General features: G+C 67.0%; 54 protein-coding genes, 1 tRNA gene and 2 pseudogenes (2 of these 57 running past the window's edge). 15 read left to right on the top strand and 42 right to left on the bottom strand.

The window, feature by feature from the left end; translation table 11 throughout:
• Nucleotides 1–247: the 5' portion of a hypothetical protein gene (locus QJ043_RS07025; RefSeq protein WP_283722781.1), read on the bottom strand. The gene continues 215 nt to the left of window position 1, outside the view; only the first 247 of its 462 coding nucleotides appear in the window; the start codon lies at nucleotides 245–247; its stop codon lies beyond the left edge, outside the window.
• 177 nt (nucleotides 248–424) lie between these two features.
• Here QJ043_RS07025 and QJ043_RS07020 point away from each other — a divergent pair, with 177 nt between their 5' ends.
• Together QJ043_RS07020 and QJ043_RS07015 are read left to right on the top strand one after the other, a co-directional pair.
• The gene (locus QJ043_RS07020) at nucleotides 425–1,111 is read left to right on the top strand and encodes an SIMPL domain-containing protein (RefSeq protein WP_283712946.1); all 687 of its coding nucleotides are present in this window, start codon (nucleotides 425–427) and stop codon (nucleotides 1,109–1,111) included.
• Complete coding sequence (locus QJ043_RS07015; protein ID WP_283712945.1) at nucleotides 1,108–1,590, top strand: hypothetical protein; 483 nt, start codon at nucleotides 1,108–1,110, stop codon at nucleotides 1,588–1,590. Before QJ043_RS07020 ends, QJ043_RS07015 begins: the two co-directional genes overlap by 4 nt.
• A 369-nt stretch (nucleotides 1,591–1,959) precedes the next feature.
• Here the strand turns inward: QJ043_RS07015 and QJ043_RS07010 are convergent, their stop codons facing one another.
• Together QJ043_RS07010 and QJ043_RS07005 are read right to left on the bottom strand one after the other, a co-directional pair.
• Nucleotides 1,960–2,919: a hypothetical protein gene (locus tag QJ043_RS07010; protein WP_283712944.1), complete on the bottom strand. Its 960-nt coding sequence runs from the start codon at nucleotides 2,917–2,919 to the stop codon at nucleotides 1,960–1,962.
• 193 nt (nucleotides 2,920–3,112) lie between these two features.
• A complete protein-coding gene (locus tag QJ043_RS07005; RefSeq protein ID WP_283712943.1) occupies nucleotides 3,113–3,673 on the bottom strand; it encodes a helix-turn-helix domain-containing protein in 561 nt (186 codons plus the stop codon).
• Nucleotides 3,674–4,302: 629 nt separating this feature from the next.
• On the opposite strand from QJ043_RS07005, the gene QJ043_RS07000 reads away from it, so the two are divergent.
• Nucleotides 4,303–5,502, top strand: coding sequence for a tyrosine-type recombinase/integrase (locus tag QJ043_RS07000; RefSeq protein WP_283722780.1), 1,200 nt, complete (start codon nucleotides 4,303–4,305; stop codon nucleotides 5,500–5,502).
• Between the two features lie 150 nt (nucleotides 5,503–5,652).
• Here the strand turns inward: QJ043_RS07000 and QJ043_RS06995 are convergent, their stop codons facing one another.
• Together QJ043_RS06995 and QJ043_RS06990 are read right to left on the bottom strand one after the other, a co-directional pair.
• Complete coding sequence (locus QJ043_RS06995) at nucleotides 5,653–6,159, bottom strand: hypothetical protein (protein WP_283712941.1); 507 nt, start codon at nucleotides 6,157–6,159, stop codon at nucleotides 5,653–5,655.
• A 445-nt stretch (nucleotides 6,160–6,604) separates the two neighbouring features.
• Nucleotides 6,605–7,378: an Eco47II family restriction endonuclease gene (locus QJ043_RS06990; protein WP_283712940.1), complete on the bottom strand. Its 774-nt coding sequence runs from the start codon at nucleotides 7,376–7,378 to the stop codon at nucleotides 6,605–6,607.
• A gap of 161 nt (nucleotides 7,379–7,539) precedes the next feature.
• Here QJ043_RS06990 and QJ043_RS06985 point away from each other — a divergent pair, with 161 nt between their 5' ends.
• Complete coding sequence (locus QJ043_RS06985) at nucleotides 7,540–8,808, top strand: DNA (cytosine-5-)-methyltransferase (protein WP_283712939.1); 1,269 nt, start codon at nucleotides 7,540–7,542, stop codon at nucleotides 8,806–8,808.
• 223 nt (nucleotides 8,809–9,031) lie between these two features.
• Here the strand turns inward: QJ043_RS06985 and QJ043_RS06980 are convergent, their stop codons facing one another.
• Nucleotides 9,032–9,790 carry a hypothetical protein gene (locus QJ043_RS06980; protein ID WP_283722779.1) on the bottom strand — a complete coding sequence of 253 codons (759 nt, stop codon included), beginning with the start codon at nucleotides 9,788–9,790 and terminating at the stop codon, nucleotides 9,032–9,034.
• A 523-nt stretch (nucleotides 9,791–10,313) separates the two neighbouring features.
• Between QJ043_RS06980 and QJ043_RS06975 the strand changes: the two genes are divergently transcribed.
• The 5 genes from QJ043_RS06975 (at nucleotide 10,314) to QJ043_RS06955 (ending at nucleotide 14,192) form a co-directional block, all read left to right on the top strand.
• Complete coding sequence (locus QJ043_RS06975) at nucleotides 10,314–11,090, top strand: hypothetical protein (RefSeq protein WP_283712937.1); 777 nt, start codon at nucleotides 10,314–10,316, stop codon at nucleotides 11,088–11,090.
• Nucleotides 11,091–11,092: 2 nt separating this feature from the next.
• Entirely contained in the window at nucleotides 11,093–11,707 is a 615-nt protein-coding gene (locus QJ043_RS06970; protein ID WP_283712936.1) for a hypothetical protein, read from the top strand.
• Nucleotides 11,694–12,503 carry an FtsK/SpoIIIE domain-containing protein gene (locus QJ043_RS06965; protein ID WP_283712935.1) on the top strand — a complete coding sequence of 270 codons (810 nt, stop codon included), beginning with the start codon at nucleotides 11,694–11,696 and terminating at the stop codon, nucleotides 12,501–12,503. Before QJ043_RS06970 ends, QJ043_RS06965 begins: the two co-directional genes overlap by 14 nt.
• A gap of 206 nt (nucleotides 12,504–12,709) precedes the next feature.
• Nucleotides 12,710–13,885 (top strand): hypothetical protein, encoded by a 1,176-nt coding sequence (locus tag QJ043_RS06960; RefSeq protein WP_283712934.1) that lies wholly within the window; start codon nucleotides 12,710–12,712, stop codon nucleotides 13,883–13,885.
• 70 nt (nucleotides 13,886–13,955) lie between these two features.
• Nucleotides 13,956–14,192: a helix-turn-helix domain-containing protein gene (locus tag QJ043_RS06955; protein ID WP_283722778.1), complete on the top strand. Its 237-nt coding sequence runs from the start codon at nucleotides 13,956–13,958 to the stop codon at nucleotides 14,190–14,192.
• 45 nt (nucleotides 14,193–14,237) lie between these two features.
• Here the strand turns inward: QJ043_RS06955 and QJ043_RS06950 are convergent, their stop codons facing one another.
• The 26 genes from QJ043_RS06950 to QJ043_RS06825 all read right to left on the bottom strand — a co-directional run bounded on the left by QJ043_RS06950 (nucleotide 14,238) and on the right by QJ043_RS06825 (nucleotide 38,983).
• Nucleotides 14,238–15,005 carry a hypothetical protein gene (locus tag QJ043_RS06950; protein WP_283712932.1) on the bottom strand — a complete coding sequence of 256 codons (768 nt, stop codon included), beginning with the start codon at nucleotides 15,003–15,005 and terminating at the stop codon, nucleotides 14,238–14,240.
• A gap of 326 nt (nucleotides 15,006–15,331) precedes the next feature.
• A tRNA-Phe gene (locus tag QJ043_RS06945) sits at nucleotides 15,332–15,407 on the bottom strand.
• A 12-nt stretch (nucleotides 15,408–15,419) separates the two neighbouring features.
• Complete coding sequence (locus QJ043_RS06940; protein WP_283712931.1) at nucleotides 15,420–16,187, bottom strand: FHA domain-containing protein; 768 nt, start codon at nucleotides 16,185–16,187, stop codon at nucleotides 15,420–15,422.
• A gap of 41 nt (nucleotides 16,188–16,228) precedes the next feature.
• On the bottom strand, nucleotides 16,229–16,531 hold the full coding sequence (locus QJ043_RS06935) for a DUF192 domain-containing protein (RefSeq protein ID WP_347177804.1): 303 nt from the start codon (nucleotides 16,529–16,531) through the stop codon (nucleotides 16,229–16,231).
• A 42-nt stretch (nucleotides 16,532–16,573) separates the two neighbouring features.
• A complete protein-coding gene (locus QJ043_RS06930) occupies nucleotides 16,574–17,038 on the bottom strand; it encodes a hypothetical protein (RefSeq protein ID WP_283712929.1) in 465 nt (154 codons plus the stop codon).
• A complete protein-coding gene (locus QJ043_RS06925) occupies nucleotides 17,035–19,104 on the bottom strand; it encodes a hypothetical protein (protein ID WP_283712928.1) in 2,070 nt (689 codons plus the stop codon). Before QJ043_RS06925 ends, QJ043_RS06930 begins: the two co-directional genes overlap by 4 nt.
• Nucleotides 19,079–19,510 carry a pilus assembly protein gene (locus QJ043_RS06920; RefSeq protein WP_283712926.1) on the bottom strand — a complete coding sequence of 144 codons (432 nt, stop codon included), beginning with the start codon at nucleotides 19,508–19,510 and terminating at the stop codon, nucleotides 19,079–19,081. The genes QJ043_RS06925 and QJ043_RS06920 overlap by 26 nt, the downstream gene beginning before the upstream one ends.
• Nucleotides 19,511–19,553: 43 nt before the next feature.
• Entirely contained in the window at nucleotides 19,554–19,784 is a 231-nt protein-coding gene (locus QJ043_RS06915) for a hypothetical protein (protein WP_283712925.1), read from the bottom strand.
• The gene (locus QJ043_RS06910) at nucleotides 19,781–20,293 is read right to left on the bottom strand and encodes a hypothetical protein (RefSeq protein ID WP_283712924.1); all 513 of its coding nucleotides are present in this window, start codon (nucleotides 20,291–20,293) and stop codon (nucleotides 19,781–19,783) included. The genes QJ043_RS06915 and QJ043_RS06910 overlap by 4 nt, the downstream gene beginning before the upstream one ends.
• A gap of 17 nt (nucleotides 20,294–20,310) precedes the next feature.
• Nucleotides 20,311–20,487: a Flp family type IVb pilin gene (locus QJ043_RS06905; protein ID WP_283712923.1), complete on the bottom strand. Its 177-nt coding sequence runs from the start codon at nucleotides 20,485–20,487 to the stop codon at nucleotides 20,311–20,313.
• Between the two features lie 47 nt (nucleotides 20,488–20,534).
• A complete protein-coding gene (locus QJ043_RS06900; protein WP_283722777.1) occupies nucleotides 20,535–21,149 on the bottom strand; it encodes a type II secretion system F family protein in 615 nt (204 codons plus the stop codon).
• Nucleotides 21,146–22,069: a type II secretion system F family protein gene (locus QJ043_RS06895; RefSeq protein WP_283712921.1), complete on the bottom strand. Its 924-nt coding sequence runs from the start codon at nucleotides 22,067–22,069 to the stop codon at nucleotides 21,146–21,148. Before QJ043_RS06895 ends, QJ043_RS06900 begins: the two co-directional genes overlap by 4 nt.
• Nucleotides 22,048–23,361, bottom strand: a complete 1,314-nt coding sequence (locus QJ043_RS06890; RefSeq protein ID WP_283712920.1) for a TadA family conjugal transfer-associated ATPase — start codon at nucleotides 23,359–23,361, stop codon at nucleotides 22,048–22,050. The genes QJ043_RS06895 and QJ043_RS06890 overlap by 22 nt, the downstream gene beginning before the upstream one ends.
• Nucleotides 23,362–24,744, bottom strand: a complete 1,383-nt coding sequence (locus QJ043_RS06885) for a CpaE/TadZ family protein (protein WP_283712919.1) — start codon at nucleotides 24,742–24,744, stop codon at nucleotides 23,362–23,364.
• A 26-nt stretch (nucleotides 24,745–24,770) separates the two neighbouring features.
• On the bottom strand, nucleotides 24,771–25,490 hold the full coding sequence (locus tag QJ043_RS06880) for an SAF domain-containing protein (protein WP_283712918.1): 720 nt from the start codon (nucleotides 25,488–25,490) through the stop codon (nucleotides 24,771–24,773).
• A 255-nt stretch (nucleotides 25,491–25,745) separates the two neighbouring features.
• The gene (rsgA, locus tag QJ043_RS06875; protein WP_283712917.1) at nucleotides 25,746–26,924 is read right to left on the bottom strand and encodes a ribosome small subunit-dependent GTPase A; all 1,179 of its coding nucleotides are present in this window, start codon (nucleotides 26,922–26,924) and stop codon (nucleotides 25,746–25,748) included.
• 187 nt (nucleotides 26,925–27,111) lie between these two features.
• Complete coding sequence (locus QJ043_RS06870) at nucleotides 27,112–28,308, bottom strand: ABC transporter ATP-binding protein (protein WP_283712916.1); 1,197 nt, start codon at nucleotides 28,306–28,308, stop codon at nucleotides 27,112–27,114.
• 35 nt (nucleotides 28,309–28,343) lie between these two features.
• A complete protein-coding gene (locus QJ043_RS06865) occupies nucleotides 28,344–30,614 on the bottom strand; it encodes a glycogen/starch/alpha-glucan phosphorylase (protein ID WP_283712915.1) in 2,271 nt (756 codons plus the stop codon).
• Nucleotides 30,615–32,180: a 4-alpha-glucanotransferase gene (malQ, locus tag QJ043_RS06860; RefSeq protein WP_283712914.1), complete on the bottom strand. Its 1,566-nt coding sequence runs from the start codon at nucleotides 32,178–32,180 to the stop codon at nucleotides 30,615–30,617.
• Complete coding sequence (locus QJ043_RS06855) at nucleotides 32,180–33,229, bottom strand: LacI family DNA-binding transcriptional regulator (RefSeq protein ID WP_283712913.1); 1,050 nt, start codon at nucleotides 33,227–33,229, stop codon at nucleotides 32,180–32,182. Before QJ043_RS06855 ends, malQ begins: the two co-directional genes overlap by 1 nt.
• Before the next feature lie 13 nt (nucleotides 33,230–33,242).
• Nucleotides 33,243–34,094 (bottom strand): carbohydrate ABC transporter permease, encoded by an 852-nt coding sequence (locus tag QJ043_RS06850; protein ID WP_283712912.1) that lies wholly within the window; start codon nucleotides 34,092–34,094, stop codon nucleotides 33,243–33,245.
• The gene (locus QJ043_RS06845) at nucleotides 34,095–34,937 is read right to left on the bottom strand and encodes a carbohydrate ABC transporter permease (RefSeq protein ID WP_283712911.1); all 843 of its coding nucleotides are present in this window, start codon (nucleotides 34,935–34,937) and stop codon (nucleotides 34,095–34,097) included.
• 143 nt (nucleotides 34,938–35,080) lie between these two features.
• Nucleotides 35,081–36,415, bottom strand: a complete 1,335-nt coding sequence (locus tag QJ043_RS06840) for an ABC transporter substrate-binding protein (protein WP_283712910.1) — start codon at nucleotides 36,413–36,415, stop codon at nucleotides 35,081–35,083.
• A 427-nt stretch (nucleotides 36,416–36,842) separates the two neighbouring features.
• Complete coding sequence (locus QJ043_RS06835) at nucleotides 36,843–37,304, bottom strand: zinc ribbon domain-containing protein (RefSeq protein ID WP_283712909.1); 462 nt, start codon at nucleotides 37,302–37,304, stop codon at nucleotides 36,843–36,845.
• A gap of 137 nt (nucleotides 37,305–37,441) precedes the next feature.
• Nucleotides 37,442–37,810, bottom strand: coding sequence for an arsenate reductase family protein (locus tag QJ043_RS06830; protein ID WP_283712908.1), 369 nt, complete (start codon nucleotides 37,808–37,810; stop codon nucleotides 37,442–37,444).
• A gap of 366 nt (nucleotides 37,811–38,176) precedes the next feature.
• Complete coding sequence (locus QJ043_RS06825) at nucleotides 38,177–38,983, bottom strand: GntR family transcriptional regulator (protein ID WP_283712907.1); 807 nt, start codon at nucleotides 38,981–38,983, stop codon at nucleotides 38,177–38,179.
• A 170-nt stretch (nucleotides 38,984–39,153) separates the two neighbouring features.
• Between QJ043_RS06825 and deoC the strand changes: the two genes are divergently transcribed.
• Nucleotides 39,154–39,861 (top strand): deoxyribose-phosphate aldolase, encoded by a 708-nt coding sequence (gene deoC, locus QJ043_RS06820; protein WP_283712906.1) that lies wholly within the window; start codon nucleotides 39,154–39,156, stop codon nucleotides 39,859–39,861.
• 222 nt (nucleotides 39,862–40,083) lie between these two features.
• On the opposite strand, the gene QJ043_RS06815 is transcribed toward deoC, so the two are convergent.
• From QJ043_RS06815 to QJ043_RS06800, 4 genes are all read right to left on the bottom strand, one after another.
• Nucleotides 40,084–42,774 (bottom strand): cation-translocating P-type ATPase, encoded by a 2,691-nt coding sequence (locus QJ043_RS06815; protein WP_283712905.1) that lies wholly within the window; start codon nucleotides 42,772–42,774, stop codon nucleotides 40,084–40,086.
• 217 nt (nucleotides 42,775–42,991) lie between these two features.
• A complete protein-coding gene (locus tag QJ043_RS06810; RefSeq protein ID WP_283712904.1) occupies nucleotides 42,992–43,522 on the bottom strand; it encodes a hypothetical protein in 531 nt (176 codons plus the stop codon).
• A gap of 94 nt (nucleotides 43,523–43,616) precedes the next feature.
• The gene (locus tag QJ043_RS06805; RefSeq protein WP_283712903.1) at nucleotides 43,617–44,567 is read right to left on the bottom strand and encodes a hypothetical protein; all 951 of its coding nucleotides are present in this window, start codon (nucleotides 44,565–44,567) and stop codon (nucleotides 43,617–43,619) included.
• A gap of 9 nt (nucleotides 44,568–44,576) precedes the next feature.
• Nucleotides 44,577–44,915 (bottom strand): hypothetical protein, encoded by a 339-nt coding sequence (locus QJ043_RS06800; RefSeq protein WP_283712902.1) that lies wholly within the window; start codon nucleotides 44,913–44,915, stop codon nucleotides 44,577–44,579.
• A gap of 139 nt (nucleotides 44,916–45,054) precedes the next feature.
• Here QJ043_RS06800 and QJ043_RS06795 point away from each other — a divergent pair, with 139 nt between their 5' ends.
• Together QJ043_RS06795 and QJ043_RS06790 are read left to right on the top strand one after the other, a co-directional pair.
• Entirely contained in the window at nucleotides 45,055–45,846 is a 792-nt protein-coding gene (locus tag QJ043_RS06795) for a hypothetical protein (protein WP_283712901.1), read from the top strand.
• A 16-nt stretch (nucleotides 45,847–45,862) separates the two neighbouring features.
• Nucleotides 45,863–46,759 carry a ketopantoate reductase family protein gene (locus tag QJ043_RS06790; RefSeq protein WP_283712900.1) on the top strand — a complete coding sequence of 299 codons (897 nt, stop codon included), beginning with the start codon at nucleotides 45,863–45,865 and terminating at the stop codon, nucleotides 46,757–46,759.
• A gap of 34 nt (nucleotides 46,760–46,793) precedes the next feature.
• Here QJ043_RS06790 and QJ043_RS06785 read toward each other — a convergent pair.
• The 6 genes and pseudogenes from QJ043_RS06785 to QJ043_RS06765 all read right to left on the bottom strand — a co-directional run.
• A pseudogene (locus tag QJ043_RS06785) lies at nucleotides 46,794–47,339 on the bottom strand (aminotransferase class III-fold pyridoxal phosphate-dependent enzyme); the annotation flags it as partial.
• 7 nt (nucleotides 47,340–47,346) lie between these two features.
• Nucleotides 47,347–47,910, bottom strand: a pseudogene (locus tag QJ043_RS09815) (aminotransferase class III-fold pyridoxal phosphate-dependent enzyme); the annotation flags it as partial.
• An 82-nt stretch (nucleotides 47,911–47,992) separates the two neighbouring features.
• Nucleotides 47,993–48,853 carry an acetylglutamate kinase gene (gene argB / locus QJ043_RS06780; protein WP_283712899.1) on the bottom strand — a complete coding sequence of 287 codons (861 nt, stop codon included), beginning with the start codon at nucleotides 48,851–48,853 and terminating at the stop codon, nucleotides 47,993–47,995.
• A 126-nt stretch (nucleotides 48,854–48,979) separates the two neighbouring features.
• Nucleotides 48,980–50,206: a bifunctional glutamate N-acetyltransferase/amino-acid acetyltransferase ArgJ gene (argJ, locus tag QJ043_RS06775; RefSeq protein WP_283712898.1), complete on the bottom strand. Its 1,227-nt coding sequence runs from the start codon at nucleotides 50,204–50,206 to the stop codon at nucleotides 48,980–48,982.
• A gap of 36 nt (nucleotides 50,207–50,242) precedes the next feature.
• Nucleotides 50,243–51,184 carry an N-acetyl-gamma-glutamyl-phosphate reductase gene (gene argC / locus QJ043_RS06770; RefSeq protein ID WP_283712897.1) on the bottom strand — a complete coding sequence of 314 codons (942 nt, stop codon included), beginning with the start codon at nucleotides 51,182–51,184 and terminating at the stop codon, nucleotides 50,243–50,245.
• Nucleotides 51,185–51,395: 211 nt separating this feature from the next.
• Nucleotides 51,396–52,415, bottom strand: a complete 1,020-nt coding sequence (locus tag QJ043_RS06765) for a LacI family DNA-binding transcriptional regulator (protein WP_283712896.1) — start codon at nucleotides 52,413–52,415, stop codon at nucleotides 51,396–51,398.
• Between the two features lie 191 nt (nucleotides 52,416–52,606).
• Here QJ043_RS06765 and QJ043_RS06760 point away from each other — a divergent pair, with 191 nt between their 5' ends.
• The 3 genes in view from QJ043_RS06760 to QJ043_RS06750 are tightly spaced (at most 42 nt apart) and all read left to right on the top strand, a layout consistent with a single transcriptional unit that may run on beyond the window.
• Nucleotides 52,607–53,533 (top strand): DUF7916 family protein, encoded by a 927-nt coding sequence (locus tag QJ043_RS06760; protein WP_283712895.1) that lies wholly within the window; start codon nucleotides 52,607–52,609, stop codon nucleotides 53,531–53,533.
• Between the two features lie 42 nt (nucleotides 53,534–53,575).
• Nucleotides 53,576–54,277: a ribulose-phosphate 3-epimerase gene (locus QJ043_RS06755; RefSeq protein WP_283712894.1), complete on the top strand. Its 702-nt coding sequence runs from the start codon at nucleotides 53,576–53,578 to the stop codon at nucleotides 54,275–54,277.
• 17 nt (nucleotides 54,278–54,294) lie between these two features.
• A protein-coding gene (locus tag QJ043_RS06750; RefSeq protein WP_283712893.1) for a beta-glucoside-specific PTS transporter subunit IIABC crosses the window boundary here: on the top strand, nucleotides 54,295–55,944 show its 5' portion. The gene runs 228 nt beyond the window's last position; the window shows 1,650 of its 1,878 coding nt (coding positions 1–1,650); the start codon lies at nucleotides 54,295–54,297; its stop codon lies beyond the right edge, outside the window.

The raw sequence follows: 55,944 nt of genomic DNA, 5'->3' as shown, positions 1-55,944 counted from the left end.
CGACGGTCACCGTTGTTGTTTGGTTCTGCACTAAACGAGGGCTCGTGTTCTGGGTCACTCGCACGCCCCTGTCTTGAGAGGCCACGGTGGCGCAGGGAGCGATGGCGCCTCGTATGCGGCTCCAGTTACCGCTTGCCACAGCAGAGACGATGTTGTGGCCGAACACGGGCATTGCTGAAAAGGCACCGTTAATCTCGTCGCGTAGCGCCTCCTCCTCTTCGGTGCTCAGCTCGCCGTTCTTGGCCATGTCGCACCTAGCCTGCAGCCCGAGCACGTACTCCCTCATGACACTCCCACCCTTCGTGAGTCAGGACCAACGGGGCAGCAATTCTATCCGTATACCGCCACTCAGTCCTCAGCTCGCAGCTGAAGCCCGCCTGGCACGAGGCCGTTAGACTCAACTCACCCGACGAGAGGAGACGCCGTGCCCGTCATCAACATCACGTCCTCCGTGGAGGAGCGCTTCGCGCCCGACCTGTGCGAGGTCACCATGGCCATCAAGGGCACCAAGGACTCGCGCGCGAACTGCGTCGACGAGTACAACCACCGCGCCGAGCGCCTGCAATCGGCGCTAGAGAAGGCCGGGGTTGCGAAGGACCTCGTGAGCACCGGCGAGTTCACGGTGTCGGCGAACATGATCCAGCTCTACGAGAAGGACGACGGCTACTACTACCGCTCGACACAGCGCCCGGAGGGCTACGTCTACCACGGCTCGATGGTCGCCCGGCTTCCGGTCGACGCGGACTTGTTCTCGGCCCTCTGGGCGGCCGTCGTGCCCGCTGACCCCGAGCTGGCCATCGACGTCGACTTCTGCCTGGACGACGTCGCCACCGCACGTTCGACCCTGCTGGCGAAGGCCGTCGCCACGGGACGCGAGCAGGCCGAGACGCTCGCGACGGCCGCAGGCTGCGCCTTGGGCCCCGTACAAGAGGTGACCTTCGGGCGCTCGCCCCACTTCAGCGTGCCGACCGCGCTCACCTACCCCGGCCGGGCTCGCGGATCGGCGCTCATGGCGTGCGGCAGCGCCCCGGGCCAGGCGCCCAGCTTCTCGCCCGAGCCCATCAAGGTCACGTGCGACGTGCACCTCACCTGGGAGCTGGAGCAGGCGTGAGCAGCGGCTGGGAGTACACGGGGCCAGAAAGCCTGGCGTCGGCGCCGCCGGCCCTCACGCCCGTCCAGGCTGCAGCAATCGCAAGCGCCCACCCGGCAACCATCCGTCGCCGGTGCAGCACCGGCGACATCAAGGCGACCTTCTTCTGCAGTCGGTGGCTAATCAACCGCGACTGCTTCCTACAGCAGATAGGCATGGGCGGGTACGCCCCAGACGAATCGCAGCCGAAAGAGAACCCCGACCGGGAACCGGCGACGGCTGTCCCGTCGGCCCCGCGAGAGCAGATTCAGCGCGACGAGTATGTCAAGGACTACTGGCGAGGATATGGATGGGCCGAGGCGCTCATCTCAACGGCCGACGAAAAGACCGTGAGAGCCGAGCGGTGCTCGCTCCGCTCGGACAGACCCCCGGCCTTCTTGGACGGGTGGGACGACGCCGTAGAGCGGTGGAAGTGGCACAGCGGACGGATCTACACGTAGTGCCGCATCCCAGGGTGGTAGTCGCGTTGACGACGAGCCGCGTCAGTCCGGCTGCCGGCCAGAGTCTTTCCCTTGTCCTTGCGAAAGCTCGTCGTCGTCATGACAGCGTCGCGGCAGCGTCTGGCCCGACGCCCCTTAGGCACAAACACCTCCGAGGCTTGACGTGCGGACGGATATTCCGCATGTCAGGGGTTCGACCCCGTTCCCCGGCCGCCATGAACCTCGGCCTTCCAGCGTTTCGAGACAGTCCTCCTCGTGTGCAGTTCACCGCACGGAGCCAGGATCGTATCGAGACCTGAACCTGACGAATCAATGACCCAAACAAAAGACGGGCCGGCGCGCACCAAGCGGCGCCGGCCCGTCTGGAACCTACTCGGAATCCGACGGCGAGTCACTCGAAGCCAAGGGCTCTCCCGAATCCCGGACTTCGCCCACCGCCTCTGCTGGCGGCTCGTCCTCTTGGGCCGCGTCAAACGCCTTCTCCAGCGCCTCCATCTGGGCCTGCTTCCGAGCCTTCTCGATCACGTCGTGCTCGTACACGCCGACCAGGCTCTCGTACTCCGGCTGGGTCAGCCCGTAGGGCGGCTCGACGCCCACACCGAGCACGTAGGCAAGCGCCGCATCGCTGATGGCATGCCAGAGCTCCCGGATACCGTCCGTGTCGATGCCGCTCTCGCACGCGATGTCGCAAACGAACTGCGGCATCTCGCGGTCCCACGTCGCCGGGTCCATCGGGTCGCCCAGAGCGGCCATGGTGCAACCCAGCTGCTTGCACTCGATGGCGGTGTGGGTGCGATACACGGAGATGAGACCCAGCGCGCCATCGTCGCCGAGGTCCCTCTCGATAGCCGCGGCGAGGGCCACGTGCTGAGGAGGCAGCGTGCCATCGGACAGCGACGACTCGTCCACGCCGTCGCTCACCACCGACCACGGGGGCGACTGCGGGGAAGGCTCCTCCTCGCTCTGCGGGACCGCGCCCTCCACGAACAGGCCGATGCTGTCCCCGTCCTTGGAGAAGCAGACGGAGCAGTACGTCGCGAAGTCGAGGGCGTCGCTGTTCGGCACCAGGTTGACCACGGTGCTGCAGACGCCGAAGGAGAGCATCTCAGCGGCGCCGGAGAGAGCCTGCTTGGGCGAGAGCGGCGGAAGCAGCGCGCGCGAGCCGAACATCTCGGTGGTGGCGTAGCGGCCATCCGGGAGCAGGATCAGGCGGGCGGCAGCGAGCGGACGACGCTTGTTGAGCCAGCCGCTCACCATCTGCAGGACGTCGCTGTCGGTCTGGGACAGGCCGTCGGCAACGGCCAGGGCCGACGCTTCAGTGTTATTCATTTGGGACCTCCGCCCCTAAGAGCGACGACAAGGCCGAGCGCCCGGAGGAGCCCGCTATCATCGCTGATGAACTGGTTGGTTGTGCGGCCTACGCCGCGCGGCTGACGGTCCGGGGCGTCCGGGGACCATCCGGGCGCCCTTTCGCGTTTGTGTCGACCGCTGGCGGGGCTCTCCCCTGCTGACGGGACATGCACTACTCCTTTGGGTCCTCGGGATGAAGCTCTGGCGCTGGGTCTTCCGGCCAGGGCTCCGGAGGCATCGGCCACTCGTCAATCTGCTCATAGGGGATGCCGTAGCCGTCAGGTCGCTCGAGCGTTCGCTCCAGCGAGCGAGCCATCTCACGCGCCTGCGCCAGCATGAAGCTGTCCCCGCTGGCGAGGTACTCACAAAGGGACTTCACCGTCACACGCAGGGGACGCGAGCCGGTGGCCTCTAGGTCGCCGTTCTGCGCCAGACGGTAGACAGTGGGGCGCGACACCTCCAGAAATCGAGCGGCCGTGTCTGCGTTCACGACGCCCTGATCGCCGCCGGCCTCTCGCAGGAGCTCTAAGCGCTCGTCATCGAGAGCGATGACCCAGCCGGGCACCAAATCGAAGCTGAGGCCGAGGCTGGCTGCAACCACCTTCATCTGTTCTTCCGTCAAAGGAAGAACGACTGGCTCGCCGTTCGGCATCTGCAGCACCAAACAGGCCTCTGCAAAGTCCGGCGCGCCTTTGCAACCGCGCATCCAAGTCATCGAAAGCGGCTGTGCCATGGGCGTCCTCCTCAAGAGCGGACATGCGTTCCTGAATAGAAGGTACATGACATGGACAGATCTGTCCACAACCATTCGTATTTTGTAAAACACGAACCCGACGATTTCTCGTTGATTGACCATTGGACCGCTCGGACGTGCCGCCCTCCCGGTCGGGGGTTCCCAAGTCCTTAAAAATGTCTAAAGTGTGGAGACCAACCCAAGGAGGGGACTCCGGCTTTTTCAGAGATCCTCGTTCGTCGAGGGGAGGAGGTTAACGTGCAATCTCGCGCGAGCCCGGTTCGATAGATATTCAAAGTTCGTACAGGCCTCTGACAGGGCTTGCAGGTTTTACAGGCATAAAGAAAAAACCTACCCACAAACTGCAGGTAGGTTGAAAGATGCTGGTGGCGGGGAAGGGAGTCGAACCCCTGACACGCGGATTTTCAGCTTTGGAGATTGATTATCTTCTCCACGTCCTGAAACGACAGTTTCGGACATTTCCGCAGGTACAAAAGGCGTTTCTCTACATCACGACTTAGGCCCGCGTATCTTCCCATGACACGATACGACGCGAGAGGACGCGAAAAGCGGGCGCTTTTCCTCCCGGATTTGCTCCCCCACCCGCCCGTTTCCTCCCGCACGAAAAGATGGGAGAGACGCGAATGATGTACTCGAAGGCGACCTTGCGAGCCAACAAACCGCCCCGCAAAGGATACCAAGGGGTCCTGAGCTACAAGGACGAGGGCGGCGTCTGGCGCGAGAAACGCCACGTGCTCAAGGCGACCACCAAGACGGACGCGAAGCTGGAGCTTGCCCGCTGGCGCGAGGAGATGGAGGAGAAGGCCGGCACCATGGGCGACCCCTCCCTCAAGGGCGTCGGCATTGCCGTGGCCGACTACGTGGACGGCATCGTTGACGAGCTGGAGGCGTCGGGTCAGGTGGAGGCCGCCACCGTCCGCAGCTACCACGGCAGCGCCCGTTACATCCGCTTCGCCTTCTCTGAGGTGAAGATGGGAGAGCTGACGCCGGAGCAGGTGCGCGAGTGGGAGCAGGGCATGGTGGCCGACGGCTACTCCTCCAGCACCATCATCAAGACCCACAACCTCCTGAAGCAGGCGATGAAACGCGCCGTCGAGCGCGACGTCATCCCCAAGAACCCGCTCAACACGGTGCGACCGCCCAAGCGCAAGAAGAAGAACCCCGGCATCAACGCGCTCGACGGCAACGCCCGCGCCCGCATCCTCGGCCTTCTCGGCCAGATGGAGGCGACCCGCATCACGGTCGCGGCGCAAATCGCCCTGTACACCGGCATGCGCGAGGGGGAGATCTGCGGCCTCAAGTGGAGCGACCTCGACCTTCAGAACGGCCAGCTCTGGGTTCGCCGCTCCATCGCGCTCGGCGAGGGCGGCGCGTACGAGAAGCTGCCGAAGACCGACCGCGTGCGGGACGTGGTGTATCCGCAGACGCTCGCCTGCATCCTTAAGGAATGGCGCGCAACGCAAAAAGAGGAGTTTCTGGGCGAGGGCGAACCTTGGACGGCTGACGAATTCGTGCTTGGCACACCGAGTGCTTACCTCCACCCCTCGGTACTGAGCCGCAGCTGGGCCACGCTCGCCCGCTCATTCGGCGTGAAGGGGACCGCGGGCCGGCTGCCCACCTTCCACGACCTTCGCCACACCTGGGCGACCATGTTCCTCGCCGCCGGCGGCGACGTGAAGACGGCCGCTAGCAACCTCGGCCACGCGAAAGCGTCCATGACCCTGGACGTCTACGCCTCCTGTGACCCCGATGCAAAACGCCGCGCGGCCGACATTGTTGAACGGGCCATGCTCCCGCATGGCGCATGAGCAGAAGAGCGCGCCGTGAGGGGCGCCGGCGCGGGGAGCCTTTGGGCGAGCCTCGCCGCGAATGCGCCTAGTCGCTAAACCATGCTCCGAGCGTGAAAGAAGGGCTCCCGTTTCCGGGAACCCTCCGACGGTCCGGTTACCTCGAAGCGTCTAGGCGAGATCCAGCCACGCGGCGCCGGTCAGGTGCCTCAACTTGGCCACGCGCTGGCCGACGATGGCCACGGCCATCACGTCCGCACGGTAGCGGCCACGGTCGCAGCCGCACCACTGGGCGAGGGACGAGAGCGACCAGCGCAGGTCACGGCCTTGCTGCGTCGTGACGTTCAGGCCGGGCATGTCGAGCCCGTCGCCTTCGAGGTCGCGGCCGGCGCGGACGGCGATGAGCACGTCCTCGGGGCGCTCGCCGCGCGTGTCCGTGGCCCGGAGGTCGGCGCCCGCCACCGGCGACGCCTCCACGTCCTCGAAGCCGCTCCTGCTCAGGAACACGGCGGCGAGCCTCACGCACTCGCGCTCCACCTCGCCTGTGGCGTAGGCCTCGACGCCCTTGGCCGGGCGCTCGATGGCGTCCCACGGGGCCGTGCCGCAGTCGGTCAGTGCGTAGCGGTCGATGCCCAGCTCGTCGTAACGGTCGGTGCTCTTGGTCGCGGTCTTGCTCATGGCTTCCCCTTCCGGGTCTGGCAGGGCTCCCCTTGAACCCTGCTCTGTGCAAAGCGGGCACCCGCGTTGCGCGGGCGCTTGCTTTGCAGCCACTGCAAAGCCGCGCCGGCCATAGAGGGGGCGGGTCAAGGGCCGGACACAACAACCCCCACCAATCGGCGCCCTATGCCGATTTGTGGGGCGTTTCGTGGGAGCGCCCTTGACGCGGCCCCGGCCGGTGCCACGTGCAAAAGAGAGGGCGCCAACAGGCGCCCTCTAGCTATCGGCGTTTAGCTCGTTGGGATTCTGAACAGGCCGACTGCTCAGACCCGTCGCTAGAAGAACGTATGGGCCTCGGCCATGTAAATATCGACGCGGTCAAACGTCAGGCTACGGGACGTCTCGTAAAAGCCGACCTCTTCGGTAGCAGTAGAGTTGCCTTCCAAATCGCGGAGATAGCTAGGCGTTAGCCTTCGTCGCTAAAGCCAGAATAGGTCCTAAATGCAAGCTTCATAAGCGTGGCTCCGATATCGTCGCCCTCCGCCCGAAGCTCGTCCATCACGGTGTCCTCGACCTCGGCCGCACCGCCTAGCTCGCCCATGACCTCATCGATGGTTATGGGCAGTTGGGCACAAACCTTTGCGAAGCCGTCCGGATCCCCAGTAACCAGCCTGTAGAACTCGTCCATCGACACGCGTCTGATGAGCCGGTGCGAGAACTTCTTGTCCTCGCCCTTCTTCTTGCGCGCCCATTTCACGTTCTGGGACTTCTTAGCAATGGCCTCGACCAGCATGCACACGCAATCATCGTCGTCCGCGATCTTGTTTCGCATCTTGTCGTGAATCTCCTCGGCCATCGAGGCGTTCATGGTGTTGTGCTTGTTCTTCATCTCGACATAGACCGTGTGCACGGTCACGCCGTCGATATCGATGCCGTCCGGGTTGGTGTAAATCACGTCCCAGTTCTCAGGCGGCACGGTGCACCCCGGGATGTACCGGAAGATGTTCTGGTGAAAGTAGCCGATGCCGTTGTTGTTGGACTTGTCCTTCTGGCGGCTAATCTCACTGCTCACGACCTCGTCCCAAGTGAGGCCGTAAACGCTCTTGTCCAGAAGGAGCTTGATGGGGTCGATTGCATTCTTGTTGAACCGCTTGAGGTCATAGACGGGCTCCTGAGCGGTGTACGACACCAGCGTGTCCTTCACGTGCTGCCGGAAGTCCTCTTGGGAGATGAAACCCATCGACCATTCGCCCATTGCCCCACCGCCCAACTCTCGATTCAGCAAGTTTCAACAATCATAACAAACGCTCGATACTCGATGGAAGAATCCCCTCTTTGCCGGAGGATCTGGTACAATAACCTTTGCATAGGCAATGGTTATTTATTTGGGGGAGCGAGCCAATGACCATACGCGCCAAGGACGGCTGGATGCCAATCGGCGACGCAGCCGCTCAATTGAACGTTTCCGTGGACACGCTCAGACGATGGGCAAAGAGCGGCCTCATCAAGGCAAAGCGCAGCTCCTCCGGCGCTCGGCTCTTCAACGTGGAAGAAGTCTCCCGGCTTCAGAAGAAGCGTTCCGGAGAGTCGGACGGCACCGAGTACCGAGTGCTGAAAGAGGACGCCATCATACCGGAAGCCACCTGCGTGGATCTATTCGCGGGCGCAGGCGGAACCGCTCTCGGTTTTCACAATGCCGGCTTCAACCACGTCCTCCTCAACGAATTCGACCCATCGGCGGCGGCTACGCTCAGGGAGAACTCTGAGCGCCTAGGGTTTGACTGGGACGTGGTCGAGGGAGACGTGCACGAACTTGACTTCTCCGGTGTTGAGGCAGAGGTCATTCAGGCCGGCTTCCCTTGTCAGGCGTTCTCTTATGCAGGGAAGTCACAGGGGTTTGGCGACACGCGTGGCACGCTCTTCTTTGAGTTCGCGCGGGCCGTGGAGCAAGTGCGTCCAAAAGTGGCCATCGGCGAGAACGTCCGTGGCCTTGAGAAGCACGATGGCGGCCGCACACTGAAGACCATGCTCAACCGCCTGAACGAGCTAGGCTACGACGTCGCCTATCGCATCCTGCGAGCCCAATACCTTGATGTGCCGCAGAAGCGCGAGCGGCTCATCATGATCGCTGTTCGACGGGACCTTGACCTGCCGATTCTCTTTCCCCGAGAGAGGGACTACCTCATTTCTATGCGCCAAGCGCTCAAGGACTGTCCCGAGTCGGAGGGTCAGAAGTACCCGGAGAAGAAGCGCAAGGTCATGGAGCTGGTCCCCGAGGGCGGCAACTGGAGGGATCTCCCTGAAGATGTTGCTCGCGAGTTCATGGGCGGCTCTTGGAACCTGCCAGGCGGACGCACGGGAATGGCGCGGCGAATGGCATGGGACGAGCCCTGCCTCACCCTGACCTGTGCGCCGGCGCAAAAGCAGACGGAGCGCTGCCATCCATCCGAGACGCGACCCCTGACGGTTCGCGAATACGCCCGCATCCAGACCTTCCCGGACGAGTGGCAGTTCCAGGGGAACCTGACGAGCCAGTACAAGCAAATTGGCAACGCGGTTCCGGTGAACCTGGGGTATCACGTGGCTCGGTGCGTCCTTGCGATGCTGGGGTACGCGCCAAGGACGGAAGACATGGAGGAAGTATCCCCGGTAAACGTGGCTCTGCTTTAAAGAGACCCGAGGGCGGACAGCCACGATGTGCGCGGGCAGCCACCGCGCACTCCTGTGTCATGGTCGAGTAAAAGCTGGCCGTTAAGCAGCCGAGCAGCTGAAGCAGCATCAGCACGTTCATGACCACTGCTGGTATCTGCGCAGGTGCGGAGGGGTGACACGAGCCTGGTTGGAAGCAGAGGCCAGCGATGGTGGAGGTCGTCGGAACTAACCCGAGTGACTCTTAATGGAACAAGTAGTTGCTCAGGTCGGAGAAACGGACGTACAAATCAACAATGTGCTGCCGAAGTGCGGCGTCTCCAGGTTTGTCAGCTGCCAGGTCGGCTTGATAGCGTTGCATCATGCCTCGGAGATTCGTGAGATCCCGGTCGTAAGAGACGTTGTCGAACACCAGTCGGTGTTCTTCAAGGTAGGCAGAGAACAGCAAGCTCATCTGCTGGCGCACGCTGAAATCTGAGGTACCTATCGACAGGACGTTGTTCCAGATGTTCCCTAGTTCCGTATCGCCGGCGAACGGGTCTTCAGGGCGCAGGCTTTGGCTGCGCGCTATCGCGCGATACGAGTCGATTAACGCTGCGTCTACTTTCGGTTCCTTGGCCGTGACCCCGTATATGAGGTCGGCGTACTTGTTCCTCAGATCCAGCATGTATCGGCATATTCTTTCGTTCCCGACGATTTTGAGAGCCGTGTCCGCGTTGCAAGGAAAAGACACAGGACTGACCACATCTGGATGGCCCTCTTGCTCTGCTGCACGGAAGGCCATTTCTCCGATGTACCGCTGAAGCTGCCGATAGGTGCTCTTGTAGATGCGGCTGCTGGCGCCTTTCGTGCTGATGCCAATGCGGCCGAGAAGCGCGAGGGTCAGGTCCTTCAGGCGAAAACGACCATCCTCTCCTGGCTGTAGTCCGTAATCCACCAGCATCCTATGGCGGGCATTGTCGAGATCGCGAATCGTGTCCTTTGGAGCGTAGACCTCCGTCAAGGGAACCGGCTCTGGCTCCTTGGTGATTACGAAGAGCTGGTTGACAGCCTGTCGCGCGCGGTCCGGTGTGAGAGATTTCGAGAGGGGCCACTCGGGGTAGCGGTTTGTTTCGCGCATGGCCTGGGCCTTTCGGTCGCGGATGGGAGCCAATACTGGCAGTGTGCGAGATCTTAAGCGGTAGTCATTACGATATCGTAAACGACAAACGATGTCATACACGACAAACGATGATGCTGGTACGCTGCGGTTGCAGGCGGGGCCAAGATTCAGATGCCTCGGATGGAGACAGGGCACTGGCAGGCCTGTTACTACAGCGCCCAAAGGCGACGTAGTAGACGGAGAACCGGAAAGGAGACACCGTGAGAGGCACCTAAATGCAGATGACAATGAAAAAGCCCGCCCTTGGGGGCTCATTCCCAGGGGCAGGCCGGTACCAGACGGTGCGTGCTGCCCGTCCATACGCAATGTCAGAGTAGCACGCGCCGTGTCTCCTACTAAAGCTCTACGTAGAAAGGCATCGGCGATGCTTTACGATTCGAACGCGACCGGCAACGGCCGCTATCTCCCCGCCACTCTCGCGGCTGAGGGCTTCGGTCTTCGGCAGCAGGCCGCGCCGCTCGTCCTCGACCGCATCCGCCCCAAGCGCGAGTGGAAGGACAGCCGGCCCACGGGTCGCATTGTGGGCGCTGAAGTGCTTGCGGTGGGCCTGGGCTTCGGGGTCAAGGTCTCCATGCCTGGCCACGTCTGCTCGGGCATGACCCCGCAGGAGCGCGAGGCCGTGATGTCCTTCCTGCCAGACGGCGAGGAGCCCAAGGAGGTTCTGGACCTGCCGGCCGGGACGCCGATCCTCTTCGAGGGTGTGAGGGTCAAGTTCTATAAGTTTGGGGATCAAAAGTACCCCCGCATGTCCGTGGCAGCGGACTCCGTGCGGGCGTACCCGGGGAGGTCCGACGGGTTCCCGGTCCCTGGCTCCTATGCGCCGAGCGCCCTGTGCAAGCTCGGCGTCGAGAGCGCCGTCGCGGCCGGTGCCATCCTCACGACCGTGGACAGGTGGCCGCGCTACCGCGCAGACGGCACCGAGGTCACGGACGAGCCGCGCGGCGCTAAGGCCACGGTCCGCGCCGGCGGCGGCGACCTCGCAGTGAAGCTCGACGGCGTGGAGCCGGACGCGCTGCGCCCACTCGTCGGCAAGCCCGTCGCAGTGGACGGCCTGCGCGTCTCCCTCTATAAGTATCCGAACATGCGCTACGTGGCCATGTCGGTTCAGGCCTCCGCGCTTGACGAGGCGGAGGGGGCGTAGACATGGCACGTGCGTACAGCCGGGACGGCGACCCCATCGTCCTCGACGTGCGCCACAGCCCCGACCTCGCGGACGCCATGCGCGTCCACACCTGCCCCTATCCCTTGGCTGCGGCCGTGCTCGTGGGCGTCGTGTGCGCGATGCTGGCCGTCCTGGTGCCCCTCTGCTTCCGGGCGGAGGGGCCGCTGTGGGGGCTCGTCGGGTCCTGGGTGCCCGTCCTTGTCCGAGCGTGCTGGTACGCGGCCGCCTGTTGTGGCGTGGTCTGTGTCGGCTACGCCGTGGCGCGGGCCTTCACGCCCTTCCGGTGCCAGATCAGGTCGGCCGTCATCTACGGGCTGATTGACGCCGGCGCCGTCCGGCGTGTCTCGTCCCCACGCGCGCTCCGACTGCGCGTCAAGATGGAGCGCCGTCACCGGCGGGCCCGTGTGTACATCCGCATCGAGCGCCCGGAGCTTCAGCCGGGCACGGTCGAGAGGGCGCTAGCGGCATTAGGACCGGCAATCCCGGGAGACCCGGCCGTCAGCGTTGACCGGGTGGCGCCCAAGGGGCGCTTCGGCTCACGGTATCGGCACGTCCTAGTGCTGGATTGGGGGGCGAAGGACAATGTCGGCGCTTGAGGCGAGCATCACCGTGGCGACCAGTCCGCTCGGCCATCCCTTGAAGGTCTCTTTGGCAAACGGGCTGCTGCTCATCATGCAAGGGGCCTCCGGCTGCGGGAAGTCCGCGGTGCTGCGTAACATCATCGAGGACCTGTGCCGTGTCATGGGGCCTCTGGTGCAATTCGTTGTGGTTGACCCCAAGCAGGTCAGCTTTCTGGGTTTTGACGCTCGCGTGCACGTCTTTGGGAACTCCGGCGACTGGCTGCGCCTCACGGACAGCTTGCTCAACGAGATGCGGCGCAGGTACGCATACATGGCCAAGAACCGCGTCCGGGAGCTGGAGCCCACGGAGGAGCGCCCCTTTGTGGTCCTGGTCTGCGACGAACTCTCCGCCGTGACTGCGGACCAGACCATGCTCAAGAAGGAGCGGGACAGGCTGGTCAGCAACTTGGTCCAGTACTCCAACCAATGCCGCCAGGCGTCCATGGGCTTCATGCTCAGCGGGCAAGTGATTAGCTCAGAAACTATTCCAACAGTAGTTAGAAGCAACGCCTCGACCCGCATCGCCATGGCGGTGCGCGGCGAGAGCCTGGTGAACATGATATCGAGCGACCGCCCGGACGAGTGCCCATGCGACCTGCTCACACTGCCCGGTGAGATGTACCTGCTGGTCCCGGACGGCTCCAACCGTTGGCGTCGCGGCCGTGCCGACTGGCGCGACCCGCAGGAGCAGGAAGCCCGTATGGCTCGCATGGCCGGCGACAAACGGCTCCCGGCCTTCTTGGACTGGGAGAGCCCCGAATTCAAGGGCTGACCGCCCATCTGTCCGGTGGCCTGCGTGACCCGAAGAGGTCAACGCAGGCCACCAAACCAACCACAGCGGTTCACTATTACCCGCTGTGGTCGAGTTAATCATCATCTGCATTAATCAGTGCATGAATGCGCGCATTTCTTCATTTAACTCAGCGTCCACACCGATATTCGAAGGCATTCAGGCACCTATCCGAGAAAGGACGCACCATGTCGAAGCTTCCGACTTCGGCGAAAGCGTGGATGCTGACCCACAACAACCCCCACCTGTACATCGAGGGCGTCGCGTTCAAGGACGCGGAGAGCCCCACCGTGGAGGAATGCCGCACCGCCGCCCGCACCATCGCGACCATGTGGATGAAGGGCACGACGCGCCCCCGCGCCGAGGAGCTGAACGGCACCATCGTCGGGGTGGAGCGCTCCGAGACGGGGACCCTCCATGCCCACCAGCTCGTCTGCTCCGCTTATCCCGTCAAACTGGAGTCGGTGAGGCGGATGTTCCCGCACGCGCACGTCGAGGTGGCATTCGGCACCTACGACGATTGCAGGAGCTACATCTACAAGACGGACAAGCACAAGCACAAATCAGAGACGAAACTTTGTGAGCCGGTGGAGCTTGGCGGGTTCAAGGGCTCCAACCGCTCCGCGCAGGGGAAGCCAACGGAGCTTGAGATAGACAGGCTCCTGGACGAGGGGTACACGCCCGCCCAAATCATGGCACTCGGCGTGTCGTACTCGAAGGAGCAGACAGCAATCAATGCCGCCTTCAAGGCGCGGAAGGACATGGAGCTTCCCTTGTGGCGGGACGTGGTGACGAACTTCACTTTCGGCCCGACGGGGGCCGGGAAGTCCAGCCTCTACCGCGAGTTGGTGGACGAGTACGGCGAGGAGGACGTCTACAAGGTGACGGACTACCGCTGGCCCTGGGACTCCTACGCGAACCAAAAGTGCATCATGCTCGACGAGCTGCGCCCTGGCTGCCTGAAGCGCAACCAGCTGCTCACCATCACGGACGGCTGGCGCGTCACAGACCTTGACGCGCGTTACAGCCCAAGGTCGGCTCACTGGGAGCGCGTGGAGCTGGTGAGCCCCTACAGTCCGGAGGAGCTGTTCGGGGAACAGTCCTTTGGCGACACGTGGTTTCAGCTGCGCCGGCGGTTGAACCTCATCCGTTACAAGTTCATCGAGCAGGGGCCGGACGGAAAGCCCGTGTACCGCACCTTGGAGGTCAAGGGCGGTATGGACAGCCCCTATCACGACCGCTCGTATTTCGACGAGCTGTTGGCAAAGGAGCGCGCGGAGCTGGCGGCTCGCCCGAACTGGGCGGACATCTACGACGCGGCGAGGCGCAACGCGGAGAAGAGGGGCGGCGCCGATGAACAATAGACGGACCCCTCCGAACAGGCCGCAGAACCTCGAAGAGCTGGGCGACCTGCTCATTGAATGCCTGGCGCGAATGGAGCAGATGGAGAGCGACAACGCAGCCATTCGCGAAGCACTTGAAGGCACGGGCGTACTGGATAAACCGTCGAACCTTCTTACGCTACAACAAGCCGCCGACGCTATCGGGGTCTCGTACCGAACCGCTCAGCGTATGGTGGCAAACGACGAGATGCCCGGAGCCGTGTACGTCAAGCGCCGGTGGAAGGTATCACGGCGAAAGCTCGAGAGGTATTACGGACTGACGGACTAGAACAACCAACGAGACCTGGAAGGGGCGGTTTTGCCACCCCTTCTTTCACTGCAGCCAGTCCGGGGAGCCCTCGAACACAATTCTCCGCACAGGCCCGCTAGTGCCCTCGCCGTTCTCCACGGTGCAAAGACCAGTGGGGATACCTACAAGCTCGCGCATCTCCCCGTACTTGGACGAACGCGCCGTGGTGAAGCCAATCATTTTGTCGCCGACGAAATAACCGACCCGGGGCTTGGCCTTGCTTCCGGGCTTTGGTTCGACCATGCGAACCTCGACGCGATACTTCCCGTCCTCGATAGACGCCTCGGTGGCCGTGGCGTACACGAACTTGCGGAACATGCCGTGCCGGTTGAGCCACGCCCAAATCTGGTCCGCGCCCTTGGACTCCTCCGGGAGTCGAGACTTCACATTCGGAATGCCTGGCTGGTAGAAGCCCCTGTTCCTCCGGGCTCGCAGCCGAACCTTCACGCCCATGTCCAGCAGCTCATGCAAGAGACGCACGTTCCAGTTGATGCCGGCCACAGGCACGCCCTGGTACACCAGCACGAGGCTGTTATCAAAGGGCTCCCAGCCCCATTGTTCGGCAATCCGCTGAACCTCTGGAGTCGCCCAAACGACGTCCAACCAGAAGGTGTCGCCCTCCGGCACGCGAGCCAGCTGCTCGCCAACGTACACGTAGGTGACGATGCTCTGCTTGCCCTCAATGTCGTAGGCAATCTTGCCCTGCGGCACCTGGATACGCTCAGGTGCCTTCTGCGGGGTCTTGGCTGGCTTGGTGCTTTCGCCGCCAAAGAGCTTTGAGAAGAAGCCCATGGGAACGCTCCAAATCCGAATGTTCAGATGTCTTCAAGCAACGTTCCCACACATAACTCGAAGGTTCAATAATCCGGTTAGACGCAGTGCACCTGCGTGTCCCAGTTTCAGAGGTTCGGCTCCTTTTTCTCAAGCCGGCGATAGCAGCCGCCCGGAACCAGGAACGTGGAAACGGCGTGAAGGAATCCATTGCACTATTGAACGTTTGCGCGCGCAATGTGGGCGAAACTTGCACGGTTTTCCTCCCTGTTTTCCTTCCAGACCCGCCCGCTTGCTCCCCACGAAAAAGGCCTACCTGCGAAATCGCAGGTAGGCCATTCATTTGCTGGTGGCGGGGAAGGGAGTCGAACCCCTGACACGCGGATTTTCAGTCCGCTGCTCTACCAACTGAGCTACCCAGCCAAATGTGGCGCGTCAAAAGCGCCCATTCACTATAGCATCCGCTTCGCGGGGGTCAAGCTGAACGAGCGAGAACTTGGCGCCGCAAACCTCCAGAGGCGCCCCGGGTGGCCACACGACGCGCCCAACAACCGGCTGACCTGCGAGGACGGCAGGGTTGCGCGCCCCCAGATCCTCCACAACCACATCGACGCCCTCAGGTCTCACAGCCACGTGGCGACGCGAGACGCACTGCGACGGAAGCACCACGCCGCAGCCTGGGTCGCGGCCGACCGTGAGCCCCGTTCCCGGCAGCGCGACCACCGCCTCGAGGCCGTTCCAACTCACGCGGACGCCCCACGCGGGCTCAGGGCCGAGCAACGCCCCGAGGTCGCAGGTGGCATCGGCGTCGGGGGCCCGGTGCGACTCTGGCTCGACGACAGCCGGCTCGGCCTCCTCCCACGGGGGCACCATCGCAAGGGCGTCAGGCGCAGCGTCCTCGTATTGGTCGCAGACATCCCCGGGCGCCTCGGGCGGTTCCTCCAAATCGCCGAGGCCGTCTTCCAGCACGGACATCCCGCCCTCGAGCCACGTCGGCGACCATTGCTGCGTCACGTCCGCGTCCTGCTCGGCCTCCGAGAAGCTGAACAGGCACCCGTAGCAGGTGTCCATGTCCTCGAACACAAGCGCCCCGCACTGCGGGCACGCCTTGAACCCGGGCGCCGGCGCGAGCTGTCGCGCGGGCCCTCCCTCGTCCCACGGCACTGCCCGACCCTCGATCACCCGAATCTCGCTCGTCCCCATCTCCGCTCTCCTCTCTCGGCCTCCTTCACGCGGCCGCCCTCTCACGCGGCCGCTCGCTCAAAGAACCAGCGCTCCCCCACCTCCGGCCACAGCCCCCTGTGGGACCTCCGTTCCAGAACCGCCGCGGCCCCTGGATCCCACCTCACGGACCGAGGGGGCACGTCCCGGTCCACCCTCGTGACCTGGCCGCGCTCGTCGAGCCATGCCAGGTCGCAGGGCTCCCGCATGCCCCAGGTGTGCACGCTCGCGCATCGATCCAGCAGCACCCAGCCACGGACCATCGGATCCATCAGCCCCCGCAGGCGCTCCCAGAACCGCTCCAATGACGACACCGGCATCGCCACGCTCTGGCGGCCCCGGCAATACCCCACCAACGACTCCATCGCTCACCCCAATCCCAGACCCACGGACCCCACGTCCACCACAACCTCGCGCGTGTGCTCCAGCGCCACCGGCGCGCCCAAGGGCACACCAGCCACCGAGAACCCCTGGGGGCGCGGCCGATACCGCAGCGTGCACACGAAGCGCACGCGTCCCGGCACAAAGGCGAGCAGCCCGTCCTCCACAGGGTCCAGACGCTCGGCTCTCACCTCCACCTCGGCGTCATCGGCGTCGAGGGCCTGGACGATCGCCTCTCTCGCCTGCTCGCAGGCCGACTGCGCGTCCTGCTCCCCGGCCGGCGCCGCGCCGTGGGCGAGCGCCGCGTCGAGCGACACCCGGTCGAACCGCGCCGAGAGCTCCAAGAAGCGGCCGAGGTTAATCGCGACGAGCGCCACCACCAGCACCACCGGCAGCAGGGCGGCCAGCTCCACGACCGCCTGACCCCTCTCCTCAGCCCACCAGCTCCTCATGAGCCGCCCCAAAGGGTCTTGACCTTGACCTTGAAGGGCACGCTGATCGACGTGCCGGGCACGGTGAGCTCTGCGATGGTCAGCTCCTGCTCGCCCAGGTCGTCCCGCACCGTGCGCCCGAAGGCCGCCAACATCTCGGCCGGCGTGCCGTCCGCGGGCATGGCCTGCAGGTATCGCCGCAGGTCCGCCGCCGTGGACGAGCCGTCCGCCGAGAGGATGTCCTGCGTGTTGCAGAGCACGGGCTTCCGCAGCCGCAGGTCCGCCGGCTCGAAGCCGGCCGCCGCGACCAGGCTCCCCACCTTGTCCTTGAGCCACGTGGCCACTGACGACGCTCCCACGGCGTCGAGACCATCGAGCAGCCTGCCCGCCGCGTCCGAGACGGACCCGTACGCGCCGCCGTAGCCCACGAGCAGCTCGCCCCACAGGCCCACGACCCCTTGCAGCACGCCGGCGACGCCCGCCTCCTCCCCCTGGCTCATCGAGTCGAAGAACCGTGCCAGCACGTTCTCCTGGCCCGTCGCGTCCTCGGCGGCCAGGCACGCCCCGGCGATGGCACAGCCGGCAGGCAGCGACGCTTCCCCCGAGAACGCGGACACCAGCGAGCCGGTCGCCTGGGCCCCGGGCCGCGCGACGAGCGCAACGGCTCCGAGGTAACCGGGCGGCTTGAGGCTCGGCCGTGGCACCGCGAGCGCCTCCAGCGCACGGTCGAAGAGGCTGGCGCCCTGCTCGGCTGCGGCGCGGGAGCGCTCTTCTGCTGCTCGCGCGGCGTTCTCGGCCGGCTCCCACTCACGGGACGCCGCGACGATCTGCGCCCAGTAGTGCTCGAAGCCGTTGTCGATGTTGTACGAGGCCGAGGCCACGGCGCCGAGCGAGGCCAGGTCGAGCCCGCACACCTCGCACCGCCGACAAGTGCCGGACTCCACGTCCGCCACCGACGCCACACCGCTCGAGGCCCCCGTCGCGCCCGGACATCCCGAGAACGCATGGGCAGTGCGACCGCCTTCTTCCTCGGTGCACGGCCATCGGGACTCCGTGTAGAGGGTCGACGCGCGCGTGGTGTCGGCGTTGTGGGCAAGCTCGGGCAGGCTCACGCTCACCCGGTTGCCCGACTCCGTGACACAGCCCTGGTTGAGCGCACGGAGCGCGTAGGCGTAATAGGCAGAGCGCAGGGCCGAGCGCGCCCGCTCCTCGGTGCTCGACGACGTCGGCGCCTCAGAGGCCGCCCGTGCCGTGTAGTACGCGCGGGCCCGCCGAAGCGCCATGCCGAAGCTCCAACCCTCCTTGTGCGGACAGCCCGGGTTCGCCGAGCCGGAGAGCCCCGCCAAACGGCTCGCCCGCGACCGGGCACACGAAGGGTCGTCCACGCAGTCGGCGCGCCAGCCCTTCTCGAGGGCGGCGTCCGCAGCGTCGTGCTCGGCCTTCGCGGCATCGGAGGCGGCCGCCATATCCTCGGCCGCCTGGGACAACGAGTCCACCGAGGCCTGGACGTCGTCGGCGAGCCCATAGCTCGAGGACCCCGTGGCCGGGTACGGAATCGCGAGCCCGTTGTACGAGACGGCCCCGGCGCTGTTGGCCCTCACCACCGACCACGACTGCGCGGCCATGGCGGCGGGAACCGCCTTCTCGAGCCTCTCGAGCCCCTCGGCGGCCGACTGCGCGAACGTGCGCCTGCTCTCGAGCACCGAGCGACCCGCTTCCACCACCCGCAGCCCGGCGGGCCCGAGCCCCGGGACAAGCGCCGTCACCGCACCGGCGCCCACCATCATGAGACCGGTGAGGCCGAGCGAGAGAACGGTCGCGTCGGCCACCTGCGCGACCGTGCGGAACGCCTTCACCGGCGCCATGGCCGAGAGCGCGGCGGAGTCCGCCACGGCCTGCACGTCGCCGGCGCGAGAGCCGACCCACGCCACCTGCACGAGCGCGAACACGAGCGCCAGGCTGGCCAGGAGCGAGACAGCCACCGTCACGGTGGTCGAGCCGCCCTCCTCGTCCAGAAAGAGGTCGATGCCCCACAGACGGGTCGGCCGCGACGGCCGCCACTCACCACGCGCCCTTCCAGTCCCCATAGCTCCCTCCCAACCAGCTTGGGCGCACGGCGCCCTTCACCTCCACGTCGAGCGTCACGAGGCCGTCCGCAGCGTCCGCGAACGCCGCCGCGACCCACCCGAGCAGCGGCCATGGTCGCGCCCGGCCCTTCACCCTGACCCTCGCCTCCGCCGAGCCCTCCGAGCCGTCCACCTCCACCTCCCAGTCGCCCTCATGCCAGAGCGGCGAGTTCGGCACGGCCGCGAGGCGCCGCCTCACGAAGGCGGTGACCTGCTCGTCCGTGACGCCGGCGGCCTTCGTCGCGAGCACGCGCGCCCCTTCTGCCGCCGCGGCGCCCATCACCGCACGGGCGTAGAAGAGGCACGCCGGCTGCACGAGAAGCCCCACCACCACGAGCAGCACCGGCAACAGCGCTGCAAGCTCCACGCTCGCCTGGCCGCACTCCTCTGCCGGGTGGGTTCTCGCCGGATCAGTACAGGAGCACGTCCTGCACCTGTGCCAGCGTCGTGGCCCCGGCGCCGTGCGACGCGGCCGCCTCCGCCAACCGCGCGAACGTTCCTGACGTGCCGGCGCGCCACACGGCACCAAGCGCCACCACCAGGGCGAGCAGCGCGAAGAGCACGACAGCCTGCTCGACCGTCGCCTGCCCTCGGTCCTCTGCCGCACCGCGCCCGCGCCGCCCATGGCCCCTCCCGTTCATGCCGCCTCCGTCAGCGCGTCCGCACCCGCGCGACCGACCGCACCGCCGTCCTGCCAGTCCTTCGGACTCAGCGCGAGCACGTCGGCATGGCTCGTGCCGAGGTCGGTCTCGCTCAGGACGCACACCTGCACTTTGTCGGGGGCCATCGCCACACAGCCCCAGCAGCGACCGAGCAGATCCAGGTAGCCAGCCTGGAGCAACTGCCACGAACCCGTCCGGTACTCCTCCAACACCGTCGCCGCAGCGTCCGGGAGCTCCGAGGGGAACTCCCGCTCGGTGCGCGTGGCACGTCCGTCCGCGAGCGCCCGCGACCACAGGTCGTCCGCGTTCACGGGCGCCCCACCCTGGTCGTCTGCAGCCGCCCCGTCCTCCGGCTCATCGACGGGCTGCCCGTCGCGGGGCTGCGCCTGCTCGTCCGACGCCCGAGGTGCCTGTCCACCGGTGCCCTCCCGAGCGGCCCAGCCCGCCGCCAACACCACGACGAGCAGCGCCGCCGCGCATGCGGCCATCGCTCGCCCCTTCCGCGTCACAGCGAGTTGATGCCGTCGGCGATGGACGTCCACAGCTGCTGGACCCGGTCGCGGAACGCGACCACCGCCACGATGGCTATGAGCACGAGCACCCCCACGAGGATCGCGTACTCCGTCGTGCCCTGGCCTGACTCCTCGTCCGCCACATGCCGCAGCCGCTCGAACACCGACATCTCCGCTCCTTTCCGCCCTTCGCGGGCGTCCTTGTCGCCGTCCCGTTTCATCCCATCGAGAGAGCCCCGGACAGCAAGGGCCCCAGGATTGCGAGCAGCATCGCCGGCACCACGAGCCCGGCGAGGGGCCCGAGCAGCTTCACCGGGACCTTCTCGACGGCCTCCTCTGCCGCCCGGCGCTGCTCCTCGCGCAGCCCGTGCGCCTGACGCTGCAACGTCGCGGCCAACGGCGCGCCGAACTCGAGCGCCTCGGTCACCGCGCCCGCGAACCGCTCCACGGCGGGTGACCCCAGCTCTGCTGCGGCCTGGGCCAGCGCCTCCGAGCGGCTGGCATCGCCCACCTCCCAAGCGGCCCGAGCGCCGGCCAGCCCCTCGGGCAGCGGCCCCTCTTCGCGGTCCACGTAGAGCGACAGCGCCGCATCGAACGAGAGCCCGGCCGAGAGCCCGAGCGTCACGATGTCGAGCATCTCGGGCGCCTGGGCCTCGCACCGCTCACTGCGGGCAGCCTGCCGCGCCCGATCCGCGACCCGACGCAGCGGTTCCAGCGTCAGCGTCAGAGGCGCACGAGCCTGCCGTATCGCCGGACGGCCACACCCGCCTCCAGTCAGCACCAAGACCGCGCAGCCGGCTGCCACAGCCGCGCCGGCCAGCTCCCCGCTCACGGCTCCGACTCCCGGGGCACCGCGCCCCGCATGATCAAGCGCATGAGGGCGAGCGCCGCCAGGTCGAGCAGCGCCGCGATCGCCAGCGACGCCGCGCCTATTGGTGTGGCCACGCCGTCCCGAAAGTCCGGCGACAACAGCGCCAACAGAAGCACGAGCGCCGCCGGGAGCGCCATCACCACCCGGGCCGAGAGCCGCGCCTGCGCCGTCTTGGTCTGGAGCAACCGCACGAGCCCAGCGCGCTCCTCCAAGAGGGACGCTGCCTCCTCGAGCAACCCGCGCAGCGGGGCGCCCGTGCGCTGCGAGACCTCGAGCGCCGTCACAAGGAGACCCGCCGTGCCAGGCGGCAGCGCCCCCGCGAGCACCTCAAGCGCGCGGTCGAGCGAGGATCCGCAGGAAAGCTCGAGCGACGCCGCCTCGAAGGCCGCGCCCACCTCGCCCTCCGCATGACGGCCCACGTACTCCACCGCCTGCGCCAAGGTGCGACCAGTGCCGAGCGCGCCCGCCAGCGACCGGTACGCATCCGGGAGGCTGTCCGTCGCCCGCCGGCGCCGCGCGCGCTCCCACGCGGAGGCCAGCGGCACGAGCAGCGCCGTCGCCCCCACGACCCCGAGCGGGAACGCCACCGGGGACCAGGCGAGAACCGCGCAGCCGATGCCGACGCCGCCCACGCCCCAGGCCACCGCTCCGCACGCCTGCAGCCGCGACAGCTCGTGGCCGTGTTTGACGGCTGCTGCGCCCATCTCGCGCGTCGCCACCGCCCAGGGCCGCCACGCCAGGAGCGGGACCGTACGCTCGCCCGTGCGCTCCAACAACCACAGCACCTCGTTGCGCGGCCGGGCCACGCCACGAAGACCCGACGTCACTGTCAACGCGGCCGCGCCTGCCGCGGCGGCACTCAGCCACAGCTCGTGCGCCATCGCTGCACCTCCCCCTCTGCGGCGATCCGCAACGCCGGCAGGCGTCCGACGAACTCCGGCTCCCTCACAAGGCGCCAGGCATCGTTCGGCTCGTCGTAGTCCACAAGCGGGACCAGGCGCGCACGTCCCCCTTCGTCCCGCTCCACGGCCGAGACGGTCGTGACGCGCCGGGCGCCGTCCGGCAGGCGCTTGCCCATGACCATGAGGTCGAGGGCCGTGGCCACCTGTTCCTCGAGCAACGACGCCGGCAGGTCCATGCCGAGGCGCGCCATCAGCACGAGGCGAGAGACCGCCTCGCGCTCGGTGCCAGCGTGCAGCGTCGTGAGCGACCCGTCGTGCCCCGTGTTCATCGCCTGCAGCATGTCCACCGCCTCGGCCCCGCGCACCTCGCCCACGACGATGCGGTCCGGCCGCATGCGGAGGGCGTTGGTGACGAGCTGGCGGATCGTGACCTCGCCGGTGCCCTCGATCGACGCCGCGCGGGCCTCGAGGCGCACCACGTGCGGGTGCCCCTTGAACGAGAGCTCCGCAGAGTCCTCGATGGTGATCACGCGCTCGCTCGCCGGGATCTCGTGGGACAGCGCGTTGAGCAGGGTCGTCTTGCCCGAGCCCGTGCCGCCCGCCACCGCGATGGCCTGCCGGGCCTTGACCGCCCAGCTCAGCAGCTGCGCGAGCCACACGGGCATCGCGCCCAGCTCCACGAGCCGGTCGAGCGAGCGGATGCGCCCGGTGAACCGGCGGATCGTGACGTAGGGCCCGTCGACGGCCACCGGGTCGATCACCGCGTTCACGCGGTCGCCGCTCGCCAGACGCGCGTTCACGATGGGCGAGGACTCGTCCAGGCGCCGGCCGAGCGGGGCAAGGATCCGATCCACCACCCGAAGGATCTGGTCGCGGTTGTCGAAAACGCGGGCCGTGGGGTGCAGGGCGCCGTCCTTCTCGTAGAAGAGGGAGCCCGTGCCGTTGACCATCACCTCGGTGACGCCAGGGTCGTCCATCAAGGGCTGCAGCGCGCCAAGCCCAAGCACCTGGTCGAGCACTTCGCGCACCAGGGCCCCGCGCTCTGCAGTCGGCACGTTCCGGTACCCGTCGCCGCTGAGCACCGCCTCGCAGGCAGCGCCCAGCTCCTCGGCAGCACGCCCCGTCTCGGCCGAACGGACGAGGCCCGCCACTGCCGGTGCGCCCATGCGCTCGACCACGTCCCGCCGGAGACGCTCCACGAGCGCCGCCCGCTCGCGCGGACGGGCCGCCGGCTCCTCCGGTTCCGCGACCACGCGTTCCAACAGGCCCATCTACACCGCCTCCTTCGCGAACCGGAACAGCCGGCCGCGCCTCACCACCGCCAGGTCGCGCGACTCCCGCGCCTCGGGCGCGTCCGGCAGCCGCCCCAGGTCCGCGAGCACCTTCGCCAACGCCGCGCGACAGGAGCGGGAGAACTCCTCGTCCAGCTCCACGAGCTCCGCCGCATGCCCGGTGGCGAGCAGCTCGCTCACGTCGAAACCGCCCTCGAGCACTCGATGGGTGCGGGCGCCCTCGAACCCCTCGGCGGCGCGGACGAGGAAGCCCTCATCGCGGCCTTTGGGATCGCACCGGTTCATGAGCCGCACGAGCCGCGCCTGCGCCACCCCGAGCCGTCCAGCGAGAGACGCCGCCTTGGCGAGCGACCCCACGGCACCGGCACGCTCGTCCGAGACGAGAAGGAGCCGGTCGCAGCACTGGGCCGCCTGGGCCAGCGAGTCGCTCCACGTGGTCGAGCCGTCCACCACCACGAGGCCGTGGCGTCGCTTGAGGTGCGCGAGAACCTCGCCAACATGGGGCGTCACGGTCTCCGCGAACTCCGGGCGCAGGCAGGGCCCGTACAACGTCACATGGGGCGCCGCGACCTTCCCCGCCGCGTCGAGCGCCACCGGATCCCACCCGTGCGAGAGGGGCGTGAGGTCTGCCGGCCCATCGAGGCCGAAGAAGTCGTAGATGTCGCCAAAGGCCAGGTCGAGGTCCACGAGGGCCACGTCCATGCCCCAGGAGGCCGCCTCGAGCGCCATCATCGCCGCGATCGAGGACTTGCCCACGCCCCCTCGGGCGCTCGCCAACACGAGGCACGGCCCCTCGCCGTCCCGAAGCCGCTGGCCGGGCACGTCGTTTGAGCTCACGGGCTCGACAACTCTGTGACCTTGGGGTTCGTCATCCTTGGGCACCCGCGCAGTCGCGGGCACGAGGCTGAGGGACGCACCCCCGGCGCCGGGAGCCGGCAGGACAGGGTCTCCCTCCCCATGCGGCCGCTCGGGCTCCGGCGCCTCGGGGGCGCCCGCTGCGACCCGCGGCCTCTCGTCGGTCAGACCGGCCTGCGATCCCGCGGCCTGCAGGTACACCACGCGCGTGGCTCCGCCGCGCAACGCCCGGGCCCGCATCGAAGCGTCCGGCCGCTCGGTGGCCACGACCACCTCGGCCGCGTGCCCGTCGGCCGCGACGGCGGCCGCCAGATTGGCGGGGTCGAGCTCCGCCCCGTCCCCCACGGCCACGCAGCAGCTGCCCGCGGGCACTGTCCTCACGAGGGAGCGCAGCCCTTGGGCCTCGTCCACAAAGACGGCCCGACCTTGCGGGTCGAGGTGCCTCACGCACGCCTCCATCGCCGGTCGTTGCTCAACCCCGCAGTGGACGAACCAGTTCCGCGCCATGCCGCGCCTCCCTCTTTCTCGAATTCTCAGGAGCGCCCGGCACTCTTCACCGGGCTTGTCTCGCCTCCGCCAGGCGCGCCGCCCGCGCCCTCGTCGGCAGGGAGCACGTCGCCGGCCGCCGCGCCCGTGTCGAGCGCGTCCACGTCGGCTGCCGGCACCACGAGACGGAGCGAGCCATCGCTCGCTGCCGTGACGGTCGCGCCCACGTTCTCGGCGGGGACTGCGACCGTCAGGCTGTCGCCCGCGGCAGCCAGCACCCGCGCCGACCCGCAGATGAGCCGGCACGCGCCGTCCTGCACCCGATAGGCCGCGAGCACGGTGCCCGCGGCCACGTCCCCGGACACGCCGGTACGCTCGCCCACAGCCACCGTCAGCGCGGCATGGCCCGACGGCACCGAGAGCCCCTCTTGGTGGGATGCCAGAACGGTCTCCGTCACGGCCGCGCCGGCGCTCAACGGGTGCGCGAGCGACTCCCCGAGCGCGTCCTCCACCGAGCCGAGCGCGCCGTCCGGCACGAGCTCCGACGGCCATGTCCGCACCTCGAGCGAGGCCGTGCCGAGCACGGCGCCCGTCTCGAGGGCCTCGGTGGCCACCAGCACAGGGGCGGTCTCGCCCCCGTAGCGCTCCATGGCGGCGGCGCGCTCGCTCTCCGCCTCGGCACGCACCGAGTCGCCGTACGCGATGCCGAGCACCACGGCGAGCGCCCCGAAGGCCGCGGCCAGGAGCAGTCGAAACCGTCGCTTCATGCCGCCTCCCGAGGCCCCGGGGCGGGCGCCCCGTGCGCCTGCCGTGAGACCCATCCTGAAAGGCGAGCGGCCCCTGCCGATCACATCGACAGGGGCCGTCACTCACAAGCTGTCACGGGAAGGGTCAGATTTCCGGCCCCGAAAACTGGCCCCGCAGGTGGCGGGGCTCAAACGAACTTCGCTCGAACAACGGACAGACAGGCCACTGGTTGCCTCGGTTCACAAGAGGGCCACCGGAGCGACGCCCGCCGTTCCTTACAACCGCACGTCCGGATCGAGCGTCTCCGCAGAATCGCGCATCTCGCGGGCGAGCGCCCGGTACGCGTCGAGCGCCTCCGTCGAGAACCGCCCCTCCGCCTGCGCCTCCGCCACTGCGCACCCGGGCTCGTGCTCATGGGTGCAGTCGTTGAAGCGGCACCCCTGAGCAGCCTCGACGATCCTCGGGAACACGCGGGCGAGCCCACGCTCGTGCCCCACCAACGGCAGGCTCCGAAGCCCGGGGCAGTCGATCACGACGCCCCTCCCCGGCAATTTGACCATGCGGCGTGTCACCGTGGTGTGGCGCCCGGCGTCGTCGCGTCCGCGCACGGCGCCCGTCTCAAGGGCGTCGTGGCCGAGCATCGCGTTCAACAGGGTCGACTTCCCCACACCGGACTCGCCGAGCACCATGGCCACCGTGCGCTCCGGCACGAGCGCAGCCACGGCCTCGGGTCCGAAGCCCGCACCGACCTGCTCGGCGGCCCGCGCCTGGTCGCCCGCGTCGTCGCCCTTCCCGAGACCGCCGAGCACCGCCACCGGCACGTCCCCCAGCACGAGCCGCACGGACCCAACGGCTGCCGCCACATCGCGCGGCGCCACGCGGTCCGCCTTCGTGAGCACCACGGCCACGTCGCACCCGCTGTCTCGCGCGATGACGGCCGAGCGGGCGAGCCGGTCCAGCGACAGCCCACGCTCCCCCAACGGCTGGGCCACGAGCACCACGTCCACATTGGCCGCCAAGGTCTGACGGTCCCCGCGGGCGCCGCCGCGCCACCGCGCAATGTCCGACCGCCGCGGCAGCACCGCCTCGATCAGCCCCTTGTCGTGGGCCTCCGGGGCGCGCAGGGCCACCCAGTCGCCCACCGCCGGTTTCTCGCCGGCCTCCTTGGCGAAGGACACCGCATGCTCCGCGCGCACGACGCCGCACTCGAAGAGCACCGCCGGAAAGCCGCGGTCGAGCCGGACCACACAGCCCAGGTGCAGCTCCTCGCCGTTCTCCGGAGCGCCCGCTTGGAACCGCTCGAAGGCCTCTACCTGGGCGTCGTCGGGCACCACGTCTCCCCACGTGGGCATATCGGCCAAGGTGTCGAGGGCCGGCAGCGCGACCTCGCCGACACCCGTGCGAACGCTCGCACGCCCCCGCGTCCTCTTGGTGCTCCGCGCCCGTTTCGCCATGCGCCCAGTGCCCTCCTTGTCGCCTGTGGAAGTTGCTACCCATTCCGCCGGACCCCTTGGGACGCACGCTCTCGACGAGCGGGGCGCCCTGTGCCGACGGCACACCGGCCATGATAGGACGACAAGAAAAGACGCCCCGACCCACATGGGTCAGAGCGCCTTCCGGCAAGCAGTGTCGCGCGGGTGCTTAGGCCTCGAGGTTCTTGCCGGCCTCGTCGAACAGGTGCACGACGTTGCCCTCGAAGGTGAAGGCCACGGTGTCGCCCGGCTTCTTGTCCATGGCGGCAGAGGCCTCGGCGCCGTCGTTGTGCGACACGATGATGGTGTCGGCGCCCTCGTCGTTCACGTGGATGTGGACCTCGGAGCCCATGAGCTCGGTGACCTCGACGTTGCCGTGGAGGGCCGGGGTGTTCTCGTCGGTCACGATGGTCACGTGCTCCGGACGCACGCCGAGCGTGATGGCCTGCGGCTCCACGTTGTTGGCCTTGAGCGCGGCCTGCTTGTCGGCGGACGGCACGACCTCGACGCCCTGGACCTCGACCACGTACTGGTCGCCCTTCTTGTTGAGCTGGGCGTCGTAGAAGTTCATCTGCGGCACGCCGATGAAGCCGGCGACGAAGATGTTGGCGGGGTGGTCGAAGACCTCGACCGGGGTGCCCACCTGCTGGACCTCGCCGTCCTTCATGACGACGATGCGGTCGCCGAGGGTCATGGCCTCGGTCTGGTCGTGGGTCACGTACACGAAGGTGGTGTGGATGCGCTGGCGCAGCTTGATGATCTCGGCGCGCATCTGGTTGCGGAGCTTCGCGTCCAGGTTGGACAGCGGCTCGTCCATCAGCAGCACCTTGGGCTCGCGCACGATGGCACGGCCGATGGCCACGCGCTGGCGCTGGCCGCCGGACAGGGCCTTGGGCTTGCGGTCGAGGTACTCGGTGATGCCGAGGATCTCGGCGGCGTCCTCCACGCGACGGTCGATCTCGGCCTTGTCCATCTTGCGGAGCTTCAGCGGGAACTCGAGGTTCTCGCGGACGGACATGTGCGGATAGAGGGCGTAGTTCTGGAAGACCATCGCGATGTCGCGGTCCTTCGGGGCCACGTCGTTCACGCGCTCGCCGTCGATGAGCAGGTCGCCGCGCGAGATCTCCTCGAGGCCGGCCACCATGCGGAGCGTGGTGGACTTGCCGCAGCCGGAGGGGCCGACGAGGACGATGAACTCGCCGTCCGCGATGTCGAGGTTGAAGTCCTCGACGGCGACGACGCCCTCGTCGGTCACCTTGAGGTTGGAGGGCTTCTTGGCCGCCTGCTTCTTCTTGCCGAAGCGCTTCTTCTCACCGGCGGCGTTGGGGTAGATCTTCTCGATGTGCTTGAGCTGAACCTCAGCCATGGTGCACGTCCTTTCTTGTTCTGGAGGCTCCGGCCCTACTGGCCCAGCTCCGGGTTCACATGCCAAATGTCTCGGTCGTACTCTGCGATGGTCCGGTCGGACGAGAAGTGCCCGGAGCGCGCGATGTTCATCAGCGCCTTGCGCGCCCAGGCGTTCCGATTCTCATAATCGGCCAAGCAGCGCTCCTTGGTGCTGATGTAGTCCTTCACGTCGAGCAACGCCATGAAGTAATCAGCAGCGATGAAGTCCTTGTAGAGGCGGGACAGCGAGGCGGGATCCCCTGTGCTCAGGAGCTCGGGGCTCACGACGAAGTCCACGAGCGGCTCCACCTCCGGGTCGCGCCAGTAGTCCCACGGGTGATAGGATCCGGTGTCGTACAGGTCGATGACGTCCTCCGAGGAGCGCCCGAAGATGTAGGCGTTCTCCTCGCCGGCGCGCTCGACGATCTCCACGTTGGCGCCGTCCATCGTGCCGAGCGTCACGGCGCCGTTGGCCATGAGCTTCATGTTGGAGGTGCCGCTCGCCTCCTTGGAGGCCAGAGAGATCTGCTCGGAGATGTCCGCGGCCGGGATCACGTGCTCGGCGGCCGACACATTGTAGTTCTCGACCGCCACGATCTGCAGGTACGGGGCGACCTCGGGGTCGTTCGCGAAGAGCTCGGACAGCAGGCAGAGCAGGTGGATCGTGTCCTTCGCGAGCGTGTAGGCCGGGGCGGCCTTGGCGCCGAAGATCATCACGAGCGGGCGCGCGGGCTTGACGCCGGCCTTGATCTGACGGTACTTCCAGATGGCGTAGAGCGCGTTCATCTGCTGGCGCTTGTACTGGTGCAGCCGCTTGATCTGGACGTCGAACACAGCGTCAGGGTTCACGTCGACGCCCTGGGTGTCCTTCAGCCACTTCGCGAGCTCCTCCTTGCGGTGGTACTTCACGCCGAGGAAGCGGTTCTGCAGCTCCTCCTCGTCCACGTGCTGCACGAGGTCCTCGAGGGCGTTCGCGTCCGTACGCCAGGCGCAGCCGATCGTGTCGTCGAGCATCTGGGCGAGCGGCTCGTTGCACCCCATGAGCCAGCGGCGGAAGGTGACGCCGTTGGTCTTGTTGGTGAACTTCTCGGGATAGAGGTCGTAGAAGTCCTTCATGGTCGAGGTCTCGAGGATCTCGGTGTGCAGCTCGGCGACGCCGTTGACCTTGGACGCGAAGTGCACGTCCATGTGGGCCATGTGGATGGTGTCGTTGGCGTCCCAGATCGAGAGGCCGGGGTTGTCCGTGCGCTCGCGCGCGAGCTCGTCCAGCTTCTTGATGATGGGCACGATCTGCGGGGCCACGGTCTCCAGATAGGAGACTGGCCACTTCTCCAGCGCCTCCGCGAGGATCGTGTGGTTGGTGTAGTTGCAGGTGCGCTGCACCAGGTCGACCGCCGTCCCAAAATCGATGCCGCGCTCGGTGAGCAGGCGGATCAGCTCCGGGATGACCATCGACGGGTGCGTGTCGTTGATCTGGATCGCGACGTGCTCGGGCAGCTCGGTCAGGGCGTGGCCGGCCGCCTCGAGGTCCGCGAGGATCATCTGCGCGCCGGCGGACACCATGAAGTACTGCTGGCAGACGCGGAGGATGCGCCCGGCGTCGTCGGAGTCGTCCGGATAGAGGAAGCTCGTCAGGTTGCCGGCGAGGTCCTGCTTGTCGAAGTCGATGCCCTCCGCGGGAGGCTCGGCGGGGTTCTCGACGTCGAAGAGGTGCAGCTGGTTGCAGACGCCGTTCTGGTAACCGGGGATCTGCACGTCGTAGACCTTGGCGAGCAGGTGCTGGCCGCGCAGCTGCACCCAGAACGCGCGGCCGGTGTCCACGAGCCAGGACTGCGGGGCGATCCAGGGGTCGGCGTGCTCCTCCTGGATGCCGTGGGACAGGTCCTGGCGGAACAGCCCGTAGTGGTAGTTCAGGCCCACGCCGTCGCCGGGCAGCCCGAGCGACGCGATGGAGTCGAGGAAGCACGCGGCCAGACGGCCGAGGCCGCCGTTGCCGAGGGACGGCTCGGGCTCGGCCTCCTCCACCTCGGCGAGCGTCGTGCCATAGCCGGCGAGCAGCGCCTCGGCCTCGTCCAGAAGGCCGAGGTTGATGAGGTTGGCCCGCAGCAGACGGCCCATCAGGAACTCGGCGGAGAAGTAGTAGAGCTTGCGCTCCCCCTTCGCCGGCTCCAGGTCGCCCTGCAGCTCGCGCACGGCGACCATCAAGGCCTCTATCAGCTGCTGGGCGGTGGGCTCGCCCTCCACGTTCGCCAGCTCGCGCTCGACGATGACGTTCAGATCCTTCAACTAGGCCACCTTCCCGTGGGCGTCGAGGTCGTCCTCGACTGCGCGCTCGCCATCGGCGTCCTCGTCGACGGCGAGAGGGGCGCGCTCGTACAGATCCATGCAACGGGCGACCTTCGCCGCCAGTTCGTCGTCCAACTGGCCCGGCAACAGGCGCCAGGTCCAGTTGCCGCCGAGGGTCGACGGCACGTTCATGCGGCCCTCGGAGCCGAGTCCGAGCAGGTCCTGGGCCTGCACCACCGCAAGGTCCGCGGGGCTCGCCCAGATGCCGCGCATCATGCCCCAGTGGTAGCCCTCGTCCTCGTTGAGGCCGAGGTATGCCTTGGCGTACGCGGCGTCCTCGAGCTCGGCCTCCTCGAACCAGCCGAGGGCCGTGGGGTTGTCGTGGGTCCCCACGTACGCGACGGAGTGGCTCGGGATGTTGTGGGGCTGGTAGCCGCGGCCGCCGCCGTCACGGCTGTCGAAGGCGAACTCGAGCACCTTCATGCCGGGGTAGCCGGAGTCGGCCAGCAGCTGCTTCACGGTGTCCGTGAGGAAGCCGAGGTCCTCGGCGATGATGCGCTGGTCGCCGAGCTGCTCGCGGATGGCGTGGAAGAGCCTCATGCCGGGCCCCTGGCGCCACTCGCCGTCGCAGGCGTCGTCGTCGCCAAAGGGCACCGCGTAGTAGGTGTCGAAGCCGCGGAAGTGATCGATGCGCAGCACGTCGAACAGGCGGAACATGTGCGCCGTGCGGCCGACGAACCACTCGTAGCCGTTCTCCTCCATGGCGTCCCAGTCGAAGAGCGGGTTGCCCCACAGCTGACCCGTCGCGGAGAAGCCGTCCGGCGGGCAGCCGGCCACGTCGGTGGGGGTCAGCGTCTCGTCCAGCTGGAACTCCTGCGGGTGCGCCCAGACGTCCGCGGAGTCGCGGGCGACATAGATGGGCATGTCGCCGATGATCTCGATGCCCCGGGAGTGGGCGTAGTCGCGCAGGTCGTTCCACTGGCTGTAGAAGAGGAACTGCACGCCCTTCCAGAACCCCACCTGGCAGGCGAGCTCCTCGGAGGCCGCCTCCAGCGCGTCCGGGTCACGCCGCTGGAACTCGCAGGGCCACTCCCACCACGGGCGCCCCTCGTGCCGATCCTTGAGCGCCATGAAGAGGGCGTAGTCGTCGAGCCATGAGGCCTCGGCCTCGCACCAGAGCGCGAAGTCGTCGGCCTGCTCGGAGAGCAGCAGGCGGTTCACGGCCTGGGCGAGCACGCCCGTGCGCTCGCGATAGAGGCGGCCGTAATCCACGCGCCCCGGCTCAGCGCCCCACGCAATGCCCTGGTAGTCCTCGGCGTCGAGCAGTCCCTCGGCCGCAAGGTCGTCGAGGTCGATCAGGTAGGGATTGCCCGCGTAGGACGAGAAGGACTGGTAGGGCGAGTCCCCGTAGCTCGTCGGCCCCACCGGCAGCATCTGCCAGTACGCCTGGTCCGCCGCGGCGAGGAAGTCCACGAACTCACGGGCCGCCGCCCCCATCGTGCCAACGCCATAGGACGACGGCAGAGACGTGACAGGCAGCAGGACACCTGCGGCACGTTTGGTCATCAGCTCGCCATCCCTTCGTAGAGTGTGTGATAGATGTCGTGCGGGGGCGGGCACAGGCTCTCCCCGCGGTGCAGTGTGTGGCCCACGCGCTCGTGCACGGGCTCCTTGGCAGGGTCCTCGAGGCGCTCGAGCAGCGCCGCGACGCCCTTCTCGGCGATGCCCTCCACGTCCTGGCGCACCGTCATCAGGCGGGGCACCGTGAACTTGGAGGCCTCGATGCCGTCGAAGCCGACCACCGAGATGCTCTCGGGGACCGGGCGCCCGACGTCGCGAAGGGCGCGCATCGCGCCGATCGCCATCACGTCGCCGAGCGCGAAGATCGCGGTGAGGTCGGGGCGCCGGCGGAGCAGGCACATCGTCGCGTCGTAGCCGTCCCGCATCGAGAAGCGGCAGGGCTCGTAGTCCCGCTCGACCTCGAACGGCACGCCGTGCCGCTCCAGCGCGTCCATGGCCCCTTGCAAGCGCAGGGTGCCGATCTGCTCGGGACGCCGGTTGCCGCCGATGATGCCGATCCGACGGTGGCCGAACCTCACCAGCTCGTCCACGGCCTCGGCCGCGGCCTTCGCGTCATCGGTGGTGAAGCTCGAGAGGTTGTCGCGGCCGATGGACTCCGCGGTGTTCGTCAGGAGCAGGCACGGGATCGTGATGGCCTCGAAGCCCGCCCGGAAGTTCGCCGGGTCGCCACCCAGGAACAGGATCCCCTTGAAGTGCAGGCTGCTCTGGTAGCGCACGGCCTCCGCCACCTCGTCGGCGTCCTCGTCCAGGTACACGAGCTGGGACTCCTCCTCGACCTGCCCGAGGCTGGCCTGCACGTGCTCCACCAGCTCGGCGAAGAGCTGGTTGTGGGCGCCCTTGACGAGCACGCCGATCGAGGTGCGGGTGGACTGCTTCAGGTGCTGGGCGTTCGGGTTGGGCTGGTAGCCCTGCTCGCGCATCACCTGCTGGATCCGGGCCTTCGCCTTCTCGGAGACGTTGGGCTTGTCGTTGATGGCTCGTGACACGGTGCCAACGCTGTACCCAGAGAGGCGCGCGATGTCTCGGATGTCCATCAACGACCTCCCATCAGCCCTTGACGGCGCCGGCGGCGACGCCCTTGATGATGTGCTTCTGGCAGCACAGGTAGAAGATGACGACCGGGATGACGGCCATGATGAGCGCCGCCATGACCGCGCCCATGTCGACGCGCCCGTAGGAACCCTTCATGTACTGGATCACGATGGAGATCGTCTTGTACTGGTTCGTGTCGAGCGTGAGGTACGGGAGCAGGAAGTCGTTCCAGACCCACATGATCTCGAGGATGCCCGTGGAGATCATCGTCGGCTTCATGATCGGGAGCACGACGGAGAAGAAGGTGCGCAGGGGGCTGCAGCCGTCGATCATGGCCGCCTCCTCGATCTCCACCGGGATGGACTTCACGAAGCCGCAGAACATGAACGTCGCGAGGCCCGCGCCGAAGCCCAGGTAGATGATCATGATGCCCCACGGGGTGTTGAGGCCGAGACGGTCGGCGGTCATGGAAAGGGTGAACATGACCATCTGGAACGGCACGACCATCGAGAACACGCAGAGCAGGTACAGGAGCTTGGTGACCTTGTTGTTCACGCGGGTGAGGTACCAGGCGAGCATCGAGGTGCAGAGCAGGATGAGGGCGACGGAGCCCACGGTGATGAAGACGGTCCAGCCCACGGCCTCGATGAAGCCGTACTTGTCCACCGCGTTGGAGTAGTTCTCCAGCCCGACGAAAGTCTGCGCGTTGGGCAGCGCGAACGGCTCGGCGTTGATGAAGGTCTTCTTCTTGAACGAGTCGTAGAGGACGATGATGATCGGCGCGATCCACGCGAGGGCGAGGACCGTGAAGCCCGCGGTGCCAAGCCAGCTGCGGGTGCTCTTCGCCTTAGCAGAATTCGAGGCCATTTACGCCTGCACCTCCTTCGAGCGGGTGGCGCGCAGCTGGATGAGGCCGATGGCGACGACCAAGAGGAAGAAGATCACAGCCTTGGCCTGGCCGACGCCCTCCCAGCCGGTGCGGCCGTAGAACGTGTTGTAGATGTTGAGGGCGAGAAGCTCGGACATCTTGGCCGGCTCGCCCGCAGTGAGCGAGAGGTTCTGGTCGAAGAGCTTGAAGCCGTTGGTGAGCGACAGGAACATGCAGATGGTGATCGAGGGCATCATCATCGGGATGGTGACGCTGAAAAGACGGCGCCAGGAGCCGGCACCGTCGATCTCGGCCGCCTCGAGCACGTCGCCGGGGATGGACTGCAGGCCGGCGATGTAGATGATCATCATGTAGCCGATCTGCTGCCAGGCGACGAGGATGATGAGGCCGGCGAAGCCATACCACTCGTTGAGGTTGATGCTCGTGCTGTACTGGGCGAGCACGCCGTTGAAGATGAGCTGCCAGATGTAGCCGAGCACGATGCCGCCGATGAGGTTGGGCATGAAGAAGACGGTGCGGAAGATGTTGGTGCCGCGCAGCTTCTTGGTGAGGGCCAGCGCAAAGGCGAAGGCCACCACGTTGATGACGACGAGGGACGCGACCGCGAACAGCGCCGTGTACCAGAAGGCGTGCTGGAACACGGTGTCCGAGAACGCCTTGACGTAGTTGTCGATGCCGGTGAAGGTGGCGTCGGCCACGGTGGTGAAGTCGCAGAACGACAGACCCAGGCCCATGATGAACGGGGCGATGAAGCCGATGCAGAACGCCGCGAACGTCGGGAGCACGAAGACGGGCCACCAGCGCTTGATTGCCTTTTCCACGGAATCGACCTCCTTTCAGATTCCGAGAAGAAACGGGCTCGAGGCATGAAGAGGCCGGCAGGCGGGAGACAGGAACCGCCTGCCGGCCTTGTTTCATGCACGGTTAATGGATGCCGGAGGGGCTCCGGCGCGAGGGGCGCCGCTTAGTTGTTGGCAGCGGCGTACTCGGTGGCCCAGCCATCGACGAACGCGGCGACGACCTTGTTCCACTCGTCGTCGGTCTGGTTGGCCGCGTAGGTGGTCAGAGCGGAGCCGACGCCGTTCTTCCACTCCTCGGAGGGCATCGTGGAGAAGCACCAGTCGACCGGGGTCTTGCCGTCGGCGGTGTAGGCGGCGTCCTGCTCGACGAACGGGTTGGCGGACTCGGGAGCGCCCTCGAACGGGATGACGAAGCCCATGCCGTCAGCGCCGGACGGCATCGCGCCCTCGGCGCCGGCCATCGCGTTCTTGCCCTCGTCGGAGGTGACGCACCAGTTGATGAAGTCCAGGGTGGCCTTGATGTCCTCCTCGGAGGCCTTGCCGTTCACGCACCAGTAGTTCTCGGAGCCGGTGCAGAGGCCCTGGTTCTCCTCGCCGTCAACGCCGATGTAGATCGGGAGCATCTTGAGCTTGTCGGCGCCGAGGTCCTCGACGTCGGCGTAGGCCCAGGTGCCGTTCTGGTAGAAGGCGGCCTTCTCGGTCACGAAGTCGGCCACGGCGTCGTCGCCGGTCTTGGTGGAGAGGATCGAGGGCTCGCAGGTGGCGTTGTTGATGTAGAGGTCCCAGATCTGGCGGTAGTTGTCCAGGTAGGTGCCCTTGATAGCGTCGGTGCTGTCGATGCCGTCGGCCTGGTACTCGTAGTAGATGGGGAGGTTGGCCAGGTGGGTCTTGAAGCGCCAGTCGGAGGAGCCGTCCATGCCGGCGGAGGTGAAGGCGGCGAAGCCCAGCTCGTCCTTGCGGGCGGTGATGTCCTCGGCGACCTTCTTGAGCTCGGCGAAGCTCGTGATGTCCTCGGCCTTGTAGCCGGCCTTCTCGAGGAGGTCGGTGTTGGCGATCAGGCCGTAGGTCTCGACGACGTAGGCGACGCCCTTGATCTTGTCATCGGAGCCGTGGAGCTCGTAGGAGTCGGAGGTGAGGGCGTTCACGACATCGGAGCCGTCGAGGTCGTAGCAGTACTGCTCCCAGGAGGCGAGCCCGACGGGGCCGTTCACCTGGAAGAGGGTCGGGGCGTTGGTCTTCGCCATCTCGGACTTGAGGGTGGTCTCGTACTGGCCGGAAGCGGCGGTGAGCACGGTGACCTCGGTGCCGGTCTCCTTGGTGTAGATCTCGGCGAGCTCCTGCCACTGCTCATCCTGCTCGGGCTTGAAGTTCAGGTAGTAGACCTTGCCCGAACCCTCGGCGGCAGAGGCGGTGGCGTTGTCGGAGCCACTGCAGCCGGCGAGAGCGGCCATGGCGCCAACGCCAAGACCGGCGGACAGGAACGAACGGCGGTTAAGCATAGGGGCAACCTCCTGTGTCTGTTTCCATCGCTGGTGTGGTTTGGAAACGTTTCCAATTGACGATTAGCAAGATAGCGTAGAAAGTGCCCAAAAGGGATCAGAATTCGGAAGAAGCCGTTCACCGGCGAAATCCTACTGTTCGCCCTGAGCTGGGAGTTGTGAGGCCGGCGGCCAATGATTTGAAAACCTTCGATATATCAGGAAGCTTTATGCCGCGTACCTGCCTGTTTCCTGTCTGACATCGGTTTGATAGCAGTCTGAAGCGCTCTTGTCAGGTTTTGCCGCAGTTTGAACCCTATTCCGCCCATTTCACAAGTCGTTCGTAAACGGTTCCAGCTTGGTGGCCCAGAGCCCCACCCAGAGCGCTTTAACCGATAAAAGTGCTGGTAAACACGCCAAGAAAAAGCCCCGTTGCCGGGGCTCCGTGCTAGCTTTGACGCTCCCGCCAGCGTTTGAGGTGCGGCAGGACGGTCGCCATGAACGAGACCGCCTCGTCAAAGGTGCCGCCCGACTGCGCCACGTAGTACTGAGCGGTGGCCTCGATGAAGTCGTCCATGTCCATGTCGGGCGCCGTGAACCGGCCGTTCTGGTAACAGAACTTGCAGTACTCGTCCGACTCGGAGCCGTCCTCCTCGGTGCCATGGAGCGACGGGTCCGGGATGGGCATGCCGCAGCACTGGCAGAAGTACTCGCTCGGCATGTCGAAGAACCGCTCCAAGGGCACGCCGTAGGTCACGGCGATGAGCTTGACCATGTCGATGCCCGGTCCCGTGTCGCCGTTCTCCCAGCGGCTCACCGCCTGGCGCGTCACGCACAAGTCGCGCGCCATCTGCTCCTGCGTGATGCCCTGCTCGCGACGAACCGCCGCAATGGTGTCCTTCATGGCCATGGGGCCTCCTCTCCTCGCCGGTCGTGAGTCCATCGTCCCCGAGGAGGGCGCCGCAGCCAAGCAACAGCCTGTTGCCCGCACAGCTCACCTGCCCCGAACGGCTCTCCGCACGAGCCGTCCTGGGGCGGTCGGGCGCCCTAGAGACCGAGGGCCTCTGTCCAGGCCGGCTCCCGGAAGCCTGCGGCGCGCACCGTGCCGTCGACCACGAGGAGCGGGCGCTTCACGAGCATGCCCTCCTCCCCTAACAGCGCCAACATGTCCTCGACGCTCATGCCGGCATCGAGCTGCGCCTTGAGGCCGCGCTCGCGATAGAGGCGCCCGCTTGTGTTGAAGAGCTTGCGAGGCGCGAGGTCGCTGCCATCGAGCCAAGCGGCCAGCTCTTCGGCGCTCGGGTTTTCCTCAACGATGTCGCGGAGCGTGTACGCCACACCGCGCTCGTCGAGCCATTTCTGGGCCTTCTTGCAAGTGGAACAGCGGGGATAGGCGACGAAGAGCACGTCGGCCATGGGTTACCTCCATCTCTATGGATGTGCCTGACGGGCTCTAGCCTACCGGCAACAGGGACGCATGGCTGCTGCAACCGCACTCTGGATAGATCCGTGGCGCCAGTACGCGGGTCCGAGGGCTTGATTCACCACCCAACCCATGCCCCACGTGGGCCTTATCCGTCATTCGGAGCCAGGTTGGGTGGTGAGACGCGAGGGCACCACCCCCCAACCCGTGTCTGGGGCGGGTATGGCAGCCGCGCATGAAGGGGTTGGGGGATGGTGGGGTGCAGGGTTACCACCCAACCCGTCCATAGAAGGGCACCGAGGACACCTGAGACCCCGGGTTGGGTGGCAGAACATGAGCGGAGCAGTTGGCTGCGGCGCCTACGTCCCAGCGAGCGTCATGCGCGCGCCGTTGGCGCCCGCGCCGAGGTTCCCCAGCTCGAAGCGATAGGCCACGAGATCCGCGCGTGCGTAGGACTGGGTGTGCTCGTAGACCACGTTCGAAGAGAGCCGCGCCACGCGCTCGATGCGGTAGCCCACGGTGCCGGACGGACAGCCCAAGAGCCCGCAGACGTCGTCCGGCAAGAGCACGCCGCGCATCGTCTCGACGGCCGAGGCGGGCTCCAGCCCGTAGTCGTCGCGCAGCGCCGCGTACAGGGACGCGTCGTCGAACGACAGGTCCTGGATCCCCGGACACAGCGCGAGCGGCAACCGGGTGTCCTCGTAGAGCACGGGGGCACCGTCCGCCTGTCGCACGCGGCACAGGCGGAACACCTGCGCCTGCGGCGCCACCAGCTCGAGTGTCGATCGCTCCCCCGCGTCCGCCGTCACGACCTCTTGCACCACCGTGCGCGACGACGGCACGCGGCCGGCCTCCTCCATGTCCGCAGAGAAGTTGTACAGATGGCTCATGGACCGGTGATAGCTGGCCGGCTGCGCCACGAAGGTGCCCTTGCCGCGAAACCGCTCGACGACGCCCTTGTCCACGAGCAACGCCAGCGCCTGACGAGCCGTGGAACGGCTCACCCCGAGGGCGTCGCACATCTCCTCCTCCGTGGGCATGCGGTCACCGGGCTGGAGCGCTCCGAGCCTGACCTGCAGCGAGAGGAACTCGTAAAGCTGCTGGTAGAGCGGCGTGGTGCTCGCTCTCGACACCGAGAACGACGACAAGATGCCCGGAGCGTCCATCGGTCTCCTCATTTCCTTCATACCTGCTGAACAGGCAGTTGCCTCCGATTTGTCACTTTGTATGATACAAACCAACAAACGAACTTCAGGGAGACCTTACCATCCCGAGGGACGTTTGGAACCGGAATCAAGGGTCCGCGCGACCCGGAGCATCCCAGAAAGGGGACCTCATGAAGCCGACCAAGCCCGCCGTCGAGATGACCCAAGCCGAGCTCGCCCGCTACATCGACCACTCGGTGCTCAAGCCTGAGTTCACGGCTGAGGAGATCGTCAAGCACACCAAGGACGCTGTGGACTTCGGCTGCGCCACGGTGTGCGTGAACCCCGCGTCGCTGCCGCTCGTGGCCCCCATCGTCGAGGGCACCGACACCGGCATCTGCGTGGTGTGCGACTTCCCCTTTGGCCTTTCCACTCCCGAGTCCAAGGCCGCGCAGGCAGAGGCCTACTGCTCCGAGTACGACATCGAGGACCTCGACATCGTCGCCAACTACGGGCGCCTGCGCTCCGGCGACCTGGACTACGTGGTCGAGGACCTCAAGGGCGTGGTCGAGGCTGCCCACAAGCACGGCACCAAGGTGAAGGTGATCATCGAGACCGACGCCCTCACCCCCGAGCAGATCGCCGACGGCACCCGCTGCGCCGTTGAGGCCGGTGCCGACTTCATCAAGAGCTCCACCGGCTTCTACACCGGCGGCGAGCAGCACGGCGCCACGCCCGAGGTGGTCCAGATGATGATGGACGCCGGCGAGGGGAAGATCGCCGTCAAGGGGTCCGGCTGCATCCGCGACCAGGAGCGCTTCTTCCAGCTCATCGACATGGGCATCGACCGCATGGGCATCGGGTACCGCTCCACGCCGGTGGTGCTCGGGCTCGCTTGAGTCACCACCCGTCGGGTGTTTGACTCAGAGACCTGCCTTGCTGACCCGGTGCGCTGACTCGCCGGTCGCGGGCCGCTGGAACACGTGAATGTGGCCGGAAACGGAGCACGTCCAGAGTGGGTGCGAAAGGCCGCGCGCTAACAAAGGGGGTCGCGCCCATTTGGACGCGACCCCCTTCAACTGTCTAACGACCTGTAAAAGTGCTCCGTCTCCTTTTGCAGGTTAGGCGGCCTTGCGACGATCCACCGCGCGCCAGACGGCCTTGTAGACCTCCATGATCGGGATGATCATGGAGGCCAGGCCCATCGCAATCATGTAGCTCACGAAGTCCAGCTCGGCGAAGCCGAAGACCTCGGCCACGGGCGGCACCTCGATCACGACGAACGTCAGCACGAGCGACAGCGCGAACGCGCCCCACAGCCACTTGTTGTGGCTCCCCAGCTTGAAGATCGACTGGCGCGCGGAGCGCATATTGAACGAATGGAACATCTCGATCATCGACAGCGTGAGGAACGCCATCGTGATGCCCTCGAGGCCGGCGTGCGGGTCCTCGGCGATGAAGGCAAGGTCCATGGTGCCGAACTCGATGTACACGCCGATGAAGTAGCTGATCAGCGTGAAGAGCGCGATCACGGCGCCCTGGAACACCACGTCGACGCCCATGCCGCCGGCGAAGATGCCGTCCTTGGAGTTGCGCGGCTTGCGCTTCATGATGCCGGGCTCCTCGGGCTCCATGCCCAGGGCAAGGGCCGGGAAGCAGTCGGTGATCAGGTTGATCCAGAGCAGGTGCACCGGCTCGAGGATCACAAAGCCGATAAGCGTGGCCACAAAGACGGCGATGACCTCGGCGATGTTCGAGGACAGCAGGAACTGGATAGCCTTGCGGATGTTGTCGTAGATGCGCCTGCCCTCGCCCACCGCGGTCACGATGGTGGCGAAGTTGTCGTCGGCGAGCACCATGTCGGCCACGTTCTTGGTGACGTCGGTGCCGGTGATGCCCATGCCGATGCCGATGTCGGCGCGCTTGATGGAGGGCGCGTCGTTCACGCCGTCGCCGGTCATGGCGACGATCTGGTCCTGCTTCTTCCAGGCCTCGACGATGCGGGTCTTGTGCTCCGGCTGCACGCGCGCGTAGACGTTGTAGTCCTGGATGCGCGCGGTCAGCTCATCGTCGGACATCTTGTCCAGCTGGGCCCCGGTGAGCGCCTGCTTCTTGTTCTCGATGATGCCGAGCTCCTTGCCGATGGCCACGGCGGTGTCCACATGGTCGCCGGTGATCATGACCACGCGGATGCCGGCGTCGTGGGCCTCGGCGATCGAGGGCCCGACCTCCGGGCGCACCGGGTCGATCATGCCGCAGAGGCCGAGATAGGTGAGGTCCTGCTCGAGGTTCTCGGCAGAGTCGTCGGTGGGCGCGGACGTCCACGGACGACGGGCGGCGCAGAGCACGCGGAGCGCCTCGTTGGCCATGCCCTTGTTCTCGTCGAGGATGGCCTCGCGCACGTCGTCGGTGAGCGGCTTCACGCCGTCAGCGGAGAGATAGGACGTGCAGCACTTGAGCACCTCGTCGGGCGCGCCCTTGGTGTACTGGACGATCGAGCCGTCCGGGGCCTTGAGCACCACGGACATCATCTTGCGGGAGGAGTCGAACGGCGCCTCGCCCACACGCTCGTACTCGGCGTCCAGCTCGGTCTTCGGCATGTCGAGCTTGGCGGCGTCGGCCACGAGCGCCGCCTCGGTGGGCTCGCCCTTGGCCTGGCCGGTGCCGTCTTCAGCGAGCACCCACTGGGCGTCGGAGCAGAGCGCCATAGCCTTGACCAGCTCGCGCTCGTCCGCGCCCTCGTGGCGCACGACGGTCATGAGGTTCTGGGTCAGCGTGCCGGTCTTGTCGGAGCAGATCACCTGCGTGCAGCCGAGCGTCTCCACGGCGGTGAGCTTGCGGATGATCGCGGCCTCCTTGGACATCTTGGTGACGCCCAGGGACAGCACGATGGTCACGACGGCCACGAGGCCCTCAGGGATGGCGGCGACGGCCAGAGACACGGCCACCATGAAGGTGTTGAGCACGAGGTCGAGGTCGCCCCAGAACCCCATGCCATGCTTGATCCAGTCCACGACGAAGATGATCGCGCAGATCGCGATGATCGCGATGGTCAGGACCTTCGAGAGCTCGGCCAGCTTCACCTGCAGCGGGGTCAGCTCGTCCTTGGCCTCGTTGATGGAGTCGGCGATCTTGCCCATCTCGGTGTCCATGCCGGTGGCCACCACGACGGCGCGGCCGCGGCCATAGACCACCGTGGAGCCCATGTACACCATGTTGACGCGGTCGCCCAGGGGCACGTCGTCGCCCTCGGCCTCGAGGGCGGCAATGGCCTTGTCCACCGGCACGGACTCACCGGTGAGCGCGGACTCCTCCACCTTCATGGACGCGCACTCGATCACGCGGCAGTCGGCGGGCACGGCGTCGCCGGCCTCGAGCACCACCACGTCACCGGGAACCAGGTCCTGGCTCTTGATGTCGATGAGCTTGCCGTCGCGATAGACCTTGGAAGTGGAGGCGGCCATCTTCTGCAGCGCCTCGAGCGCCTCCTCGGCCTTGGACTCCTGCACGACGCCGAGCACCGCGTTCACGATGACGACGAAGAGGATGATCACGACGTCCGCGATGTCGGACTCACCCTGCACGGCGCCCGTGACCGCGCTGATGACGGCGGCGGCGAGCAGGAGGATGATCATCGGGTCGGCCATCTGCGCGAAGAACCGCTTCCAGAGCGGGTCCTTCTCGGCCTTCTCCAGCTCGTTGGGGCCGAACTTCTTGAGGCGGGCGTCCGCCTCGGTCGTGGTCAGGCCTCGGGCGGCATCGGTGCCCTGCTCCTGAACCACGTGGTCGGCTGTGGCTAGGTACGCTTTCAACGCTACTTCCCTCCTGGGATCGGGCTCCCGCCAACGCTGAATGAGGCGCCCGATAATAACTCCCCGGGAGGGGCAAGGGCTCGCCAAGGCTGCCGAGCCGGGAGCTATGGCTTAAAGCGAGGAAGATTCTACCCGCGCCCCGGAGGATTCACGCAGCCTCTATAAGGGAAGCGCGAACTGAAAAAAGGCCCCGGGCGACGTGCCGGGGCCTCGCGCGTCACGCGCTCTCGAGACTCTGATAGGCCGCCTTGAGCGCGGCCTGACCCCGGGCGAGCGTGTCGCCGGACCAGTCGATGCCGGACCATGGGTCGTCCAGAGCCAGCGTGAGGCGCGTGCCGGTGGCGCGGTTATAGATAAAGCCGTTACGCACCGCGGTGCCGTCCTCGGCCGGCACGTCCGCCAGCACCACCCACCAGTCGCTGCCCGCGTTAAGGCCCGCGCCCACCTTCGTCTGTACGGACGCAGTGGCGCCTGAGAGACCGGCCTCCTCGAGCACTGCCCCGTCGACGGCCTCTGGGACAAGCGCGGCCACGGCGGCGTCATCGGCGCCCTCAGTGCCGGGCCAGACCGTCTGGGCGGCGGGCTCCTCGGCGGTGTCGCCCGCGTCCGCCTCGGGCTCCGCCTCGGCGACCGCGGGCTCCTGCGGCTTGAACAGCCCCTCGACCAGGGGCGACATCGCGAACGTGACCACGACGGAGATGGCGACGATGGCACCGAGCGTGACAAAGTCCTTGACGTTCTGGTTCATGGGCGCCTCCAAGCATGGGAGTGCGGAGCCTTTCATCGAGCTTTTATGGTATGGAGAAAGCCTCCCCCGGGCAACCGGAGCAGGCGCCCTGCCCCTAAGCGAGCTGGCCTCGTTTGACTTGTTCGAGAACCTGCTCGGCCTCCCCCAGGCTTTTGCCGCGGATAAGCGCTAGCGCGCGGCCGGGCGAGACGTAACCACAAAGCTCGTCAATGATGCTCAAGGTGACCGTGCTGCCTTCCTCGCGGCCTTCTTGGCGCCCCTCTTGGCGCCCCTCCTGGATCCCTTCCTGACGGCCCTCCTCGCGGCCTTCCTGACGACCTTCCTCGCGGCCCACCGCACGCGCCCGTGCCTTCTCGCGCTCAAACTCCATCGAGATCATCGCGTGCTCCTTTCTCCAGGACGCGTCCTCGTTATGGCGCCGAACCTCTCGCTCAATTCTAGCGGACAGCTCTCCTGTGACCTGACTGCTTCCGAGGTACCGGAGCACCTCTCTCACTATCGCGTCCTCTGCAAGCTCCGCGTTCGGGATCACAGCCTCCACGATGTGGGTGCGGTTGTCGACGATGTGGCCTGGGAGCTCCTCTACCGTTTCATAGCGGTGATAGAGCGCAGAGCGGCTTCCATCGAGGTCCTCGTAGCGCTCTCTCGCCCTGACCGCCTCGCCGTACGGGTCGTAGTCACACACGAACAGGACGAAGAGGTCTCCCAGTGCGTCGTAGTCGATGCCGCGCGGCAAGCGCTCCTGGTCGAGCTTTATGCAGTAGAGCGTCGGGCGCTGCTCGTCGTCACCGTTGTTGGTGCGCTGCATCTCCAGATCGGCCACGGCATCGGGAGACTCGTACATGACGTCGAACCTCACGCCCTTCGACCCATCGGGAAGCGCAACGACATGTTCCTGCTGGACAACGGTCATGCCGGGAAAGCTGCGCTGAAAAGCACGCTCCAAGAACGGCACGGCAATCGTCGGGTCACTGAACACGGTTGAGAACATCAGGGCGTCCTTGATATCAACGCGGCCCTTACGGCGGGAATCACTTGTCTTCACCGGACGCTCCTAATGCACCAGCTGCGCGCGCAGCTCTTCAAGGCACGAGGGGCAGAGCTGAGGAGTCAGCCCGTAGTCCCAAACGGCCTCCTCCTGCTGATAGGCGAGATCTCCGAGCGCCCGGAACGCATCGCTCAGTTCCGAACTCTCCTCGAGACAGCGTCCACACCGATGGTCGTATAGGCATTCCACAGCCTCGTACTCGTTGCCGTCGCACCAGTGAACGCCTTTCTGCAGGTCCCGAAGAAGCCGGTGCGCGGTCTCTCGAGTGAACGCCCCCTGCTCCCACAGCTTCAGAACGTCCTTGGCCACAGAGTTCATCCCAGCGCCTATGTCGTGACAGCTCACAGTTCCCCCTTACCGTGTCGATCATCTGATATGATCAGATCGTCTGATCTTATCCTACTGGGGGAGCATGAGGGTGTCAAGACCGGCCGGGTGAAGGATACTGAGGGGGCAGCCTCGTTCCCGTCGCTTGGGGGTCTCCGTGTCGCATGCCGCTGGTTTCCTCGTCCTGGGCGCCGTTCTGGCCAAACGCCTCGACATCGCCTCGCTGGACGAGGCCTCGCTCAAGACCCTCGGCCTGCTTGACCCGCAAGGGGCGCCCACCTTCGCGGGGCGCGTCTGCGCGGACGAGAACGACCTCCCGGGCCTTGCCGTCATCACGCTGGACGAGACCGGCCAGGTGGCCGGTCCTCCCCGGCCAGTGCGGCACTGCTCGCTGCTGAAGTGTCTGGAAACGGCCCTCGACGCGTTCCGCGTGCATGCCCACGACGTGCCGGAGAGCGCGTTCCTCCAGGCATTGGCGGAGGCCTTCGCCACGCGCCGCTGGGACACCGAGGAGGACGTCACGGTCGTCGTCGGCCCCACCGGCGTGGAGGTGCGGTGGCCGGGCTCCGGCCTCCGTTCCCGCACCGACTTCACTCTGGCCAGCGTCCTCTCGCTGCTCGGCGTCGGCCAGTTTCAGGCGATTCCCTTGAACACCTATGCCCACGCGTACCGTGGGCTTCCCGCCGCTCCCGAGGTGCGCGTGGACCCCACCCAATCCGGAGTCGTGCTGCCCTCGAGCCGCCCCAAGCCCCATACCGACACGCAGGACCGGCTGCTGACGCTCGTGAGCGACCGGGGCACGGTGACCCGGCGCGAGGTGCAGGACCTGCTCGGATTGACGCAGCCCACGGCGGTGCGCGCCCTGACCGCGCTGGTGACCGAAGGGGCGCTGGAGAAACTGGGTGCCGGCCCTTCCACGCGCTACCGTCTCCCGCGGGACATCCACTGACCAAAAGGGAGGCCTCATGGCCATCGATACCGTTGCGGTGATCGGGCGCGGCGCGCTGGGGCTGCTGTTCGGTGAGTGGCTCGGCGCGCGGATGGCTCCGGGTGCCGTGCAGTTCGTGATGGACGACGCCCGCTTCGCCGAGAAGGGCGCGCAGCGGCTGCTCGTGAACGGCGAGCTGGCGCGAGTGCCGGTGGTGCCGGCGTCACAGGCGCACCCGGTGGACCTGGTGTTGCTCGCGATCAAGACCACAGGGCTGGAGCTGGCGTTGGACACGATGGAAGGGCTCATGGGGCCCCGGACGACCGTGCTCTCGGTCTGCAACGGCGTGACCAGCGAGGAGCGTGTCGCGGAGCGATTCGGATGGCAGGGCGTGCCACTGGCGGTGGCGCAGGGCATGGACGCCGTCTTCATGGGCGGCGAGCTGACCTACCGGCAACGCGGCGAGATCCGGCTGGGGCCCGCGACGGGAACGGCCCCGTGGGTGGTGCCGGAGCTTGACGCGTTCCTCACGGCCATGGACGTGCCGCACGCCGTCGAGGAGGACATCGACCACCGGCTCTGGACCAAATGGATGCTCAACGTGGGCGTGAACCAGACCTGCGCCGCGTTCGGAGGCACCTACGGGAGCGTGAGCGCCCCCGGCGAGCAGAACCGGGTGTTCGTCGGGGCGATGCGCGAGGCGCTCGCCTGTGCACGAGCCGAGGGCCACGATGTGACCGAGCGGGACCTGATGGCGATGGCGCAGCTCATGGCGTCGCTCACGCCGGACGGCATCCCCTCGATGGCACAGGACCGCCTGAACGGCAAGCGCACGGAGGTGGAGGAGTTCGGCGGCACGGTGCTGCGGCTGGCCGAGCGGCACGGGCTGCTCGTGCCGACGAACGCCTGGCTCGTGGAGCGCATCGAGGGGTGACGCGGCGCGTGCTCCAGCCGAGCGCGACGGCCATGCGGCGCAGTCCCTCGTCCATCTCGGCCTGTGTGATCACGAGCGGCGGCAGGAGGCGCAGCCCGTCGCCCGCCGTGAGCACGAGCACGCCGGCGCCGATGAGCGCGTCCACGATGGCCGCTCGGTCGTAGCCCGGAGTCACATCGATGCCGATCATAAGACCCAGCCCGCGGGTCGCGCCGAGGCACGGCAGCCCCAGGGCCTCGATGGACTCGCGCAGATAGCGGCCCTTCTCGTCCACCTCGGCCAGGAACTCGTCCGTCAGGCGGTCCTGCACCACGAGCCCCGCTGCGGCCGCCATCGGGTTGGCGCCGAACGTCGTGGCGTGCATGCCGGGCCCGAGGACGTCGCGGCACCGCTCGTTCGCGAGGAACCCGCTCATCGGAAGGCCGCCCGCGATGCCCTTGGCGAAGGTCGCGACATCTGGCTCCACGCCGTAGCGCTGGAACGCGAACAGCGCGCCCGTGCGCCCGACGCCCGTCTGCACCTCGTCCCACCAACAGCAGCCAGTCGCGCTCGTCGCACAGCGCACGCAGCTCGTGCACATAGGCCGGGTCCAACGGCAGCACGCCGCCCTCCCCCTGCACGAGCTCCACCATCACGGCGCAGACGTCGTCACCGGAGACCTCCTTGAGCGACGCCACGCTGTTGGCCTCCGCGTAGCGAAAGCCCCCGGTGTACGGCAGGAACCACCGGTGGAACGCCTCCTGGCCCGTGGCCTCGAGCGTCGCGATGGTGCGGCCGTGGAACGAGTTCTTGAGCGTGACGATCGTGGCACGTCCCTCACCGTAGCGGTCCTCGCTGTACTTGCGCGCCAGCTTAATCATGCCCTCGTTGGCCTCGCCGCCGCCGCTCGCGAAGAACACGCGGCTCATGCCCGTGCGCTCGCACAGCCGCTGGGCGAGCAGCGCCGGGGCCTCGGTGTAGAAGAGGTTCGAGACGTGCCCCAGCTTGGCGGCCTGGCACGCGATGGCGTCGACCCAGGTCGGGTCGTCGTAGCCGAGGCTGCAAACGCCGATGCCGCTCGTGAAGTCGATGTAGTCCTTGCCGTCCGCGTCCCAGAGCGTCGCGCCGCGGCCGTGGTCGAGCGCCACCGGGAAGCGCGCGTAGGTGTTCATGATGTAGCGGTCGGTGAGGGCCTTGATGTGTTCGGAATCCATGGGCGCTCCTGTGCGGTAGAGGGGCTGGAAGGGAGGACGGTCAGGCAGCCAGCTCGAGCATGGTGCCAATGCCCTTGTCCGAGAGAAGCTCGACGAGGATGGAGTGTGGGATGCGGCCGTCCAAGAGGTGCACCCGGCGCACGCCGCCCGCGAGGGCGTCGAGGCAACAGTCCAGCTTGGGGATCATGCCACCGGTCACGATGCCGGAGTCGCGAAGCGCGGGGACGTCGTCCGGGCGCACGACGGAGATCAGCGTCGCGTCGTCCGCCGGGTCGCGCAGCAGCCCGCGGACATCGGTGAGCAGGATGAGCTTCTCGGCCCCGAGGGCCACCGCGAGCTTTGCGGCCGCCGTGTCCGCGTTGATGTTGCAGGCCGGATTGCCGTCGACGCCCTGGGCCACGGTCGAGACCACAGGGACGAACCCGTCGTCGAGCGCGCGACGGACGAGTGTGGGATCCACGGCCGTGATGTCGCCGACGAGCCCGTAGCGCGGATCCAGCTGCCGCGCTTGGAACAGCCGGCCGTCGATGCCACAGATGCCGAGCGCGCTGCCGCCGAGCCCGTTGATCTGGGCGACGAGGTCCTTGTTCACCTTGCCGCAGAGGACCGACTGCACCACGCCCATCGTGGCCGCGTCCGTGTAGCGCAGGCCGTCGACAAAGCGAGAGGGGTGCCCGATGGCCTTGAGCATCCGTGAGATCTCCGGGCCGCCCCCGTGCAGCACGACCACGCGTATGCCGACGAGCGACAGCAGCACGATGTCGCTCATGACGGCGCGGCGCAGCCCGTCGGACACCATCGCGCTGCCGCCGTACTTCACGACGACGGTCTTGCCGTTGAACTTCTGAATGTAGGGCAGGGCCTCGATCAGGGTCTGGGCCTGCTCGGCATGGGTTGACATGGGGCCTCCCGGGTCGCGGACGGGCACCGTGGACGCTTCGGTCAAAGCTTCTTGTCCACGGCTGGACGCTTCGGTCAGAGCCAACTGTCCAACCCCGGACAAATGGCTTTGACCGGAGCGTCCGGGCTAGGTGCGGTAGTCGCCGTTGATGCGGATGTAGTCGTACGTGATGTCGCAGCCCCAGCAGGTACAGGCGGCGTCACCGTCGTGAAGGTCGATCAGGATCTGCACCTCCGGCTCAAGGAGCACCGCCTTGGCGACCGCCTCGTCGAACGGCAGCCCCTGGCCCGCCGCGCACACCTCCACGCGTCCGGCCGCGCTCGCAAAGGCCACGTCCACGGCCTCGGGGTCGAACTCCTCGCCCGAGTAGCCCATCGCGCAGAGCACGCGCCCCCAGTTGGCATCGGCCCCAAAGACGGCGGCCTTGGTGAGCGTGGAAGAGATCACCGACTTCGCGATGGTCTCGGCGGGGCCCTCCGTGCGCGCGCCTGAGACCGTGCACTCGATCAGGTGCCTCGCGCCCTCGCCGTCCGCCGCCATCGCGCGTGCGAGACGCACGCACAGCTGTGTGAGCGCGGCAACGAACGCCCGGTACCCGGCGCCCTTCTCGGCAATGGGCGCGTTGCCCGCTGTTCCGTTGGCCAGAATCAGGCACGAGTCGTTGGTGGAGGTGTCGCCGTCCACCGAGATGCGGTTGAACGACACGCGCGCCACCTCGAGCAACGCCTCGTGGAGCAGCGCGGCGTCGATCGCGCAGTCGGTCGTGAGGAAACCGAGCATCGTGCCCATGTTGGGATGGATCATGCCGCTGCCCTTGGCGATGCCGCCGATGGCGACGGTCGCACCGGCCACCTCGCAGGTCACGGCCGCCTCCTTGGTCACCGTGTCGGTGGTCATGATCGCGTGGGCCGCCGCGTCGCTGGCCTCAGGCGAGCGTTCTAAGCTCGCGACCAGCCCGGGAACGGCGGCCTCAATGGCGCGCACGTTGAGCTCCTGTCCGATCACGCCGGTGGACGAGACCAGCACGTCCGTCGACGGGCATCCAAGCGCCGCTGCCACCGCCTCGCACTCGGCCGTCGCGTGCGCGAGGGCGTTGGGCGCGCAGGCGTTGGCGTTGCCGCTGTTGGCAATGATCGCGCGGGCCTGCCCGTTCGCCAGATGCTCGCGATCCACGAGCAGCGGCGCCGCTTTCACGCGGTTGGTGGTGAAGACGCCCGCCGCCGCGCAAGGCACGTCGGAGACGATCAGGGCCACGTCCTTCTTCCACGTGGCATGGGTCTTGACGCCGGCATGCACGCCGGCCGCCGAGAACCCGCAAGGCGCGCAAACGCCGCCGGACACAAAGCTCGCCATGGGTGAGCCTCCTTAGCTGTCGGGGTGGCTTGGCCGTCAGACCGCGAGGCCGCAGGTCTCGCCAAGCCCGAGCATCAGGTTCATCGATTGCACCGCCGCGCCCGAGGCGCCCTTGCCGAGGTTGTCGAAGAGGGCCGTGACCAGCACCTGATCATCCTCGCCGTTCACGTGAAGCACGAGCGCATCGCTGCCGGCCAGTTCGTTGCCGGCCAGCATGCCGCCATCGGGCTCCGGGCTCACGGTCACGAGCGGCTCTCCCGCGAAGTACTGGGCGAGCACGCAACGGACATCGGCGGCGGTGACTCGTCGTCGCAGCAGGTCGCGCGTGAGCAGCACCGACGTCGCCATCCCCCGGGGGTAATCGGCGACGACCGGGACGAAGAGCGGTGCGACGTCGAGGCCGCACTGCGCGCGCATCTCGGGCAGGTGCTTGTGCGCAAGCGAGAGGCCGTAGAGGCGAGGGGCGCTGAGGGCGGCCGCGCGGGCCGGGGCCTCGTACGCCTCGATCATCGAGCGCCCGCCGCCCGTGTAGCCCGTGACCGAGAAGCACGGAACCGTCGCGTCCGGCACGAGAAGCCTCTCCTCCACCAGCGGCGCGACACACGCGATGAATCCCGTGGCGTGGCAGCCGGGGTTCGCGACACGGGTCGCGCGCGCAATGGCCTCACGGCGGAGGCCGCGGTCGAGCTCGGGGAAGCCGTAGACCCAACCGGGCGCCGTGCGGTGCGCGGTGGAGGCGTCGATCACTCGGGTTTCGGGGTTCTCGATCAGCGTCACGGCCTCACGGGCCGCGGCATCCGGCAAGCAGAGAAAGACGAGGTCAGCCGTGTTGAGAAGCCGCGCCCGCTCGGTAGTGTCATGGCGCAGGGCATCGGCAATGGAGAGCAGCTCGATGTCGTCGCGGCGCGCGAGGCGCTCGCGGATCTGAAGACCCGTCGTGCCTACCTGGCCGTCGATGTACACCGTTGGCTTGCCCATGCCGCTCCCGCCGCTTCGCATACCTATGGGTTCGGTATGCTAACGGGATTGAGTTGTATTGGATTGGTTTGCAATAGAACGGATACTTTGGCACATGTTATGCATCTGGACGCTTCGGTCAAAGCTATTTGTCCAACCGTGGACATTTGGCTTTGACCGAAGCGTCCACGGGAGGTGAGAGAGCCCGACGAGTAGCGTCAGGTCACGAGCCTCACGCGGAAGGGCCGAGGGTGGTTTCCCGTTCCACCACGTCGTAGGGCACGAGAACCTGGCCGACCGGCTCTTCACCCGCCAGCATCGCCAGCATCGCTCGACCGCACTGCGCGGCTATCTCTGGCACATGACGGTCCACCGACGAGATGGCCGGCGTCACGATTCGCGAGTACACCGAGTCATCGCAACCGATCAGCCTCACGTCCCCGCCCGGCTCGACCCCCAGCTCCAACAGCGCATCGAGACACCCGAGCGCGATGCGGTCGCCCGGCGCCACCAAGCCGTCAACGGAAGAGTTCCGTGCGAAAGCCTCGACCACGGCGGCCTTGGCCTCGTCGCGGCTCGCGCCCTCGATCGGCGATTCCAGTGCGGCCATCGGCTCCAACCCCAGCACGTCAAGCGCGTCCAGATAGCCCAGATACCGCGGGCTCGTCTTCCACCGGCGGCCCCCGGTGCCCACGCCCACGTACGCGATGTGCTCACAGCCGCGCCGCGCCAGCACGGCCGCCTGACTCCGCGTCATCCCCCGCAGGTCGTTGCCCACCACCGCGCACCGCGCCGGCAGGGTCTGGGTCTCGTAGTCGCTCAGCACGCAGGGCAAGTCCCCCACCACAGCCGGCTCCGCACCGCGACTGCCCCCTATGAACACGAGGCCGTCGACGCTCTTTTCCATCAGCGACCGGACACTCGCGGCCGCCCGGTCCTGCCGATTGCCCGTGTTGCAGATGAACGAGGAGTACCCCGCGTCGTTGAGCGTCGCCTCTGCGCCGAGCACCATCGCCGAGAAGAACTCGTTGCTCACATCCGGCGTGAGGATGCCGACCGTGCGAGAACGGTCCTCGCGAAGCACCTTTGCCGCGTAGCTGGCCACATAGCCCTGCTCAGCAGCGACCGATTCCACGAGCTCCTTGGTGGCCTGGGAGAAACGGCCCTTGCCGTTGAGCACGTTGGAGACCGTGGCGGTGCTGACGCCCGCGATGCGGGCGATGTCGTAGATAGAGACGCTGGAGCGTGCCATGAAGGTCCTCCTGAGGGCGAACGAGGTTATGTCTTCATCACTTTAGCAAGACATCCCATCAACCTACGATTAACCGTTTACTTACGAAAACCGACCGTTCAGCTGCTTTTTGGGGATTCTCAAGGTGCCATCAGGCTTCAAGGCCTAGGGTGTGCTTATCCGTTTAAGCACCTCACCCGGAAGGAGAAGCCATGGCAGTCAAGCGCCTTATCAGCGCCCCTGGATCCATCATCGAGGACATGAGCGCCGCCGACCTCAAGCGCTCCATCGCCCTCTCGGAGGGTCGCGTAGTGATGGGCCAGCACCTGCTTTTCGACGGCAAGGGCCTCGTGCGCGGGGTCACCAACACCGAGCTGCTCTTCGCCTTCGGTGCGGACATGGTGATGCTCAACACCTTCAACTTCGACGACCCGTCCGCCAACCTCGGCCTCCAGGGCCTCACGGTGCGCGAGCTCAAGAAGCTCTGCCGGCGCCCCACCGGTGTGTACCTGGGCTGCCCGCACGAGGGCGTCGACGTGGACGACGAGCTCTACTCCGTGGGCGGCATGACGGCCACGCGCGATCACGTCGCGCAGGCCGTCGAGATGGGCGCGGACTTCTTGGTCCTGGGAGGCAACCCCGGCGCCGGCACCCGCCTCGAGGACGTCATCCGCACGACGCGCGAGGTCAAGGACACGTACGGCGACGACGTGCTGCTCTTCGCGGGCAAGTGGGAGGACGGCGCGGACGAGCGGGTCCTCGGCGACCCGCTCGCCGATTACGACCCCAAGCAGGTCATCGGCCGCCTCATCGACGCCGGCGCGGATGTCATCGACCTCCCCTGCCCCGGCTCCCGCGCCGGCGTCACGACGGAGGACGTCCGCGACCTCGTGACCTTTGCGCACACCTACAAGCCGGGCACGCTCGCGATGTGCTTCCTCAACAGCTCCGTCGAGGGCGCGGACCCGGACACCGTGCGCCTCATCGCCCTCCAGATGAAGGAGACCGGCGCGGACATCCACGCCATCGGCGACGGCGGGTTCGCCGGCTGCTCGAGCCCCGAGAACGTGCACCAGCTGTCCGTGTCGCTCAAAGGGCGCCCCTACACCTATTGGCGCATGGCGAGCACCAATCGCTGACAACCGATTGATTAACCGATTACTCTCATGAAGGGACCGATCATGGCAACTCCGCTCCTCCTCCCCTCGATGATGTGCGCCGACTTCGGCCATCTGGCCGAGGAAGTGGCGGCACTCGAGGCCGCCGGCGTCGACGGCTTCCACCTGGACGTCATGGACGGCGCGTTCGTGCCCAACTACGCGCTCGGCCTTGGCGACGTCGCGTTCATCTGCGAGGCGGCCAGCGTGCCCTGCGACGTGCATCTGATGATCGAGCGCGCGGCCGACCACGTGCAGCTCTTCGCGGACGCGGGCGCCCAGATCATCTACGTCCACTCCGAGAGCGACCCGCACATCGCCCGCACGCTCCTCAAGATTCGCGAGTCCGGAGCCGAGCCGGGCCTGGCAATCAATCCCGGCACCTCCCTCGACACCGTCCGCACCCTGCTCCCCCTCGTGGACCACGTGCTCGTGATGACCGTGAACCCGGGCTTCGCCGGCCAGCCCTACCTGGACTTCGTCGACGAGAAGCTCGAGCGCCTGATCGCGCTCGGCGCCGAGATGGGCTTCTCGGTGGTGGTCGACGGCGCCTGCTCCCCCGAGCGTATCGCGACGCTCGGGAGCCGCGGCGCCGACGGCTTCGTGCTCGGCACGAGCGCGCTCTTTGGCAAGGACCGGCCCTACGACGAGCTGGTGAGGGGGCTGAGGGCCGCCTGGCTCGGGACCTGGCACCCCACTCCGTCTGTATCAGAATGGCTTCAGTAAGAATGAGAGGACACCCCATGGCATCGACCTCCGGAACCACCCCGGGCGCCCAGATCCTCGAGCTCGTGGGCGGGCAGACCAACGTCCAAAGCGTCGCGCACTGTGCCACGCGCCTCCGTTTCCGGCTCTCCGACGAGGGCAGGGCGGACACCAAGGCCATCGAGGCCCTGCCCGACGTGATCAGCGTCGTGCAGCAGGGCGGCCAGTACCAAGTGGTCATCGGCCCGGCCGTCGGCACCGTCTACGACCAAGTGCTCGCCTGTGGCAACGTCGGAACCGCTGCGGCCGCCCCTCCTACCGACGTCCCAGCCGAGAAGAAGAGCCTCCTCAACCTGGCCCTCGACACGATCACGGCCATCTTCACCCCGCTTCTCTCACTCATGGCCGGCGCCGGCCTGCTCCGCGGCTGCGTGCTGCTCTTCGCGAACCTCGGGCTGCTCGACACCGCCGGCTCCACGTACCTGATCCTCGATTGCGCGTCCCAGTCCGTCTTCAACTTCCTGCCGTTGCTCCTCGCCTGGACGGCCGCCAAGCGCTTCGACTGCAGCCCGTTCGTGGCCGTCTGCATCATGGCGTCGCTCCTGATGCCAAGCTTCACCACCCTCGTGGACGAGATGGGCACCGGCGCGGTCGCGAGCTTCTTCGGCCTCCCGGTGATGCTGCAGAGCTACGCGTCCACCGTCTTTCCGGCCCTCATCGCCGTGTGGGTCTTCTCCAAGCTGGAGAAGTGGCTCAAGCGCGTGGTTCCGGAGATGCTGCAGCTGGCCATCGTGCCGCTCGTGTCGCTTCTCGTGATGGTGCCGCTGACCGCCGCCGTGTTCGGTCCCATCGGCGTGTACCTGGGCAACGGCATCGGAGCCGCCATTGATGCCCTCATGGCCTTCAGCCCCTGGCTCTGCGGCGCCGTCGTCGGCGGCTTCTGGAACGTCTTCGTGCTCCTCGGCGTGCACTGGGGCGTCGTGCCCATCATGATCCAGCAGGTCTCCGCGTCCGGCTCCTCCATCGTCGTCGCCATGGCCGCCACCGCCAACTTCGCGGTCTCCGGCGTCGCGCTGGCCGTGTTCCTCCGCAGCCGCAAAGACAAGGAGGTCCACCAGTTCTCGCTGTCCGCCGTCGTGACCGCGCTCGTCGCCGGCGTTACCGAGCCCGCCGTCTACGGCATCCTGCTCCGCTTCAAGAAGTGCTTCGTCGCGTCGATCATCGGTGGCGCGGTGGGCGGCGCCATCGTGGCGGCCTTCAACGCCGTGGCCTACGCCAGCACGTTCGGCTCGCTGCTCAACCTCCCCGCGTTCGTCGGGCCGAACTTCGTGTGGTTCCTCGTCGGCATCGCCGCCGCGCTGGTCGTGGCCTGCGCCATCGTGCTGGTGACCGGCTACCAGAACTCCGAGGAGGAGCCCGCCGAGCAGTCCGGTTCCGTGTCCCTCCCCGTCTCCGGCGACGTCCAACCGCTGTCCACTTGCTCCGACAACGTGTTCGCGAGCGGCGCCATGGGCACCGGCTGCCTGGTGACCCCGAGCGAGGGCAAGCTCTACGCGCCCTTTGACGGCGAGGTGACGATGCTCTTCGAGACCGGCCACGCCGTGGGCCTGACCGCGAACGACGGCACCGAGGTGCTCGTGCACATCGGCATCGACACCGTGCAGCTCGAGGGCAAGCCGTTCTCGGCG

It is taken from the genome of Kribbibacterium absianum, assembly GCF_030067705.1.
GTDB lineage: Bacteria > Actinomycetota > Coriobacteriia > Coriobacteriales > Atopobiaceae > Kribbibacterium > Kribbibacterium absianum.
Note: the sequence above shows the minus strand (reverse complement) of the source record. Positions and strands in the feature narration are given on the sequence as shown.

Coding starts and splice junctions, on each gene's coding strand:
- argB (WP_283712899.1), bottom strand. CDS start 48,853: ATGTCAACCCATGCCGAGCAGGCCCAGACCCTGATCGAGGCCCTGCCC.
- QJ043_RS06970 (WP_283712936.1), top strand. CDS start 11,093: ATGGCACGTGCGTACAGCCGGGACGGCGACCCCATCGTCCTCGACGTG.
- QJ043_RS06790 (WP_283712900.1), top strand. CDS start 45,863: ATGGCCATCGATACCGTTGCGGTGATCGGGCGCGGCGCGCTGGGGCTG.
- QJ043_RS06850 (WP_283712912.1), bottom strand. CDS start 34,094: ATGGCCTCGAATTCTGCTAAGGCGAAGAGCACCCGCAGCTGGCTTGGC.
- QJ043_RS06990 (WP_283712940.1), bottom strand. CDS start 7,378: ATGGGTTTCATCTCCCAAGAGGACTTCCGGCAGCACGTGAAGGACACG.
- argC (WP_283712897.1), bottom strand. CDS start 51,184: ATGGGCAAGCCAACGGTGTACATCGACGGCCAGGTAGGCACGACGGGT.
- argJ (WP_283712898.1), bottom strand. CDS start 50,206: ATGGCGAGCTTTGTGTCCGGCGGCGTTTGCGCGCCTTGCGGGTTCTCG.
- QJ043_RS06985 (WP_283712939.1), top strand. CDS start 7,540: ATGACCATACGCGCCAAGGACGGCTGGATGCCAATCGGCGACGCAGCC.
- QJ043_RS07010 (WP_283712944.1), bottom strand. CDS start 2,919: ATGAATAACACTGAAGCGTCGGCCCTGGCCGTTGCCGACGGCCTGTCC.
- QJ043_RS06910 (WP_283712924.1), bottom strand. CDS start 20,293: ATGGCCGCATGCGCGGCGGCGCTGCTCGTCGTGGTGTTGGCGGCGGGC.
- QJ043_RS06880 (WP_283712918.1), bottom strand. CDS start 25,490: ATGAAGCGACGGTTTCGACTGCTCCTGGCCGCGGCCTTCGGGGCGCTC.
- QJ043_RS06925 (WP_283712928.1), bottom strand. CDS start 19,104: ATGGGGACTGGAAGGGCGCGTGGTGAGTGGCGGCCGTCGCGGCCGACC.
- QJ043_RS06895 (WP_283712921.1), bottom strand. CDS start 22,069: ATGGCGCACGAGCTGTGGCTGAGTGCCGCCGCGGCAGGCGCGGCCGCG.
- QJ043_RS06930 (WP_283712929.1), bottom strand. CDS start 17,038: ATGAGGAGCTGGTGGGCTGAGGAGAGGGGTCAGGCGGTCGTGGAGCTG.
- QJ043_RS06915 (WP_283712925.1), bottom strand. CDS start 19,784: ATGAACGGGAGGGGCCATGGGCGGCGCGGGCGCGGTGCGGCAGAGGAC.
- rsgA (WP_283712917.1), bottom strand. CDS start 26,924: ATGGCGAAACGGGCGCGGAGCACCAAGAGGACGCGGGGGCGTGCGAGC.
- deoC (WP_283712906.1), top strand. CDS start 39,154: ATGAAGCCGACCAAGCCCGCCGTCGAGATGACCCAAGCCGAGCTCGCC.
- QJ043_RS06765 (WP_283712896.1), bottom strand. CDS start 52,415: ATGGCACGCTCCAGCGTCTCTATCTACGACATCGCCCGCATCGCGGGC.
- QJ043_RS06830 (WP_283712908.1), bottom strand. CDS start 37,810: ATGGCCGACGTGCTCTTCGTCGCCTATCCCCGCTGTTCCACTTGCAAG.
- QJ043_RS06995 (WP_283712941.1), bottom strand. CDS start 6,159: ATGAGCAAGACCGCGACCAAGAGCACCGACCGTTACGACGAGCTGGGC.
- QJ043_RS07000 (WP_283722780.1), top strand. CDS start 4,303: ATGGGAGAGACGCGAATGATGTACTCGAAGGCGACCTTGCGAGCCAAC.
- QJ043_RS06950 (WP_283712932.1), bottom strand. CDS start 15,005: ATGGGCTTCTTCTCAAAGCTCTTTGGCGGCGAAAGCACCAAGCCAGCC.
- QJ043_RS06855 (WP_283712913.1), bottom strand. CDS start 33,229: ATGGACATCCGAGACATCGCGCGCCTCTCTGGGTACAGCGTTGGCACC.
- QJ043_RS06870 (WP_283712916.1), bottom strand. CDS start 28,308: ATGGCTGAGGTTCAGCTCAAGCACATCGAGAAGATCTACCCCAACGCC.
- QJ043_RS06810 (WP_283712904.1), bottom strand. CDS start 43,522: ATGAACCAGAACGTCAAGGACTTTGTCACGCTCGGTGCCATCGTCGCC.
- QJ043_RS06885 (WP_283712919.1), bottom strand. CDS start 24,744: ATGGCGCGGAACTGGTTCGTCCACTGCGGGGTTGAGCAACGACCGGCG.
- malQ (WP_283712914.1), bottom strand. CDS start 32,180: ATGACCAAACGTGCCGCAGGTGTCCTGCTGCCTGTCACGTCTCTGCCG.
- QJ043_RS06955 (WP_283722778.1), top strand. CDS start 13,956: ATGGAGCAGATGGAGAGCGACAACGCAGCCATTCGCGAAGCACTTGAA.
- QJ043_RS06840 (WP_283712910.1), bottom strand. CDS start 36,415: ATGCTTAACCGCCGTTCGTTCCTGTCCGCCGGTCTTGGCGTTGGCGCC.
- QJ043_RS06975 (WP_283712937.1), top strand. CDS start 10,314: ATGCTTTACGATTCGAACGCGACCGGCAACGGCCGCTATCTCCCCGCC.
- QJ043_RS06960 (WP_283712934.1), top strand. CDS start 12,710: ATGTCGAAGCTTCCGACTTCGGCGAAAGCGTGGATGCTGACCCACAAC.
- QJ043_RS06760 (WP_283712895.1), top strand. CDS start 52,607: ATGGCAGTCAAGCGCCTTATCAGCGCCCCTGGATCCATCATCGAGGAC.
- QJ043_RS07005 (WP_283712943.1), bottom strand. CDS start 3,673: ATGGCACAGCCGCTTTCGATGACTTGGATGCGCGGTTGCAAAGGCGCG.
- QJ043_RS06825 (WP_283712907.1), bottom strand. CDS start 38,983: ATGGACGCTCCGGGCATCTTGTCGTCGTTCTCGGTGTCGAGAGCGAGC.
- QJ043_RS06965 (WP_283712935.1), top strand. CDS start 11,694: ATGTCGGCGCTTGAGGCGAGCATCACCGTGGCGACCAGTCCGCTCGGC.
- QJ043_RS06905 (WP_283712923.1), bottom strand. CDS start 20,487: ATGTCGGTGTTCGAGCGGCTGCGGCATGTGGCGGACGAGGAGTCAGGC.
- QJ043_RS06890 (WP_283712920.1), bottom strand. CDS start 23,361: ATGGGCCTGTTGGAACGCGTGGTCGCGGAACCGGAGGAGCCGGCGGCC.
- QJ043_RS06835 (WP_283712909.1), bottom strand. CDS start 37,304: ATGGCCATGAAGGACACCATTGCGGCGGTTCGTCGCGAGCAGGGCATC.
- QJ043_RS06755 (WP_283712894.1), top strand. CDS start 53,576: ATGGCAACTCCGCTCCTCCTCCCCTCGATGATGTGCGCCGACTTCGGC.
- QJ043_RS06940 (WP_283712931.1), bottom strand. CDS start 16,187: ATGGGGACGAGCGAGATTCGGGTGATCGAGGGTCGGGCAGTGCCGTGG.